The organism is Clostridium zhoujianii (assembly GCF_051590805.1).
In the GTDB taxonomy this organism is placed as follows: domain Bacteria; phylum Bacillota; class Clostridia; order Clostridiales; family Clostridiaceae; genus Clostridium.
This window is the reverse complement of record NZ_JBPUTF010000002.1, coordinates 1-57,671: the sequence shown is the minus strand read 5'-3', so window position 1 is coordinate 57,671 and position 57,671 is coordinate 1. Positions and strand designations below refer to the sequence as shown.

Annotated in this window: 42 protein-coding genes and 1 pseudogene (1 of these 43 running past the window's edge); 32 read left to right on the top strand and 11 right to left on the bottom strand. The window is 30.4% G+C overall.

Translation table 11 applies throughout. The features are described 5' to 3' along the window. A protein-coding gene (locus ACSYT2_RS13910) for an Nramp family divalent metal transporter (protein ID WP_438385042.1) crosses the window boundary here: on the top strand, positions 1-192 show its final stretch. The gene continues 1,062 nt to the left of window position 1, outside the view; 192 of the gene's 1,254 nt are visible here — the last part of the coding sequence; the start codon falls outside the window, past its left edge; the stop codon is at positions 190-192. A 98-nt stretch (positions 193-290) separates the two neighbouring features. Here ACSYT2_RS13910 and ACSYT2_RS13905 read toward each other — a convergent pair whose 3' ends face one another. The 3 genes from ACSYT2_RS13905 to ACSYT2_RS13895 form a co-directional block, all read right to left on the bottom strand. Beyond that, entirely contained in the window at positions 291-1,400 is a 1,110-nt protein-coding gene (locus ACSYT2_RS13905; RefSeq protein WP_430857044.1) for an amidase domain-containing protein, read from the bottom strand. A 28-nt stretch (positions 1,401-1,428) separates the two neighbouring features. Beyond that, positions 1,429-2,340 (bottom strand): M15 family metallopeptidase, encoded by a 912-nt coding sequence (locus tag ACSYT2_RS13900; RefSeq protein WP_430856745.1) that lies wholly within the window; start codon positions 2,338-2,340, stop codon positions 1,429-1,431. Between the two features lie 193 nt (positions 2,341-2,533). Next, a complete protein-coding gene (locus ACSYT2_RS13895; RefSeq protein WP_430856744.1) occupies positions 2,534-2,824 on the bottom strand; it encodes a hypothetical protein in 291 nt (96 codons plus the stop codon). 161 nt (positions 2,825-2,985) lie between these two features. On the opposite strand from ACSYT2_RS13895, the gene ACSYT2_RS13890 reads away from it, so the two are divergent. The 4 genes from ACSYT2_RS13890 to ACSYT2_RS13875 all read left to right on the top strand — a co-directional run bounded on the left by ACSYT2_RS13890 (position 2,986) and on the right by ACSYT2_RS13875 (position 7,333). Further along, the gene (locus tag ACSYT2_RS13890) at positions 2,986-3,819 is read left to right on the top strand and encodes a deoxyribonuclease IV (RefSeq protein ID WP_430856743.1); all 834 of its coding nucleotides are present in this window, start codon (positions 2,986-2,988) and stop codon (positions 3,817-3,819) included. Positions 3,820-4,110: 291 nt separating this feature from the next. Next, on the top strand, positions 4,111-4,287 hold the full coding sequence (rpsU, locus tag ACSYT2_RS13885) for a 30S ribosomal protein S21 (RefSeq protein WP_430856742.1): 177 nt from the start codon (positions 4,111-4,113) through the stop codon (positions 4,285-4,287). Between the two features lie 453 nt (positions 4,288-4,740). Beyond that, positions 4,741-5,280, top strand: a complete 540-nt coding sequence (locus tag ACSYT2_RS13880) for a lysozyme inhibitor LprI family protein (protein WP_438385041.1) — start codon at positions 4,741-4,743, stop codon at positions 5,278-5,280. Positions 5,281-5,446: 166 nt separating this feature from the next. Beyond that, positions 5,447-7,333, top strand: a complete 1,887-nt coding sequence (locus ACSYT2_RS13875) for a glucosaminidase domain-containing protein (protein WP_438385040.1) — start codon at positions 5,447-5,449, stop codon at positions 7,331-7,333. 156 nt (positions 7,334-7,489) lie between these two features. Here ACSYT2_RS13875 and ACSYT2_RS13870 read toward each other — a convergent pair. Beyond that, positions 7,490-8,140: pseudogene (locus ACSYT2_RS13870) on the bottom strand (methyl-accepting chemotaxis protein); the annotation flags it as partial. A gap of 1,127 nt (positions 8,141-9,267) precedes the next feature. Between ACSYT2_RS13870 and ACSYT2_RS13865 the strand changes: the two are divergent. The 8 genes from ACSYT2_RS13865 (at position 9,268) to ACSYT2_RS13830 (ending at position 27,309) form a co-directional block, all read left to right on the top strand. After that, entirely contained in the window at positions 9,268-11,763 is a 2,496-nt protein-coding gene (locus ACSYT2_RS13865; protein WP_430856738.1) for a glycosyl hydrolase family 18 protein, read from the top strand. Positions 11,764-11,793: 30 nt separating this feature from the next. Next, positions 11,794-14,298, top strand: a complete 2,505-nt coding sequence (locus ACSYT2_RS13860; protein ID WP_430856737.1) for a glycosyl hydrolase family 18 protein — start codon at positions 11,794-11,796, stop codon at positions 14,296-14,298. Positions 14,299-14,620: 322 nt separating this feature from the next. Further along, a complete protein-coding gene (locus ACSYT2_RS13855) occupies positions 14,621-17,083 on the top strand; it encodes a glycosyl hydrolase family 18 protein (protein WP_430856736.1) in 2,463 nt (820 codons plus the stop codon). A gap of 14 nt (positions 17,084-17,097) precedes the next feature. Continuing rightward, the gene (locus tag ACSYT2_RS13850; protein ID WP_438385039.1) at positions 17,098-19,989 is read left to right on the top strand and encodes an immunoglobulin-like domain-containing protein; all 2,892 of its coding nucleotides are present in this window, start codon (positions 17,098-17,100) and stop codon (positions 19,987-19,989) included. 21 nt (positions 19,990-20,010) lie between these two features. Continuing rightward, positions 20,011-22,260: a glycosyl hydrolase family 18 protein gene (locus tag ACSYT2_RS13845; RefSeq protein WP_438385038.1), complete on the top strand. Its 2,250-nt coding sequence runs from the start codon at positions 20,011-20,013 to the stop codon at positions 22,258-22,260. Positions 22,261-22,349: 89 nt separating this feature from the next. After that, a complete protein-coding gene (locus ACSYT2_RS13840; RefSeq protein ID WP_430856733.1) occupies positions 22,350-24,419 on the top strand; it encodes a glycosyl hydrolase family 18 protein in 2,070 nt (689 codons plus the stop codon). A 66-nt stretch (positions 24,420-24,485) separates the two neighbouring features. Beyond that, positions 24,486-24,887, top strand: coding sequence for a ribosomal maturation YjgA family protein (locus ACSYT2_RS13835; protein ID WP_430856732.1), 402 nt, complete (start codon positions 24,486-24,488; stop codon positions 24,885-24,887). A gap of 112 nt (positions 24,888-24,999) precedes the next feature. Next, positions 25,000-27,309 (top strand): putative bifunctional diguanylate cyclase/phosphodiesterase, encoded by a 2,310-nt coding sequence (locus ACSYT2_RS13830; protein ID WP_430856731.1) that lies wholly within the window; start codon positions 25,000-25,002, stop codon positions 27,307-27,309. Positions 27,310-27,342: 33 nt separating this feature from the next. Here the strand turns inward: ACSYT2_RS13830 and asnB are convergent, their stop codons facing one another. Further along, complete coding sequence (gene asnB / locus ACSYT2_RS13825; RefSeq protein ID WP_438385037.1) at positions 27,343-29,181, bottom strand: asparagine synthase (glutamine-hydrolyzing); 1,839 nt, start codon at positions 29,179-29,181, stop codon at positions 27,343-27,345. Between the two features lie 183 nt (positions 29,182-29,364). Between asnB and pepT the strand changes: the two genes are divergently transcribed. Beyond that, positions 29,365-30,579 (top strand): peptidase T, encoded by a 1,215-nt coding sequence (pepT, locus tag ACSYT2_RS13820; RefSeq protein WP_430856729.1) that lies wholly within the window; start codon positions 29,365-29,367, stop codon positions 30,577-30,579. Between the two features lie 86 nt (positions 30,580-30,665). Then, positions 30,666-31,109, top strand: a complete 444-nt coding sequence (gene msrB, locus ACSYT2_RS13815) for a peptide-methionine (R)-S-oxide reductase MsrB (RefSeq protein ID WP_430856728.1) — start codon at positions 30,666-30,668, stop codon at positions 31,107-31,109. A 242-nt stretch (positions 31,110-31,351) separates the two neighbouring features. On the opposite strand, the gene ACSYT2_RS13810 is transcribed toward msrB, so the two are convergent. Further along, positions 31,352-31,999: a hypothetical protein gene (locus ACSYT2_RS13810; protein ID WP_438385036.1), complete on the bottom strand. Its 648-nt coding sequence runs from the start codon at positions 31,997-31,999 to the stop codon at positions 31,352-31,354. A gap of 144 nt (positions 32,000-32,143) precedes the next feature. Between ACSYT2_RS13810 and ACSYT2_RS13805 the strand changes: the two genes are divergently transcribed. From ACSYT2_RS13805 to ACSYT2_RS13740, 14 genes are all read left to right on the top strand, one after another. Next, the gene (locus tag ACSYT2_RS13805; protein ID WP_430856726.1) at positions 32,144-32,641 is read left to right on the top strand and encodes a hypothetical protein; all 498 of its coding nucleotides are present in this window, start codon (positions 32,144-32,146) and stop codon (positions 32,639-32,641) included. A 190-nt stretch (positions 32,642-32,831) separates the two neighbouring features. Beyond that, positions 32,832-33,770, top strand: coding sequence for an ABC transporter substrate-binding protein (locus ACSYT2_RS13800; RefSeq protein ID WP_430856725.1), 939 nt, complete (start codon positions 32,832-32,834; stop codon positions 33,768-33,770). 81 nt (positions 33,771-33,851) lie between these two features. After that, positions 33,852-34,868, top strand: coding sequence for a FecCD family ABC transporter permease (locus tag ACSYT2_RS13795; RefSeq protein ID WP_438385035.1), 1,017 nt, complete (start codon positions 33,852-33,854; stop codon positions 34,866-34,868). Positions 34,869-34,871: 3 nt separating this feature from the next. Further along, a complete protein-coding gene (locus tag ACSYT2_RS13790; RefSeq protein ID WP_438385034.1) occupies positions 34,872-35,876 on the top strand; it encodes a FecCD family ABC transporter permease in 1,005 nt (334 codons plus the stop codon). A gap of 14 nt (positions 35,877-35,890) precedes the next feature. Further along, complete coding sequence (locus ACSYT2_RS13785) at positions 35,891-36,673, top strand: ABC transporter ATP-binding protein (protein WP_430856722.1); 783 nt, start codon at positions 35,891-35,893, stop codon at positions 36,671-36,673. Between the two features lie 28 nt (positions 36,674-36,701). Further along, a complete protein-coding gene (locus tag ACSYT2_RS13780; protein WP_430856720.1) occupies positions 36,702-38,039 on the top strand; it encodes an MATE family efflux transporter in 1,338 nt (445 codons plus the stop codon). Positions 38,040-38,139: 100 nt separating this feature from the next. Further along, on the top strand, positions 38,140-38,691 hold the full coding sequence (locus ACSYT2_RS13775) for a GNAT family N-acetyltransferase (protein ID WP_430856718.1): 552 nt from the start codon (positions 38,140-38,142) through the stop codon (positions 38,689-38,691). A gap of 155 nt (positions 38,692-38,846) precedes the next feature. Continuing rightward, positions 38,847-40,007, top strand: coding sequence for an AI-2E family transporter (locus tag ACSYT2_RS13770; protein WP_430856717.1), 1,161 nt, complete (start codon positions 38,847-38,849; stop codon positions 40,005-40,007). Positions 40,008-40,154: 147 nt separating this feature from the next. Further along, on the top strand, positions 40,155-41,141 hold the full coding sequence (locus ACSYT2_RS13765; RefSeq protein WP_430856716.1) for an NTP transferase domain-containing protein: 987 nt from the start codon (positions 40,155-40,157) through the stop codon (positions 41,139-41,141). A 14-nt stretch (positions 41,142-41,155) separates the two neighbouring features. Next, complete coding sequence (locus ACSYT2_RS13760) at positions 41,156-41,836, top strand: sugar phosphate nucleotidyltransferase (protein ID WP_430856715.1); 681 nt, start codon at positions 41,156-41,158, stop codon at positions 41,834-41,836. Between the two features lie 8 nt (positions 41,837-41,844). Further along, positions 41,845-42,867 (top strand): extracellular solute-binding protein, encoded by a 1,023-nt coding sequence (locus ACSYT2_RS13755; protein ID WP_430856714.1) that lies wholly within the window; start codon positions 41,845-41,847, stop codon positions 42,865-42,867. Then, on the top strand, positions 42,868-43,818 hold the full coding sequence (locus tag ACSYT2_RS13750) for an ABC transporter ATP-binding protein (RefSeq protein ID WP_430856713.1): 951 nt from the start codon (positions 42,868-42,870) through the stop codon (positions 43,816-43,818). It begins immediately after the preceding gene. A gap of 13 nt (positions 43,819-43,831) precedes the next feature. Further along, positions 43,832-45,475, top strand: a complete 1,644-nt coding sequence (locus tag ACSYT2_RS13745) for a putative 2-aminoethylphosphonate ABC transporter permease subunit (RefSeq protein WP_438385033.1) — start codon at positions 43,832-43,834, stop codon at positions 45,473-45,475. Between the two features lie 124 nt (positions 45,476-45,599). Beyond that, entirely contained in the window at positions 45,600-46,316 is a 717-nt protein-coding gene (locus ACSYT2_RS13740) for an MJ1433 family protein (RefSeq protein ID WP_438385032.1), read from the top strand. Here the strand turns inward: ACSYT2_RS13740 and ACSYT2_RS13735 are convergent, their stop codons facing one another. The 3 genes from ACSYT2_RS13735 to ACSYT2_RS13725 form a co-directional block, all read right to left on the bottom strand. After that, the gene (locus ACSYT2_RS13735) at positions 46,317-47,159 is read right to left on the bottom strand and encodes a patatin-like phospholipase family protein (RefSeq protein ID WP_438385031.1); all 843 of its coding nucleotides are present in this window, start codon (positions 47,157-47,159) and stop codon (positions 46,317-46,319) included. 177 nt (positions 47,160-47,336) lie between these two features. After that, on the bottom strand, positions 47,337-47,975 hold the full coding sequence (locus ACSYT2_RS13730; protein ID WP_430856709.1) for a carbohydrate-binding family 9-like protein: 639 nt from the start codon (positions 47,973-47,975) through the stop codon (positions 47,337-47,339). A 131-nt stretch (positions 47,976-48,106) separates the two neighbouring features. Beyond that, positions 48,107-48,943, bottom strand: a complete 837-nt coding sequence (locus ACSYT2_RS13725; RefSeq protein WP_438385030.1) for a hypothetical protein — start codon at positions 48,941-48,943, stop codon at positions 48,107-48,109. Positions 48,944-49,325: 382 nt separating this feature from the next. On the opposite strand from ACSYT2_RS13725, the gene adhE reads away from it, so the two are divergent. Then, positions 49,326-51,953 (top strand): bifunctional acetaldehyde-CoA/alcohol dehydrogenase, encoded by a 2,628-nt coding sequence (adhE, locus tag ACSYT2_RS13720; RefSeq protein ID WP_430856707.1) that lies wholly within the window; start codon positions 49,326-49,328, stop codon positions 51,951-51,953. A gap of 71 nt (positions 51,954-52,024) precedes the next feature. Here the strand turns inward: adhE and ACSYT2_RS13715 are convergent, their stop codons facing one another. After that, complete coding sequence (locus tag ACSYT2_RS13715; protein ID WP_430856706.1) at positions 52,025-53,365, bottom strand: aminotransferase-like domain-containing protein; 1,341 nt, start codon at positions 53,363-53,365, stop codon at positions 52,025-52,027. Positions 53,366-53,521: 156 nt separating this feature from the next. On the opposite strand from ACSYT2_RS13715, the gene ACSYT2_RS13710 reads away from it, so the two are divergent. Continuing rightward, entirely contained in the window at positions 53,522-55,375 is a 1,854-nt protein-coding gene (locus ACSYT2_RS13710) for a sensor histidine kinase (RefSeq protein WP_438385029.1), read from the top strand. Continuing rightward, positions 55,353-55,922: a response regulator gene (locus ACSYT2_RS13705; protein ID WP_430856704.1), complete on the top strand. Its 570-nt coding sequence runs from the start codon at positions 55,353-55,355 to the stop codon at positions 55,920-55,922. The genes ACSYT2_RS13710 and ACSYT2_RS13705 overlap by 23 nt, the downstream gene beginning before the upstream one ends. Positions 55,923-56,073: 151 nt before the next feature. Here the strand turns inward: ACSYT2_RS13705 and ACSYT2_RS13700 are convergent, their stop codons facing one another. Continuing rightward, the gene (locus tag ACSYT2_RS13700; RefSeq protein ID WP_438385028.1) at positions 56,074-57,039 is read right to left on the bottom strand and encodes a DUF1002 domain-containing protein; all 966 of its coding nucleotides are present in this window, start codon (positions 57,037-57,039) and stop codon (positions 56,074-56,076) included. Between the last annotated feature and the right edge of the window lie 632 nt (positions 57,040-57,671).

Sequence of the window (57,671 nt, the reverse complement as noted above, 5' to 3'; positions counted from 1 at the left end):
AAAGGCTTAGTTTATTCACAGATGTTATTAAGTGTACAATTACCTATAACAATTTTCACTCAAATTTATTTAACATCGTCTAAAAAGGTTATGGGAGAGTATAAAAATAAATTATCTGAAAAAATAATATTATGGATAATTGGTGGAATAGTAACTATTTTAAATATAATGCTGTTAATAAGCTTTCTATAGTTACTAATAAACGGAGCTAAAATAGAGACTTATAGATTATTTTAGCTCCTTTTTAATTACTTCATATTTTATTAGAAAGTACAAGAATCATATTATAATTAATAGTGGACTCTAACCAACCAAAACTTTATATTTTTATTACTCCAACCTAAATCCCAAGGAACATTATTTCTGTCTGTATTATGACATGTTACTAGGGAATATCCTTTAGAGTCAGCACCAGTGATAGTTGATATATGAGTAATATCGCCTTTCTTTTCATAAGCTACAAAGTCACCAGGAAGAAGCTTATATGATGCTTTATATACTTGCTCATAACTACCTTTGGCAATTACAGAAGCTCTTCCGCTATGTAACATATAGTTAGTAAATTTATCAGCATTTACCCAAGGTCCTGTTGCACTACCTTTTTCATAATTCCATATGGAGTTTCTTTTAAATTTTCCACCCTCATGTAATATTTGAGAGGCAAAGTTTGCACAATCTCCACCTTCAGGGTTAAAATCTCTATATTTTTTATTATACTTATATCCATCTTCTTCAGCAGAAGCAGCACCGCAATATTGTGATGCATACTTTAATGCAGCAAGTCTCCTTTCATTAATAGTAGAAAGATCTCTAGCAGGTTGTGATTTTATATATTCATTAATGTCATCTACTTTAATATTTTCTAACTTTAAAGAATCTGCGAAGGGATCAGTATACCATTCCTTTGTAACAGTCCATCCCTCATTGCTTTTTGAAAGTTGAAGGGAATGGTAGGTGCCAAGCCTTGAACTATTAATATTTCCAGGTTGATCTAGATAAATGTATTTATATTCTGTATTGCAAATAATATTAAAAGAAGATGACTTTTCTCCAACTTTTATTTTTCTAAATACCAATTTAGGAATTATATCTATAAACTTTATTCCTTGCTTTTGTGCCCAATTATTAATATATTTTACCTTAGCTTCTTCATACTCAAAAGCCCATTGACCACATTTTGTGTTAGTGTCATATATTGCTTCTATTGAGTCTAAATCTTGAGATAGTATTGCTTTATTTCTAGTTATAAATATATTACCGACTAAACTTTTCAATTCATCTTCAGTAGTAGTATCGGCAAGAGCGATTACTGGGTTAACAATATTAAAAAGTAAGGATATTAATAAAAAAAGTATAATACGAGTTGGAGAAAAATTTTTCTTGAGTTTATATATCAACATCATTTCTACCTCTTTCGTTAGTAATAGTTCACTTTAATTCTTCTTCGATTAAATTAATATACTTTTGGGTATTCTCATCATTTATAGGAGCACCATCATACCAATTATTATCACTTTTCCAATTACCAAAGTATTTGGCCTTTAATATTATTTCTGGTCTATACTCGAAATGTAAAATATCAAAATGGCCCCACTTACCACCCCAGACAAAGTTATTTTTTTCAAAGGCTTCAACAAGTTCATTTGGATACTCCAAGATTCTTTTATTACCCTGTTCTTCGGAGCTCCATTTCCAATAGTCTCTTTTATCACTCTTTAAATCGATAGCTATTCCATAGGAATGAGGGCTTAGTCTACCTGTTCCTGATATAACTCTATAGTTATAAGTTCCACTTGCTGGATAAAGAATACTAGCTATATCACTTCTGTTTTTAGATAGTGGAATAACTTCATTTAAAGCAGCTTCGAGAGATGTATTGGCACTATTATTTTTATTAAATTGATAATTAGTATATCCGCATTTTAAAGCTATTAAGTTTTTTTCAATAGTTTTTTTTGAAGATCCATATACTTCATTTAAGATATCATAGCTTCTTGCTCTACCTGGATCAAAGGATTTTTCCATGAGTCCATTAACTTTATTAAGGGGATATTTTTGTTCTAAAATATCTTGAAGATCAGGATTAGATAATTTTTCTTCGTTATTTTTTTTAACTTTATCATCATACAGAATTTTTGTTCCTGATTTCATAATACAATAAACTTTATTATCACTCTTTTTTTCAACTCTAACTATATATTCTGGATAAGCTAACATGAGAGTTAGAATATCTTGTTTCATTTCAGTTAAATAATCTGTCTCTTCACTAGCCATTGATGGAATTGGTATATTAAAAGTTATTAGAATAATTATTATAATCATAGTTTTTATTTTTATCATTTATGTTCACCGCCTTTAAAGCTATATGTGTATAGGTTATCCTAAGAATTCTTACAATATGTAGTATAATTATTGTAAGAAAAATTTATTAAAATAAAAAAACTTACAGTATTAGGCATATAAAGCTTAATACTATAAGTTTTTAAAATTATTATTGTTTATCAACTATCTGGATTAGTTATTGTAATAATGACTAATTGCCACAGTCAAAAGTCGTCCATTCATCATCCATGTCTTCTTTGGGATCTCTAATGCTTAAAATACTTTCATTTCCATTAACAATGATATTGTAGCCCTTCCTATATAGTGCATTTCTTAGTTCATCAAGTATAGGAAATTCAAGGATTATTCTTTCTTCAGTTGTAAGCTTATCTATTTCCTTCATAACTATTTCTGTTTGTTCTGCTATTAGCTTTTCTTTATTTTCATTTCTTTTTGCTAGTAAGTCTGTAGCATTTGGTAGTTTATCAAATAAGGTTTCCATCTGTATCACTCCTGAGTTATATTTTAATAAAATAATGAATTTCAAATAATAAGAATTATCCATTGTACAATTTAATTATATTATAGTATTATTTTAGTTAAAGTCAAAACTAATTATAAAGGTAATATTAAATTATTAGAATAGATATGGAGGAAATACAGATGTTGAATATAGGATGTCATTTATCGACAACAAAAGGATTTAAAAATATGGGAAAAGAAGCACTTAGTATTGGGGCAAACACTTTTCAATTCTTTACGCGTAATCCAAGAGGTGGTAAGGCTAAGGATATAGATGAAAATGATGTGGCAGGTCTTTTAGAGATAATTAAGGAAAATAATTTTGCTACAATATTAGCCCATGCGCCATATACATTAAATGCCTGCTCAGCAGATGAAAAAACAAGAAATTTTGCCTGGGAAATGATGGCGGATGATTTAATTAGAATGGAATATTTACCAAATAGCTTATATAATTTTCATCCAGGAAGTCACGTTAAACAAGGAGTAGAAGTTGGAATAGATTATATTGTAGAGATGCTAAATGCAGTTATTAAGCCAGAACAAACAACAACCGTATTATTAGAAACTATGGCTGGAAAAGGTACAGAGGTTGGGAGAAGTTTTGAGGAAATAGCAGAAATTATTAATAGAGTAGAGTTAAAGGAGCATATGGGAGTATGTTTAGATACATGCCATATATATGATGCAGGCTATGATATTGTTAATGATTTAGATGGAGTACTAGATAAGTTTGATGAGATAATTGGATTAGATAGATTACGTGCAATACACTTAAATGATAGTAAGAATCCCTTTGAAAGTCATAAGGATAGACATGAAAAGATTGGCGAAGGTTACTTAGGAATTGAGGCAATTACAAGAATAATTAATCATCCTAAGTTACGTCATTTACCTTTTTTCCTTGAGACACCAAATGAGCTTGATGGATATGCAAAAGAGATTGAATTATTAAGAAGCCGTTACAATGAGTAAGAGAAAAAATTGTATTTAAATCACTAATAAATGGTTAAAATTAACAAATAAAAAGTAGTAAAATTCTTAATATTACTAAAAGATTATTTATATCTATTAAGTTAGCACATTTAAGTTGGTACATGTATAAATTAAATAGAAAAAGTGTTATAATAGTAAGGGGAAATCTAAATAATATCATCTAAATTATTGACAGTAATTTAATGATTACTGTATAATATAGCTTGTGTTAATTAAACCTACAGATGTAAATTATTTTGTAATTTACGCAATTGGAGGGGGTGACAGAGAATGTCAGAAGTAAGAGTAAAAGAAAATGAATCATTAGAGCAAGCTTTAAAGAGATTCAAGAGACAATGTTCAAGATCAGGAATTATTTCAGAAGTTAAAAAAAGAGAACATTATGAAAAGCCAAGTATAAAGAAGAAGAAGAAGTCAGAAGCTGCTAGAAAGAGAAAGTTCAAATAGTAGCGATCTGTAAATGATATAAAACGTCTTCTGAGTAGTGCTATATTTATTTGGAAGTAGGTTTTACAAAAGAAAATATAGCGGATTTATTAGTTAAATAGTTAAATATATTTTGTGAATAAAAGCTTGCATTATTGCAAGCTTTTATTTTTTATTGAATTATTTATTTAATGCTTATTCCTTGGAGAGGGGTGCCTTCTTACATTAGGTTGTAATTAAAAGAATAGTATCAGGGATAATAGAGTTATAAATTCTAAACTTTTACTATTTATGCAAACAATACATCTAGCTATTGGAATAGGAGAGGGATTATTGTAACTAAAGGGTTTGTAATTATACTTGGATATATGACAAAAAAGAAAGGTGTATATTCAAAAATATAATATTAAACTGAGAGAAAAGATAGAGGGTTATAGTATAATATTACAAATTGAGTAAATTATGGAGGTAATGATGAAAAAAATAATATTATTTATATTAGGAGTGTTGCTATGTTTGGTACTAGTTGCCTGTGGTGATAAGGATGTAAGCAATAAGGGAGAAGAGGATAAAACTAAAATTGAGAATAATCAAATTGAGGAAAGCAGTAAAAATAAAAATGAAAAGCTAAAGGAAGATAAAGAAATAAAAAATGTAAGTAAAAAACATACATATAAAGAAAAACTGGATAATATTCAAGTTGGATTAGTTGATTTAAAAGATTTATATGCTGGAAATACAATTGAGATGAAAGCAGCAGTAAGTGAAGAATGGTCAAGATGGGACAAGGCATTAAACGAGATATATGGTGTTTTAAAAGAGGATTTATCTAAGGAAGAAATGAGTAAGCTAGAGAATGAAGAAGTAAAGTGGATATCTGATAGGGATAAAAAGGCTAAAGAAGCATCATTAAAATATGAAGGTGGAACATTTGAACAAGTAGAGTATACAGGAGCTTTAGCAAAGACTACTAAGGAGCGATGTTATGAATTAGTTGAGAAATATATGAAATAATATTAAGTAAAAAAGCCTTTATCCATAATGGTTGGGGCTTTTTTGAATTAATAGATAAAAGTTATCGAAAAATATCAAATAAACTAGACAAGCGGATTGAAAAAAGCAAGAAAAAGATTTAATATAAAAGTAATTATGAAATGATAAAAAGAATGAGGTTATGCATATGAAAAAGAAGAGATTGTTTTTAATAATTTTGCTAATTACATCTTTACTACTACCGTATATTAGTGTACAAGCTATTGATAGTGATTATAAAGTTGTTACAGAAAAGAAAAAGTATTTGGTAAAGAGCGATGAAGAGAATTATTTGCTAAATAAAGCTAGAATGAGTAGTTTTCAGCCAGATAAATTTAAAGAAGTAACTAAGGAATTTGATTATCTTGTTAAAAAGACAAAGGCTGAGTACGAAGTTATTCTTGCTAAAGGAAATAAGACATACAGTTATGTAGATAAAGCTAATTCCTATGAAGAAGCTGTAGAAAAAGCGGACAGGCTAAGGGAAGGTAATGATGATTTATCAATTACCCCATCTGTTATTGATAGGGATGGAGTAATTACTTATGCTACAGAACAGATAGGACGAGTATGGAAAGAATATGAAAGTGGTTATACTGGAACAAAAAGTTCACTTTCTATGGTTTATTCTGATTCAGAACTAAGAAATGAGTACACATATATAAATGATGGCTATATTAGTGAAGTACCTATTATTGAAAAGAGAGAAAGGGAAGCTAAGGTATTAGTAGCTGGATATGAAGGTTGGATGAATATAGACAAAACCAGGAATGGTAATAGTGATTTACGAGTGGTACCAATTACTGATGTTCAATATTCTTGTTATTACTTTGTAGAATCTGGAATATTAAAGCAGAGAATTACTACAAGTATTAGTAGTCCTCCCAATACAACAACAATGATAGGTGTAGCACCATCTTATTTAAAAGAAGGAAAAAAATATTTAAGTTATGATAGTAACTATTTTTATGATGGAACTAATATACATACTGGCCTAATAAATCTTACAAGAGATCTTCAAAGTGGAACAAAAAGCTTATCAGTAAATAAAGATGAACCTTATTATGCCTATTATAAATATTTACCTTTTAGAACTAAGACTAATTATACTGCAGATGAAATAAATAAATTTATAGCAGATAATACTATTAGTAGTAGTAAGTTAAGAGGAATGGGACAAGCATTTATAGAAGCTCAGAATAAATACGGTGTTAATGCCTTATTAGCATTAGGAGTAGCTATTAATGAATCTGGCTGGGGAACATCTCAAATGGCTATGGAAAAGAATAATCTATTTGGATTAAAAGCATACGATGATAGCGTTACAAGTGCAAGTGGGTTTAAAAAGCCAGAAGATAGTATTTTAGATTTTAGTAGAGGATATATATCTAAAGGATATTCAGATCCAAATGATTGGAGATATTATGGTGGATTTTTAGGTGATAAGTATGTAGGTGTAAATGTAAAATATGCATCAGATCCATATTGGTCAGTTAAAGGTTCAGGATATGCATTTCAGGCTGATTATGAGATGTCAGGAAAAGATATGTCTAAGTCAAAGGATTATAACAACTATCAATTAGTTATGTATACAGGAGCTAATAAGGTAGTAAATAAAAGTGGTCAATTATTATATAACATTGCAAGTGCACCTAGAGTAGCAAATCAAAGTCATGTTGGGTCTGTAGCAGCATTAGTATCAGGTAATAAAAAAATAATAAATGGAGTAAGTAGTTATGAAATATATCCGGAAAGGACAACACCAGTGACAAATGGAGTTTTTGCTGGTGAGTATGATTGGAATACATATGGATATGTTAAAGATTCTAATATAAGATTAATGAATAAGGGTAAGACAGGCTATATTGATGAGGATATAAATATGGATGGTGTAGTAGATGCAAAAGATGTAGCTAAAGTTGCTGATTCTTATAATAAGCTTAGAGGCGAATCAGGTTGGGTTGAAAGATGTGATATTAATAAAGACGGAATAGTTGATATATTTGATATTGTAAAGGTGTCAAGAAAACTATAGAGCTTTGATAAAAGTAAAGGTGTCCAGTACATAAATGTATTGGACACCTTATTTTTAATTTTTTATAGTTGCTAGACTCTTTAAAGCTGTACTAAGTTTTTGAATTTCTTCCATAGAGCTAGTTATTGAATTTATATTTGAAGATTGTTCATTTATTATAGCTTCAACCTCTTCGGTGGCAGCAGCATGCTCTTCAGTTATACTACTTACACTTTCAAGCTCTATTTGGATAGGCATAAAGTTTTCAGCTATAGAAGTAATAAGAGAATTTTCTGTATTCAAATGATCTGATATCTCAACAAAAGATTCCTCTATTTTTCGGAATTTATCATAAACTGTATTAACAATAGTTGCTCCTTCAATAGCTGCAATATTTCCTTCGGAAACTTTAGATACAGCCTGATTAGTAGTATCATTAACTTCTACGATGATACTATTTATAGAATTAACAATTGAACTACTCTCTTCAGCAAGTTTCTTAACTTGTTCTGCAACTATAGCAAAACCTCTACCATGCTCTCCAGCCCTTGCAGCTTCAATGCTAGCATTTAACGATAATAGATTTGTTTGTGTTGCAATATTAGATATACTTTGTAGAGATTCATTTATTTTATCTATACTGTTTTTAAGAGTATTTACTGTATTTAAAGAAATACTAACTGCTGTTTGAATGGTGTTCATAGTTTCATTCATGGAAGTTATTTCTGTAGATCCTTCAATTACTTTACCTTGCATCTCTTTAGCAATATCAGAAACCCTATTTGATATTTCTTTAGTTTTATGTACAGCATCACTAGAGATATGCATTTTATCAGTTATATTAGTAACGCTATTTGCTGATTCTTGTATACCTATGTTTATTTGAGACATGGCTTTATCAATATTTGAGCTAGTTTCATTTATGGATACAAGATCATTTGTAAAACTAGTTATGTTTGTGTCTAAAAGATTTGAGTTATTTTTAATAGTTGATAATAATTCATCTAGCTGTTCAACTAATTTAGTACTTTCTTCTGATTTTATATTTGCAGATCCAATTAGTTTAGAACCCCAATCAGTTAAAAAGTATATAAGAATAATAATTCCATTAATTATAGCAAGGAAATTTAATATGCTAGCAAGCTCGTAGCTACTACCTAATATACTTGTAGGATTAATTAAAAATACCGTGATTAGACATAGATTTAAAACAACTCCACTTATCAAAATTAGATTTTTTTTAAAGTACATAGCTGATATCATTATACCTGCTATAAATACAATAGTATCTGCAGAAACAGAAGCTGGATTAAATTCTATTAAAGCAAAGGATCCAAAATTAGAAAGTATTATAACTAAACTAAAGAAAATTGCTTTAGCTGTGTCTTTAAGTGGAATTAAATATACTATAGTAGAAACTATAATTACTGAAAATAAAGGAATTAGATCAAAGTAAGTTGTAGTTTTACCTACATTTTTAATACAAGTTAAAATCATAAGCAAATCAATAAAGACTATAGTGAAAAAATTCACCTTATGTATTTTTTTTACGTCAAATATCCATTGTTCGTTCATGTTATCCCCCCATAATTATGTGTTAAATCTTACTTTATATATCGGATGTATAGGAAATAACTTTAAACAAAAGATATAAATGGTTGTTTATATCTCTAAATTAGTAGATGTGAAAAAATATATACATGTATATTAAGGTATAAATAATTTTAAAGATGTAGAGTTGATAGAAAAATTTATATTATATAAGAATTTTTAAAAATAAAAATATAAGAATTGATTTAAATAAATTCTAGGTATAAAATTACATTATAGACAATAAATGTTAATACAGTGGTGGGGTGATTCCAATATTTATTTTAATAGACAGGCTAATAGCAAGAAATTGAAAAGCTTTGTTTAATAAAATAATTTTGAATAAATAAGGGGGAATAAAAATTATGTTAAGGAGAGTATTTAAGAAAAATCTCAAAGCATTTGTAGCTTGTGCTACACTTGCAACCCTACTTATGACAACAGCAGTTCCAGCAGGTGCTGCTAATTCACAAAAAGATAAAGGTTCTATAGATACAAAAGTAGAATCAACACAAAAGTACCGTAATGTTATGTATTATGGTGATTGGTCTGTTTGGGGAGGTCAAAGAAATTTTTATCCTCAGGACATACCAGCAGATCAATTAACCCACCTAAATTTTGCATTCATGGATTTCAATGCAGATGGCAGTTTGAAGTGGACAGATGAACAAGCATCAATGACTCATGGATTAGGGAAACCAGAAACAGAAGTAATGGCTGGTACAGCAAACTCAGGGATACTTAATGGATTTAAAGAGTTAAAGATAGTAAATCCAAACTTAAAAATTGGAGTATCTTTAGGAGGATGGTCAAAGTGTGGTGAATTTACTGCTGTAGCAAAGAATCCACAGGCAAGAAAGAATTTTGCTAAAAATTTATGTGACTTTATTAAGTATGCGAATATGGATTTTATTGATCTTGACTGGGAATATCCTACTGCAGTTAGAGAGCCGGATCTTTGTGATAACTCAAGAGATGAAGGTACACTACAATCTATTCCAGAGGATAAGGAAAATTATATTTTATTATTGCAAGATATTAGGGACGCATTAAATGCTCAAGGGAAAGAATTAAATAAGACTTATGAACTAACAGTTGCATTACCAGCACCTATTCAAAAAGTTAAGGATGGAATAGATGTAAAAAGGTTATTTGATATAGTTGATTTTGCAAATATTATGACTTATGACATGAGAGGTGCTTGGGATAATATTAGTGGACATCAAGCAGGATTATATACAGATAAGAATGATCCATTTAAAGAAAAAGGATTTTCAGTAGATGAAAGTGTTAAATATTATTTATCACAAGGTGCACCATCAAACAAGGTGGTTATAGGTGCAGCTTACTATACTCGTGGATGGGAAAAAGTAAGTAAAGAAGGTACTTCTTCTAGTTTACCAGGGTTATTTGGATCAGCTGCTAAAGTTACGGTTGATGCAGATGGAACACCATCAACAGGAGCAAATCCAGAGATTCCAATAAAAAATGGAGAAGGTGGACGTATGACTGGTGTATGGTCATATAATGCACTAGATTCTCTAAAAGCTAGATATCCTGGGCTTAAAGAATACTGGGATGATGAAGCAAAGGCACCATATCTATATAGTGAACAAAGTGGAGCATTTTTCACTTATGATAATGTAAGATCTATTCAGGAAAAAGTGAAATATGTTAAGGAAAATAATTTAGGTGGAATGATAGCATGGATGGCATCACAGGATAAAGCAACTACTTCAACTAAGCGTGATGAATTAACAAAAGCTACAAAGCAAGCATTATATGGAGATGTTGCATTAACTAAATATACTGTTACAGCACCAAATGCTAATGTTGATACTAAAATTGAGGCTGCTCCTGCTATTGCTGGGCTAAGTAAAGGTAATGGCCAGTTGAAAATAACTTTGAAGAATACAGGAACTATAACTACAAAGGATGAGGTTGTATCAGCAGTTGAAAAAAGGGCAAAAACACTTATGAATCCTAAGTTATATTTAGAAACAGATGGGATAGATATAGTAGGTGCTCAGTATCCATTAACTGATAAGTTAATTACTAAAGAAAATGGTAAGTATGTAATAGATTTAAGTAAGAGTGATATATATACCAATAGATTGATTGAACCAGGTAGCTCCATTGTATTAAACCTAGATACTAAACAAAATATAAAGAATATAGAAGGGGTTTTAGGATTATCTATGGAACAAAAGATATATCCATCATCACCTACTTCATTTGGAAGACAAAGTCTTTATGGATACGATTCAGATATAGTTGAATACGATTCAAAGGGAAATGGAATACCTAATATTTCTGGAGTTAGAAAAATAACTACTTATGTAAATGAAAAATTCGATAAAATGGCAGGGGTAAAGGCTATTGATAAAGAGGATGGAGATATAACAAATAAAGTTGTTGTAACAGGCAATGTAAACGTTAGAGTACCGGGAACTTATGAGCTTGTTTATTCTGTAACTGATAGCAATGGTGCTACAAGAAGTGTTAAATGTGCAGTTACCGTAGATTATAGAAAAAAACCAATGGCAAATACCTATGATCCAAATAAAACCTATGATATGAGAGATGCTAATAATACAGTTATATATAACGGAGCAGTGTATAAGTGTAATTGGTATTCAGTAAAAGGTATAGAACCAGGAACAAATCCAATATATTGGGTATATGTTGAGGAGGCCTATGAAATAATACCACCACCAGCGTATATTATTGATTTGGCATCAGTAGCAAATGCCTATAACACTGTTAAAGGAAATAATAATTATGATGAAGAATGTGATTTAAATAAGGACGGAATTGTTGATATTTATGACTTAGTAATAATATCAAAAAAAATAGTATAAATAATTTAAATTTTATGGGGGATTAAAACTATGTTTAGAAAGTTATTTTCTAAGAAAACTAAATCTATAGTAGCACTGGCGGCAATGGCTACTATACTTATGACAAGTGTAGCGCCTGTAAGTGCAATTACTGTTGATGATGCAAAGGAATCAAGTACAAAAGAAGAGGCAAAGCTTAAATATAGGAACGTAATGTATTATGGAGATTGGTCAATATGGGAAGGACAAAGTAAATTTTATCCTGAAAATATACCAGCAGATCAAATAACTCATCTTAATTTTGCGTTTATGGACTTTAATGCAGATGGTAGTTTAAAATGGACAGATGAATCAGCAGCTACTGGTCATCCATTAAATCATGTTAGTGATGTAACATATGATGATTTAAATGGAGGGATACTAAATTCATTTAAAGCTTTAAAACGTATGAATCCTAATCTTAAAATAGGGATATCCCTTGGAGGATGGTCAAAATCAGGGGACTTTACAGCAGTTTCTAAAAATCCAACAGCTAGAAAGAAGTTTGTAGCAAATGTACTAGCATTTATTAAATATGCAAATATGGATTTCGTAGATATTGACTGGGAATATCCAGGAGCTAAAAGAGATCCAGATCTTTGTGACAATGCAAGGGATGAAGGAACAAAGGATGGTAGCCCAGCAGATAAACAATATTTTGTAGATTTATTGCAAGAATTCAGAACAGAACTAGATAAACAAGGTAAGACTTTAGGTAAGACATACGAATTAACAGCAGCTCTACCAGCACCAGTTCAAAAGGTTAAGGATGGAATTGATGTTCCAAAAGTATTTGAGTTATTAGATTTTGCAAATATAATGACTTATGACATGAGAGGAGCTTGGGAGCCAATAGCCGCTCATCAAGCAGGTTTATACAATAACCCAAAAGATCCTGACATAGGTAAGGGATTATCTGTTGATGATAGTGTTAAATATTACCTATCTCAGGGGGCAAAATCAGATAAAATAGTAATAGGTGCAGCTTATTATACAAGAGGATGGGAAAAAGTAAAGAATACGGGAGTAGATCCAAAGAATCCTGGATTATTTGGAGAAGCGGAAATATGTGCAACTGATGCAGATTTAACTAAGACATCAGGAGCAGAACCAGAAGCAATATTAAAGAATGGCGAAGGTGGTCGTAGAACAGGTACTTGGTCATATAACAATATATTTAGTAAGATACCTAATAGTAGTACAAGATCATCATTAATTGGTATGTATCCAAACTTAAAAGAATATTGGGATGATTATGCAAAGGCACCATATTTATACGATCCAAATAATGGAGCATTTTTTACCTATGATAACGTAAGATCAATTCAAGAAAAGGTAAAGTATGTTAAAGAAAAAAATTTAGGTGGAATGATTGCTTGGATGGCATCACAAGATAGACCTACAGATCCAAACTCCCCAGTACGTGATGAATTGACAAAAGCAACAAAGCAAGCCTTATATGGGAATATAGAATTACCTAAATATAAAGTTACAGATATGAAGCCAGATGTTAGTGTATCTAATGTAACTATGCAAAAAGGTGATTTTGGAACAGGAGGAACTCTAAACTTCACAATTACAAATAATAATAAGTGTACTGAATCAGATAGTGTTGTAGCAAAAGTTGAGAAATCTACAAAAACTTTGATGAATCCTAAGGTATATGTTAAAACTAAAAGTCTTAAATTAACTACAGGTAATTATCCAACTCCAACACCTAAATTTGAGAATGGATACTATGTATTTGATTATACTGGAGTATATGGACTTAAAATGTGGGCGCCAGGTGAATCAAGAACATTCCAAATAAAAACTGATAGTTATATTGATAATATTAGTAGTGAGATAGTAAGCATAGGAATATCTCAAACACAATTCTCAGGCACTCCTGAATTTGGAAAAGTTGTTATGTATGGAGACTCAGCAGAAAAAGATAAAATAGATGCAAATGGAAACTATTATCCAACCATAATAGGGCTAGAGGATAAGAGGATTACAATATACGATAAATTTAATCCATTAGAAGGGATAACAGCAAATGATTTAGAGGATGGAGATTTAACAAGTAAACTAAAAGTAGATGGAATAGTAGATGTTAATAAGTTAGGACAGTATGTACTAAACTATTCAGTTACTGATAGTAAAGGAGCAACAAGAACCTGGAGTATTACAATAACAGTTGGTAAAAAACAAGTCATTGCCCCGGATGACTATAATCCTTCAAAAAATTATGTTAAAGGGGATATAGTAGTATATAAAGGACATCGTTATGAATTAGTATACTATACCGGAGCAGGTTTTCCACCAGATACACCGGTTGCAGGAATTTGGAAAGATCTTGGAGAAGCTTTGATAGAAATAGATATACCTAAACCAAATCCTATAATAGACTTAGCAACAGTTGCTGAAAATTATAATAGGAGAAAAGGAGAAATCAGTTTTAATGAAAAGTGTGATTTTAATAGTGATGGAATAGTGGACATTTACGATATAGTAAGTATTTCAAGAAATTTATAATATTAAAAACAATTAGAAGTGTATAAGAATGAATATGTATTTGTTCTTATACGCTTTTAATTTTGTAGTTAAGAAGATTTACAATATAACTAAATTAGGAATCATAGTAAAAAATACATATAATTATAGTAATAAAAACAAATTATAATTAAGATTTTAGAGATACTTTATATTATTGATAAAGTATCTCTTTAAATTTTGATATTGTTACTATAATTACAAAATTTGTATTTATTTGATATACCTTCAAGATTGTAATATTTATGTTAATATTATACAATAATATTGTATGTAGTAATCAAAAATATAGGGGGTATAAGGAGTGAAAGGTATAAGATTGAAAAAGGTCTTGGCTGGAGTTTTACTTTCAGTATTTGTGGTTTCCAATATGGGAATAGCAGCAAATGCAGTTACAGAAGGTAATGTCACAAAAGACACAAAGGCTAGCACCATAGGAAGTGGAGCTAAGCCAGCAAAAGGTGACCTAAAGAGGAAGGTAGTTGGTTATTTTCCATCTTGGGCATATAATAGCTCACAACAAGCATACTTTGACGCAGCTGACTTACAATGGGATGATTTAACTCATATTCAGTATTCATTTGGATCAATAGATGAGAATACACATAAGCTTAAATTTGATAAGAAAGCAGCAATAGAGGAAGATTTTAAGGATCATCCTTTAGAGCATAAAGGTAAGGAGGTAAAATTAGATCCATCATTGCCTTACAAAGGACATTTTAATGTATTACAAACAATGAAAAAACAATATCCAGATGTTAAATTAATGTTATCAATTGGTGGATGGGCTGAGTGTAGAGGTTTTTATCCAATGCTAGATACGGATGCTGGAATTAATACTTTTGCTGAATCCTGTGTTGAGTTCCTGAAACAATATAATTTCGATGGTATTGATATCGATTTCGAATATCCATCATCCACTCAAGGATCAGGAAATGTAGATTCAGATGGTGACTTATCAGAACCAAGAAGAGGAAAATTAAATGAAAGATATAATGTACTAATTAAAGTTTTAAGAGAAAAAATTGATGAAGCGGCTAAAAAAGATAGTAAAAAATATCTTTTGACTGCAGCGGTTACAGCTTCAGCATGGGTTCTTGGAGGAGTTCCAGACAATACTTATGCAAATTATTTAGATTTCTTAAGCGTTATGTCATATGACTTCCACGGAGGTTGGAATCAATATGTAGAACATCTTGCAAGCATATATCCAGATGCGGCAGATACAGAGACTATAGGACAAGCTATGCCATATTTAAATATGGATTGGGCTTATAGATTCTATAGGGGAGTATTACCAGCAGAAAAAATAATAATGGGAATACCTTATTATACAAGAGGTTGGGAGAATGTTCAGGGAGGGACAAATGGCCTTCATGGAACAGCCGGTTCAAAGGAGAATCCAACACCAGCTACTGGTGAGTATAATTACTGGGGAGATCCTAAATATGCAGATCAACCACAGGGAGATAAGGTTCCAGCAGGAGCAAATCCATTGTGGCATATATTAAATTTGATGGAAAAGAATCCTAATATTAAACTTAATTGGGATGATACAGCTAAGGTTCCTTATATATGGGATAGTCAAAAGAAGGTTTTCTTATCTTTCGAAAATGAAAGGTCAATAGATGAGAGAGTTAAGTATATAAAGGATAAAAATCTTGGTGGAGCATTAATTTGGGTTATGAACGGTGACTATGGATTAAATCCTAACTATAAGGCAGGTTCTACAAATCCAAATGAAGGTAAGTATAACTTTGGAAATACATTAACTAGTAGATTAAAGAAAGGATTAGATGGATTAGGAGATTGCAAGGTGACTGATGATATTGGATCAGGGGCTATTGAAGTAATTGATGTTGATGTACAAACAGATTCAAAATATGATCATCCTAATGGAGAAGTTAATTTTACTATAACAAATAATACAGGATTTGCTTTACCAAAGGAATGGACGCTTTCATTTGATATACCTAAATCAGCTATTTATACAGGGGCAGAAGGTGCTCAAGATGCTGGTACAGTAACAGAAGTAGGGGATTTTTATAGGGTAACTTTAAAAGCTTCATCTTGGCAGACAGTGGCAAATGGAGGTAAGGCAACAATAAAAGCTAAAACGAAGTTATGTATATCAGGTGTTAGAAATATTAGGGTTAATGGTAAGGTTCCTGCCAATATTCCAATTAATAATAACCATCTTCCAACACTAAAGGGGGTTACAGATAAGATAATAGCAAAGGGATCAAATTATAATTCATTAAGTGGAATTACTGCAACAGATATTGAAGATGGTGATTTAACATCAAAGATTTATGTGAATAATTTAGTAGATACAAATAAAGAAGGATGGTACAAATTAACCTATACAGTATCAGATAATGATGGAATAGAGGTTAGTAGAACAGCAAATATTTATATAATTCCAAGTGAGCATTCAAGTGCAGTTGTTTGGGATGCTGGCGGAACTTATGCAAAGGATTCTAAAGTAATCTATGATGGAAAAATATATCAATATACTGGATGGTATAATCCACCAGGAACTATTCCATCAGCTGCAACTAACTGGAATAAGTTGTTTGATTTACCTAGTATAGTTATACCTAATCCTAACCCAAAGCCAGATGATATCATAACAATGGCAAAGGTTGCTGATAGATACAATGAATTAAAGGGTAGTTCAAGATATGAGTTAAAGTATGATTTTAATAATGATAATATTATTGATATTTATGACATTGTAAAGGTAGCTAGAGAATTAAAAAATTAATTGGGGGCCTTAATATGAAAAGGGAATTTTTTAAGAAAATAGTTGCAACCTTTTTGTCGCTAGCTATTATTGCACCTTCAGTAAAAACGGTTGCTATAGCATCACAAGATAAGGGTTCTTATGGAGCAGGTATAGGAATAGAATGGCCAAATCAAGTTAATGCACCTTATGCTGATATGGGAGGATGGGTTACAGAACCAGGATTCTATGTGGGAAGTGGTGGACCATTAAATTTAAAGAGGATTGCTGAAGATACAGGGGTTAAATTTTTCAATGTAGCATTTATTCAAGCTTGTGGTCAAGGATCTAATGGTAAGCTTGGATGGGGATGGGCAAGTTATCCTCAGTTAAGTGAAGGTAGTAATGATCAACAATATAATAATATAAAGAAGTCTTTTAAAGATTTAAGAGATATTGGTGGAGATGTGGCAATATCTTTTGGTGGAGCAAATGGAACAGCATTTTGGCAAGCTACTCAAGATGTAAATACTTTATACAACACATATTTAGATATAGTTAATGGATATGGATTAACAAGAATGGATTTAGATGTTGAGGGTGGTGGAATGTCTAAAAGTCAGAATGAAGCAAATGCGAAAGCAGTAAAAATGCTTCAAGATACAACTGGTGTTAAGGTATCTTTAACATTACCAGTTTTACCTGATGGATTAGATGCAAATGGTTTAAATGTTTTACAGGCTTATCTAGAAAATGGGGTAAAACTAGTAAATATAAATATAATGGCAATGTGCTATGGATCAGGGGTATTAAGACCAGGAGAAAATTATGGTACAGGATCTGTTAGAGCAATGGAAAGTTTACAAACACAAATAAAAGACTACTATAATAAATTTGCAAAAACTAATCTATCTGATTCTCAGGCATGGGCTTTAGTTGGAACTACAATATCAGCTGGATATGAAGGAGCTTCACATCCAGTGTTTAGACCAGATTGGTCACAATTAGTAGTTAATAAAGCAAAGGAAAAGAATATAGGTATGGTTTCAATGTGGTCTATGAACAGGGATGCTAAGGTTGATGGAAATACGGGTATAACTACTAGATATGAGCATACAAATGTTTTTAAAACCTTTGGTTCAACAACCGGTGGAGGTACTAATCCAACAGAGAACACAGCACCTGTATTAAATGGTGTAAGTAATTTAACTATAAAAAAAGGACAGGTATTTAATCCGCTATCGGGAGTAACGGCAACAGATAAAGAAGATGGGGATTTAACAAGCAAAATAAAGGTGCAAGGAACAGTTGATACAAGTAAGGTTGGAAGCTATTCATTAACTTATACAGTTACAGATAGCAAGGGATTAACAACAACTAAAGTATCAGTAGTCAATGTTGTGGATAACATCGCAAATGTGAATTTTGGTGTTGGAAATGGAGTACAATGGCCTAGTCAAACATACTCGCCATATGTAGATTTAGGTGGGTATACAGAGAAGCCTGGGTATTTCTTTGGCTATGATGATGGTGGAGCTCCTAACTTAAGAAGACTTGCAGAGGATACAGGAGTTAAGTTCTATAATGCTGGATTTATACAATCAACAGGAAAATTGGAAAATGGAAAACTTTCTTGGGGATGGGCAGCATTATCAGTATTAACTGAGGGAAGTAATCATGAACAATATATAGGTATAAAAAAATCAATAACAGAATTGAGAAGTATTGGTGGGGATATTGCTGTTTCCTTTGGGGGAGCAACTAATACTGCATTTTGGCAAGCAACTCAGGATGTAAATACATTAGCTAATACCTATAAAGAAATTATTAATGGTTATGGATTAACTAGAATAGACTTAGATGTTGAGGGTGACGCTCAGAATAAGGCGCAGAATATTGCTAATGCAAAAGCAATAAAGAAGGTTCAAGATGAAACAGGAGTAGAGGTAACATTAACATTGCCAGTTAATCCAGAGGGGTTAGTACCAGAAGGATTAGGAGTGTTAGAGGCATATCTATCAAATGGAGTAAATTTAAAGGTTATAAATATAATGGCTATGTGCTATGGAAATAAATCATTAAATTATGGTACTACTGCTGTACAGTCTATGGATAACCTAAAGAATCAAATGAAAGACTACTATAAAAAGTATGCAAATATAACATTAAGTGACCAACAAGCTTATGCTAAGATTGGAGTAACAGTATCCGTAGGATATGAAGGGGCTTCTGATCCTATATTTACACCTGAATGGTCAAAGATAGTGTTAGAGGCAGCTAAAAAGAATAAAGTAGGAATGACTTCAATTTGGTCAATAAATAGGGATGCACAATTAGAAAGTAACAATGGAATTAAGGCACAATATGAGCATACTAATTATTTAAAGACTTTTATTAGTAGTTCAAATGAAAATTCAGCGCCAGAAATAAACGGTGTAAGTAGTAAAAAGATAGAAAAGGGAAAAGTATTTAATCCATTAGAGGGAGTAACAGCAACAGATTATGAAGATGGAGATTTAACAAAAAATATAATAGTTGATGGAGCTGTTGATACAAATAAAGTTGGAACTTACACATTATCTTATAAAGTTACAGATAGCAAAGGCCTTACAACTACTGTAAAAGCAATAATAGAAGTTGTTGAAAAAATCATTGTAACTTATCCTGAATACGATCCAAATCATCAATATGAGGGTGGTGAATTAGTAAGTTATAACGGTTTTGTTTGGAAGTGCTTATGGTGGATTAAAGGTCAAGTTCCAGGAAGTGTTCAATGGGGAGCTTGGGAAAAGGTGGGCCCAGTAGAAGAGGAGATTATAACTTTGGCAATGATTGCTGAAAGATATAATACTATAAAAGGACAACAGGGATGGAACGATAAATATGATTTAAACAAAGATGAAATTGTAGATATTTATGATATTGTTATAATTTCAAAAAAATTATAAAAATAAGAAGGGGGATTTTATATGATATTTAGAAAATTATTTTCTAAAAAAACAAAGTCAATAGTGGCCTGTGCCACTATGGCAACTTTATTGATGACTAGTGCTAGTTCAGTTGGTGCATCAAGTGTGCAGTCAGAGAATGATAGTTCAAGAGCAGTAGTAGCAAAAACTAATTATCGTAATGTAATGTACTATGGTGACTGGTCAATATGGGCAGGAGAAGAAAAATTCTTCCCATCTGATATTCCAGTTGAAAATTTAACTCACTTAAACTTGGCATTTATGGATTTTGACAAGGCGGGTAATTTAATATTTTGTGACAAGGAAGCAAATATAGGTCATCCATTGGGACATGAAGGTGAAATCGTCTATGGTGATGTTAATGGTGGTATAGTAAATGAATTACAAGTATTAAGGCAAAAAAATCCAAATTTAAAAATAGGTACATCTTTAGGTGGATGGTCAAAATCTTCTAATTTTACTCATGTTGCAAGAGATCCTCAAGTTAGAGCAAAGTTTGTACAAAATGTAATGGACTTTGTTAAATATTCAAACTTTGATTTTGTAGATCTTGATTGGGAGTATCCAGCTCAAAAAAGAGAAAAAGATCTTGTTGATAATAAAAATGATACAGGTACACCAGATTCTATTCCACAAGACAAAGAAAATTATATTAAGTTATTAGAAGATTTAAGAGCTGCTTTAGATAAGCAAGGAGTAGAACTTGGAAAAACTTATGAGCTCTCAGCAGCATTACCAATGGCTCATGAAAAAGTAAGTACTGGTATTGATGTTAAAAGAATGTTTGAATTATTAGACTTCGGTAATATTATGACTTATGATGCAGCTGGTGCATGGGACAATGTAAGTGGTCACCAAGCAGCCTTATATGATAATCCAAATAGTCCATATGCTAAAAAGGGATTCTCTGTTGATTCTAGTATAAAAAATTATCTTGCTTTAGGAGCACCTTCAGAAAAATTAGTAATTGGAGCTGCATACTACACAAGAGGTTGGGAAAAAGTTTCAAATAATGTGCCAAATCCAAGTCTTCCAGGATTATATGGAGAAGCTACTCAAGTAAGAAAAGATGCAGATCTTGCATTATCTTATGGGGCTAGTAATGCAGCACCTATAGTATCAGGAGATGGTGGACGCAATGGTGGTGTATGGGGATGGAGACTTCAAGATAAATTAAAAGCGGCGTATCCAGGATTAAAAGAATACTGGGATGATACTGCGAAAGCACCATACATGTATAGTGAAAGCTCAGGAGCATTTTTCACTTATGATAACGTTAGATCCATTCAAGAAAAGGTAAAATATGTGAAGGATAATAATTTAGGAGGTATGATTGCCTGGATGGCATCTCAAGATAAGCCAACATCATCTTCAAAAAGAGATGAGTTAACTAATGCGACAAAAAATGCATTATTTGGCACTGGTAAATTGCCGACTTATGAGATTGCTTCACCAGCAAATTATGCTAAAGTTGATGTTTCAGTATCTAAACCAGCTTGGGGCTCAGGCGGAGAGTTAACTGTTGTATTAAAGAATACAGCTACACTAAAGGGAACTGGTGGTATTGGAGTTTCATTAACAGAAGAGGCAGCTAAGACAATCAAGGCACCGACATTATATATTAAGACTAATGGCGTTAAGATAACAGGAGGGGAATATCCGACTCCAAAGCCAATTGAGCAGGATGGTTATACAGTTCTTAAATTAGATTCATATGATTCTAAATTAATTAAGCCAGGAGCATCTATTACTTTAAAGTTAACTACTGATAAGGTAATGGAGAGTTTAAATGATCTTATAAGTATTGAAATGACACAAAGAATGTATGCAAGTGCACCAGAATTCAGTAAGGCAACTTTATATGGACCAGTTGTAAATTCAAAGCCAGTAATTAATGCAAGTAATAAAACCATAGATTTTGGAAGTACTTTCAATCCAATGGATGGCGTTACGGCAAGTGATAAAGAGGATGGAAACCTAACTAATAAAGTTAGCTATAAGGGAACAGTTAATACAAATATAGCTGGTGATTATAATGTAACTTATAGTGTTACAGATAGTAAGGGAGAAACAACAACTAAGACAATTATAATAACTGTTTTACCTAAGAAAGATATTATAACTATTGCACAAGTAGCAGGGAAGTATAATTCAGTAAATGGTGATTCAAGATATGAAGTTAAATATGATTTAAATAAAGATAATATAATTGATATTTATGACATAGTAACTGTATCTAAGGGATTATAATAAATAGACTTATAAAGAGATGACTTAAGCTGACTGTCACTGTTTTTGACAGTCAGCAAATTTTTTAGTATTAGGGGGAAGGTGAATTAATGAAAAAAGTAATTTCTCTTTTAACAAGTATAGTAATTGGTGCATCAGTTATACTAGGTGGTATTGCCTCTTATAAAGTAGATGCAGCCACTTCAACAACTGATGCAAAACAAGGGAAAAAGGTAATTGTGTATTTCCCTAATTGGGGCATATACAATGAGAATCATCAAAGGATGGAAGTAGGACAACTACCATGGGATAGATTAAGTGTAATAAATCATGCATTTTTTACTGTAAATAAGAATTTTAAATTAGAATCAACAGATCCAGATGCGGACTTTACAAAGCCTATGGAACATTTTGATGGCTGGGATGATACAAATGGTTTCTTTGACGAATATAGATATTATAAAAAATTATATCCAGATGTAAAGTTAATAATATCTGTAGGAGGTTGGACTAGGGGGGAAAACTTTAGTGCAATGGCAAAGACAAAAGAAACAAGAAAGATATTTATTGATAGCTGTATTGAATTTTTAAAAAAATATCCATTTGTAGATGGTATTGATATTGACTGGGAGTACCCAGGTATAGATAGAGAAAGAGATCCAAATGACCAATGGGATAGAGGCTGTCCAGGAGATCCAGTTAATGATGGACCAAATTTCACTTCATTATTAAAGGAAATAAGAGAAGCCTATAATACAAATGGCTTAGAAGAAAAGATGTTAACAATTGCAAATTCAGCAAGTCCTGAGAAATTAAAGTTACAACAACCTAAAGATTATATAAAGTACTTGGATTATATAAATGTAATGACTTATGATATCCATGGTGCATTTGAAAGAACAACAAATCATCATGCAGCATTATATGATAATCCAAATGATCCATCATCACCTGAAATTAGAATTAGTACTGATTCAGCTATGAAGATGTATAGGGATGAATATGGAATACCATCAGAAAAATTAAATGTGGGATCGCCTTTTTATTCTAGAGGATGGGGAGGAGTAGATGATACTACTGGAAAGGATGGATTATTTGCAAAGGCAACTGGATATGTTAGAGGAAGTTGGGATGATTTAATTACTCAAACACCAGGTGGCCAATATCCATGGTTCCAATTGAAGAAAATGGAAAATTCCGCTGGCTGGGTTAAGTATTGGGATGATTATGCTAAGGTTCCATACTTATATAATAAATCTTCAAAACAAATGCTTACCTATGAAGATGAAAGGTCATTAATAGAGAGATGTAAATATGTTAATGATAATAATTATGGTGGGGTAATAGTATGGGAGATTACAGGAGACGATAGAGCAGCAGATTTCCCAATGACATCAATAATATATAATGAAATAGGACCAAAGTATCCAGCTGATGAAGCACTTAAGCCAGTGTTAAAGCCTGATAAGGCAGTAACTGCTGATAGTTTCAAGTTGAATATTGAGGTGCCAAAGCAATCAAGAGCTGTATCAGCAAAAATTTATGAGAACGGTAAATTAATTGATACTTTATCGGTTAATCCTACAGCAACTACAAAAACTAATTTATCAAAGACCATTAGTAAAACCTATGCTGAGTATAAGCCAAGTACTACTTATGAATATAGAGTAGATTTAGTTTCTGCAGCTAATAAGGCAACATCAGCAAAAACTTCAGTTACATTTACAGTTCCGGTAGTAAGTGCACCAGCAGTTCCAGATATTAGCACAAATGTATGGAGTGGAGCAACTACTTATCCTATTACAATGAACTTATGGGGAGAAAATGCTACTGAATGGAGATTATACGAAGATGGTATATTAATTTATACTAAAGAGTTAAAATATAATAATCAAACAATGCAAACAGATTCTGTGACACTGAAGGATAGGTTAAATGGAGAATATACCTACTATGCTGAAGCTGTTAATCCTAAGGGAGTTACAAGAAGTAAAGATTTTAAGGTTACAGTGACTCAAGCATCATCTAATAAGGTGCCAGTAGATATTATAACTTTAGCAAAGGTAGCAGAAAAATATAACACTATAAAAGCTGATTCTAATTGGAATGATAGATGTGACTTAAATAAAGATGGTACAGTGGATATATATGATATAGTTATGGTATCTAAAGGAATATAATAAAGGAAATAACCGTACATTTCATGTACGGTTATTTTAATAAAAATTATTTAAGGAGGAGATAAAATGAAAAGAAAAAGGGTTTTATATATTTGCTTAATAATAATAGTTATGGGACTTGGAATCTTATCAAGAAAATATGGGGATTACATGCCAGCATTCCTTAAAGAATATTCAGGAGACACTTTATGGGCGTTAATGGTTTATTTGGGTTTTGGCTTTCTATTAAATAAGGCATCTATACAGAAGGTAAGTATAATATCAATAGTTTTTTCTTGGGGAATAGAATTTTCTCAATTATATCAAGGAGGCTGGATAAATCAAATAAGAGATACTACTATAGGTGGGTTAGTATTAGGACATGGTTTTTTATTTAGTGATTTGATTTGCTATGCAGTAGGAATAATTATAGGGATATTAATTGAGAGTATAGTATATGGATGGAGAAAAGAAATTAAATATAAATAGATATACATAAAACAATAGAATATATTTACTATTATAGTAATAAATATTATAATTTAAATATATGATAGATTAAAATTGGGAGAAAATAAGTATTGCATATGGGGGAATAAATATGAAACTTATGAGGAAAATAGCTTTAGTATTTATTACTGTAACAGCTATAAGTTCAATCGTATATTATACAATAGGGAGAAGCATAATTAATTTAGCAAGTGAAGGAGAATTGGATAGAGGACCTGGTAGAACTAATTCTATAATTGGAAAGCTTGAAGGGGAAGTTAATAAAGTTACATCCCAAGCAAGAGAGTTTGGAGAATACTTTCTAATAACAAAAAAATTAAATGAGAAATATGGTGAGGCCGAGAGAAAGTCAATAATAAATGTGGAAAAAAATATAGAGAAGTCACCAATAACAAATATGATAATTGTGGATAAAAATTTTGAATTAGATAGACTTGTTAAGATAAATAACATAGATTTGGAAAGTGATGATATAAGTAATGTTTTGTTGCAATCAAAAAATATAATGGAAGATAAAGAAAATAAAACAAAAGGTTTTTTTGGTGGCATGATATCTACTGAAAATCTTGTGTATATGGTAGGGGTTAAGAGAATAGGTGATATAGATAGCGTAAATCCACTATATACAGTAGTTATTTCGCCAGTAACTGATGAGTATATGAAGAATTTGGGCAAAAGCTCTCAAAGAAATGTGTCTATAATAAAGAATGATGAAAATTCTGAGGAAAATAGTAAAATAGAAAAGGTTAACTTGTATGGTGGAGAGTTTTATATCATTAGAAATAAGGATTCTATAGATGTATATACTCAACTAAATATTATAGGGGATGGACCAGGATATTCATTAAAATTAAAGGATGATACACAAGTAAGATCTACGGCAACTAATAGTATAAATCTACTCATTGTTATTATTGTAGGATTAACAGCATTTGCAAACATAATAGTTTATCAGTTTGTAAAGAAAAAGGTAGTAAAAAGGGTCATAGATATTAATACTGTTGTAAATGATGTTACAAATGGATCAGATTTAAATGTTGAGTTAGATGATGATAAAACAGGCGATGAAATATCAGTTTTAACATCAGATTTAAATAATATGTTTGGGAGACTTAAAAATTATTCTGACAATCTGGAATATATAGGGAGTCACGATTTATTAACAGGTTTAATTAATAGGCATAAAATAATAGAATATATATCAGAATTAAAAGAAAAGAGAGAGGAATTCTCAGTTTGCTTTATTGATTTAGATAATTTTAAAGGTATTAATGATACCTTAGGACATAATATTGGAGACCAATTACTTTGTACTGTATCTGAACGTTTAAATGAATATAATAATGAAAATATAAGAGTAAGTAGATTTGGTGGAGATGAATTTATCCTTGTTAGAAGGGGCAGTAATAATATTGAAGAGGTTAGGAATTTTGCAGAGGAAATATTAAAATCGGTAAATAAAAGTCTTGAGCTAAATAGTTATTCCTATGATATAAAGGCTAGTATGGGGATAAGTTTATATCCTCAACATTCGGAAGAACAGGTTAGTTTACTACAATATTCAGACATAGCTATGTATAATAGTAAACGTAATGGCGGTAACTCATATGCTATATTTAATGAGGATATGCTAGAGCCATTAGAGCTAGAAGCTAAATTAAGAAATGCAATAGAAAATAAAGAATTAGAGGTGTACTATCAACCTATTTATGGAATAAAAGAAGAAACCATAATAGGTGCAGAAGCCTTAATAAGGTGGAATACTGATGAAGGAATGGTTCTTCCAGATAAATTTATACCTTTAGCAAAGAAGACTGGTGATATAGTTGATATTGACATGTTTGTTTTTAAGGAAGCTATTAATACCTGTAAAGAGTGGATTGATAGGGGTAAAACAGATTTCTATATATCTATTAATGCATCAAAAAGATTTTTAAAGCAGAAAGGTTTTATATCTATTTTACAAAATGAATTAAAAGAAAAGTCAGTACCAAGTTCATCTATAAAATTAGAAATAACAGAGGATGAAATTATAGATGATTTTGAATTTACTACAAAACTGTTAAATAATATTAGGGAAATAGGGGTAGAAGTTTATTTAGATGATTTCGGAACAGGATATTCATCTTTTAATCATATAAAAGTTTTACCTGTTGATTTAATAAAAATTGATAGAAGTTTCCTAATAGATATTAAAGAGAATAAGAAATCAAGAGCTATAGTAGAGACAGTAATTAATTTATGTCATAGCTTAGAGCTTGGTATAGTTTGTGAAGGTGTAGAGAATTTTGAACAGGTTGAGATACTTAAGGAATTAAAGTGTGATAAAATACAAGGATTTTATTTAAGTAGACCGTTACCTAAAGAAGGGTTTACTAGGTTTGTAACAGAATATAATTAAAAAATAAAAGGCAGCTTATTAGCTGCCTTTTATTTATTTTAATATAATATTATAGTCTTCAAGCCAAGTATTCATTTGTATTAAATAAGCAATTAGCTGAGGTCCTGTCATAAGTTGACCATACCAAGGAGAAGTATAAGACATCCCTTTAGTAGTAACTATTTCTCTTACATTACTTTTATCAATTAAATTTAAAATAGGTGAATTATTATTATTTAGAATATCATTCATTATTGAACATACAATTTCGGTATATATTGGGTTGTGAGTTTTAGGATAAGGACTCTTTTTTCTGTAGATAATATCTTCTGGTAGAATACCTTCCAAGGATTTTCTGAGTAACCCCTTTTCTCGACCACCTAACAGCTTAATATTAGTAGGAATGTTAAAGGCATATTCAACAAGCCTGTAGTCTGCAAAGGGAACTCTTACTTCTAAACTATTAGCCATGCTCATCCTATCTTTACGATTAAGAAGAGTAACCATAAACCATTTTAAATTTAAAAAAAACAATTCTCTCATTCTATATTCTTCAGGTGACTCATTAGGTAAATGAGGTACTTGATTAAGGGTAGAATTATATTGATCTTGTGAGAAAGCTTCAATATCTAGAGATCTTAAGTCTTTATTCAAAATAGCCTTCCTATCTTGTATAAATCTGGACCATGGGAATGTGGTTGAGTTTATCATATCCTTATTTGTAAACCATGGATATCCGCCGAAAAGTTCATCAGCACACTCACCAGATAAAGCAATAACAAAATCATTTTTTACTTCATTACAGAATAAATATAAAGATGAATCAACATCAGCCATACCAGGAAGATCTTTTGCGTGAACCGCATCTTTTAAGGCGTAGGCTAAGTCACTATGATTTAAAGTAACGGTTTTATGATTAGAATTTAAGAATTTTGACATCTCTAAAGCCCAATATTGGTCAGAAGTAGGCTGAAATAAGGATGATTTAAAATATTTATCATTATCTTCGTAGTCTATTGAGTAAGTTGTTAAAATCTTATTCTTTTTCTTGTATTCATCAGCTGCAATAGCAGATATAGCAGAGGAATCTAATCCGCCAGAAAGGAAAGTGCATAGTGGAACATCGCCAACTAATTGTCTTCTTATTGAATCTAATAATAATTCGCGGGTATGCTCTACTATAGATTCTTTACTTTCTATATTTTCTATAGCTTTTAATTGCCAATATTCTCTAATATTAATGTTATCTGGGGTAATTATTGCAAAATTAGCAGGAGGTATTTCTTTTATATCTTTATAAACTGAACTACCAGGTGATATTGCTGGACCAAGAGCAAACAGCTCTGTAAGGCCTTCTGAATCAACAATAGGCTCAACAGAAGGATGAGCTAATAAAGTTTTTATTTCAGATCCAAATATAAATGAACCATTTTTAATTGAGTAGAACAATGGTTTAACACCCATAGGATCACGAGCCACTAGAACCTTCTTTTCTTTTTTATCATATATTGCAAAGGCAAAAATACCATTTAGTTTAGAAATACAATTAATTCCCCAACATATATAAGATGTAATTAGAACTTCCGTATCAGAATAGGAGTTAAAGCTAAATCCTTCAACTTGTAGTTCTTTACGAAGGTCTTCAGTGTTATATAGTTCACCATTATAGATTAGTGTATATTCTTTACTTTCCAAAGTTTTTGTCATAGGCTGTTTTCCACCTTCAGGATCAACTACAATCAAACGTCTATGACCTAAAAGTACATTAGTAGAAGTATAGTATCCCTCTGAATCAGGTCCTCTTTTCTTTAAAGTAGTAACCATATCCTCAAGAATATTTTTATCATTTCTTAGATTACTGTGAAAGTTAATAATACCAGCAATTCCACACATAAATATTACCTCTTTTCTTATTCATAAATTTCTTAATAATATGCTATAAAATATGATTTTTCTTTAAAATAGTTACTAAATAAGAGGGGATAGAGGCATAATAAATATAGTTTTTAATAGTATTGAAGGAATGGTGGAAAAAATTTATAATGATTATATAGTAATAATAGGAGGAATTTAACAATGAGGAGAGAACTTTTAGAAAGATTTTTAAGATACGTGAAAATAAATACTAAGTCAAATGAGGAGAGTACTACATGTCCTAGTACATCATGCCAGTTTGATTTAGCTAAGGTATTAAAGGAAGAATGTGAGGCAATGGGCTTATCTGATATTTTACTTGACGATAATGGATATCTTAGGGCAACTTTACCTAGTAATATTGATGAAGAAGTACCTGTTATAGGATTTATATCTCATATGGATACTTCGCCAGATTTTAAGGGAGATGGAGTAAAACCACAAGTAGTTGAATATAATGGTGGGGATATAGAATTAAATAAAGAGTTGAATGTTTATTTAAGGGAATCGGAGCATTCAGTGTTAAAAGATTTAGTTGGAGAAACATTAATAACTACAGATGGGACAACATTACTTGGAGCAGATGATAAAGCTGGACTTGCTGAAATAATGACGGCTATAAGTTATTTGGTGAAAAATCCAAGTATCCCTCATGGAACTATAAAGATTGGATTTACTCCTGATGAGGAAATAGGAAGAGGAGCAGACCTTTTTGATGTAAAAGGATTTGGAGCAGATTTTGCTTACACAATAGATGGCGGTGCAGTAGGGGAATTGGAATGTGAAAACTTTAATGCATCATCAGCAGTAGTAACTATAAAGGGAGTTAACATACATCCGGGATATGCAAAAGATAAGATGAAAAATAGTATTATAAGAGCATATGAATTCCAAAATGGATTACCAATAGGGGAAACACCACAAAATACAAGTGGATATGAAGGTTTCTATCACTTAAATGACATAAGAGGATCAGTAGAAGAAACTAAACTTTACTATATTTTAAGAGATTTTGATGTTCATGGATTAGAAAAGCGTAAAGAGAAGTTAAATGAATTAGCAGCAGAATTAAATCAGAAGTATGGTGAAGGAACAGTTACATTAGAAATAAAAGATCAATATAGAAATATGAAGGAGATAGTTGATCAATATCCAGAGATAATGGAGAGAGCTGAAAAAGCTATGAAAGAATTAGGTATAGAACCAAAGCTAGTTCCAATTAGAGGTGGAACAGATGGATCAAGGCTTTCATTTATGGGATTACCTTGTCCAAATATTTTTACAGGAGCATACAACTTCCATGGTAGATATGAATTTGCAGTAGTTTCTTATATGGAATTAGCTTGTAAGACTATTATTGAAATTGCAAAAAAATAAATTTATTTTGGGATGTCTTTTAATTAAGGAGGCATCCCTTAAAGTTATAATATATACTAGATATTTAGACTTAAGGAGGAAAAGTTATGGAATATAAGAAAAAGACTAAAGAAGAATTAAAGAAGATATTAACTGATGAACAATACAGAGTGACACAAGAAAATGGAACAGAAAGACCTTATTTGAATGAATATGATAGAAATTTCGAAGATGGAATCTATGTAGATATTACAACAGGTGAACCACTATTTATCTCTACAGATAAGTTTAATTCAGGTTGTGGTTGGCCTGCATTTAGTAAGCCTATTGATAGAAAAGTAATAAATGAAAAAGTTGATAAAAGCCATGGAATGGTTAGAACAGAAGTAAGAAGTAAAACTGGAGATGCACATTTAGGCCACGTATTTTGTGATGGTCCAGAAGAACTTGGAGGACTTAGATACTGTATAAATTCTGCATCACTTAGATTTATTCCTAAGTCAAAAATGAAAGAAGAAGGATATGAAGAGTATCTAGCAAGGTTCTTATAAATTTTTCCAATGACGAAATACCTATGGATATGTTACATAACCATAGGTTATTTTCTTAGTTGGTATGAGAAGAGATTTAATATTAGGATACCGTGCAATTTAAGTGTATATAAAATAAGAACAAGGACTCTCATATTTCTTGCAAGGCTACCTCTCGAAGAACTAGTAGACCTGAAAAGACATATGAGAGTCCTTGTTCTAGATTACATAAAATTTATAGTTTAGTATGCCCTTGAAAAATTTTAAATTTCTTTGTTTTCTAAATTACTTCTTCTGTTATCAAGTGGATTAAGGTTAATATGATGAACTGTTTCACTATCACCGGGTTCCATAATAACTCTATCTAAATGAATTCTACCTTCTGGGGTATTAGCAATAACTGAAGTACCACTATGATTCTTATAGATAACCCAACTATATTTTTCTATAATTACTTTATCAAGATCCTCTGCAGATATTAAAGCTCTGCTTTGTTCATTACCGAATTTGTCTTTTAGAATTATAGCAATTGTATCTTCGTCAATAGTTTCATATTCATTTATAGCATTTCTTTCAATAATTTTTAAGTTTGATTTTCTATTATCTAAAGTATCACCATTAATATGCTTAATAGGAGCTTTTGAATTTGTATTTAAAACAGCAGCATGAAGACTTTCCTTAAGAGGTTTGCCCTTCTTATTCTTCTTAGTTGAACTTATGTTTTGAATTATGTAATTATTAAAGTCTTTATTCCACTCGGCAAACCAAGTTCCCATAGCCTTTACTTTATCTAAATCTTCTAAATCTATTTTAGTTATAACCTCAGCACCATTTTTCTTTAGTACTGTTATTAAAGCTGTGTCATTTTTTATATCATATTTATTACCTATATTATTATAGCTAGTTTTCATTGTAAGCACCTCGTTTATTATTAATCGTATCTTTAAGTATAGCAAAGGAATATGGAAATAGATATGAAATAGGAAAAAAAATTTGGGATATTAATAAGCTTATGATATATTAGTATAAGTATTTAAATGAAAGTAGGGTTATAAATGAATGGCGAAAGAAAGTTTATATATGAAATAAAAGATCAATCAGTAGATGATACAGAAAGATTTATTATAGAGGGAGATATTAATCCAGATGAAATAAATGAATTAATATTTTATCTACAGTATGAATTTCATAAGGAGTTAGAAGAGGCAACATTAATACCTTTTGATATAGAAAATATATTGACTAAATATTATGGATTTAACCAAGTATATGATTTAGGTGATTCTAAAATAGATTTAACTATAGATTTAATAGATAATGTAAATGAATATCTTAACGAAGATAGTATTAAAAGAGTGGTATCTAAGAAGGAGTTATTTTATAGAGAGGGTATTAAGGAAGAATTTAAAGACTTAGTTATGGAGATTGTTTTCTCTAATCCAGGTGTATTTAATAAAAAGTTTTTAGATCTACAAATAATAAAAGATAATCAAGTTTACTTCCCAGTTCCAAGGAGAATTATTGAGGAAGTACAAATAGCTTCAAAAGAATAGAAAAAGAAAGTCATGGTTATATGACTTTCTTTTTTAATACCCATAAATTGGAGTGGAATAACAGAAAAATTAATGAGAATTATTATTGACGATGGAGGAAATACTATTGTATAATAGCAAAGTAAAAAATGATAATGGTTATCAATTAGGTAAAATCATGTAATAAATCAAGTTGTTAGGAGGAAGTTAAATGAAGAAGTTAAAGTCATTAGTGCTAGTTTCATTATTAGTTATAACAATAGGAACATTAGTAGCTTGTGGTAGCAATAATTCATCAGATAATAATAAAGCAGAAACAAGAGTAGTTAGTACATTAAAAGGGGATGTGGAAATACCATCGAATCCACAAAGAATTGTTGATATATCAGGAAGTAGTGAGGAATTAATAATTGCAGGATACACACCAGTAGGAACTGCAAATATAGATTCATATGAAACAGATAAGGTACCATCATATATTAAAGATAAATTAGGAAGTGCCAAAATAGTTGGACATTCAATGATGGAGACTATGGATATTGAGGCAATACTTTCTTGTAATCCAGATTTGATCATTATGAGTCAAAGACAAGAAAAGATTTATGATCAGTTAAAAGAAATAGCACCAGTAGTAATGATGAGAGATTACGCTAATGACTGGAGAGACAAATTAGTAGATGTATCAAAAATATTTGATAAAGAAGATGTAGCAAATAAGTGGTTAGCTGATTATGATGAGAAGGCTGAGAGATTAGGTAAAGAAATTATAGAAAAGAATGGAGAAAAAACTTATTTACCAGTGTTATCAACTACAGGATCATTCATGGTATTTACTGATGCAGGAATAGGAACAGTAGTTAACGATGATATGAAATTAGCAAGACCAACAAATATGCCAGTTCAAGAAGGTATAACATTACCAACTGTTACAATGGAAGGTTTAACTGATATAGATGCAGATAACATAATTGTTATTGCTACTGAATCAGATAAGAAAGATTTAGAAGCTAGTACAGTATGGCCAGAAATCAGAGCTGTTAAGGAAGGAAATGCAATAGTACTTGATGCAATTCCATACTTTACACAAGTATATAATCCAATTGGAAAAGAGCTGCTGCTAGAATCAATAAAAGATCAATTAATAAAGTAAATTAAAAGGTGGCAGTAGCCGCCTTTTTTATTCTATAGGAATTGTAAGTGAATTTTGTAACGTTGATTAGGAGGGATGGAAATGGGGATTAACTCAAAAAGAAAAATCAATACATATTCATTAATAATATGTGGAATTATTCTTTTAGTAATAGGGATAGGGATTTCGATTTCATTAGGAGCCAAGGATATAAGTTTAGGGACTATAGTTAATAGTTTATTTTCTAATGAAAATGATGTGAATATAAAGATAATTAGGGATGTTAGAATACCAAGAGCAATAGCAGCTGCATTAGTTGGTGGATTCCTAGCAGTAGCTGGGGCAATAATGCAGGGTATAACAAGGAATCCAATAGCAGAACCATCAGTAATGGGTATTACTCAAGGAGCAACTTTTACTATTGCTTTAGCATTTGTATTACAAAAAGTTATGCCAACCCTTGCTATAGGTAGCTTTAGCCTTATGATATTTGCCTTTTTAGGTGCAAGTATAAGTGGACTTTTAGTATATTTCGTAAGTTCAAGATCAGCGAGAAAGGTTGATCCTGTGAAACTTGCCCTTGCAGGAACAGCAATGGGAACTCTACTAATTTCATTAGCTCTTGGAATAGCAATGTACTTTAACTTATCACAGCAATTAAGCTTTTGGATATCTGGTGGACTAGTTAGTGCAAAGTGGGAAGGAGTTCAATTATTATTGTTAGTTGGAGGAATAGGAACTATTTTAGCTATGATAATGGCACCAAAGATAACAATATTAAGTCTAGGGGAAGAAGTTGCAATAGGATTAGGACAAAAAACAAATAGAGTAAGATTTGTATCTATTCTTATTGTAATATTGTTAACAGGTGCATCGGTATCTGTAGCAGGAAATATTGTATTTGTAGGGCTTATAGTTCCTCAAATAGCAAAGAAAATTGTAGGTGCAGATTATAAATATATAATACCAAGTTCACTAGTTTTAGGAGGAGTTCTGTTAGTTTATGGTGATATTATAGCTAGGATGATAAATCCTCCATATGAAACTCCAATTGGTTCATTAACAGCTTTACTTGGGGTCCCAGTATTTATATATCTTGTGAGGAAGGGGGAAAGATAATTAATGAAAAATAGAAAATTTATATACACAGTAGGAATATTAGTAGCATTAATTTTTATTACATTCTTAGTTAGCTTGAACCTAGGATCATTTTCAATAGGGCCTTTAGATGTAATAAAAACATTAATTGGTCAAGGAACAAGAAGTCAAGAATTAGTTATTTTTGATTTAAGGTTACCAAGAATAGTTATTGCTTTATTAATAGGTACTGCCTTAGCAACAGCAGGTACATTGCTTCAAGGTGTAACTAAGAATGATTTAGCAGACTCAGGAATATTAGGAATTAATTCTGGAGCAGCCTTATTTGTAGTTGTATATATTTACTTAATGAATGGAAATGTTTATGAAGGAATAAGTAATTTAACTATATATACAATGCCTATAGTAGCATTAGCTGGTGCATTATTTGGTGGATTTTTAATTTACATATTAGCTTGGAAGAATGGTATAAGTTCTTCAAGATTAATTTTAATAGGAATAGGGATAAATGTTGCATTTACTTCAATACTTACAATATTCCAATTGAGATTTACAACTCAAGAATTTAATAGGGTTATGGCTTGGACACAAGGAAGTATATGGGGGGCAAATTGGAAGTATGTACTTGCAATAGCACCATTTATAGTAGGGTTTATGGCTTTAACTATATATAAATCTAGATATATTGATACATTAAACTTAGGAGATGAAGTAGCAACAGGATTAGGGATAAATGTTGAAAAGGAAAGAAGAAAATTAATTATTTATGCAGTGATTTTAGCAGGGGTTGCTACTTCAGTAGCTGGAAGTATATCATTCTTAGGATTAGTAGCTCCTCATATAGCTAGAAAGTTAGTAGGACCAAAACATAAAAAATTAATTCCTATCGCTGCATTAATAGGGACGTTAATTTTATTAGTAGGAGATACAATCTCTAGAAACTTATTAGCACCAATAGAAATACCAGTTGGAATAGTTGTAGCAATAATTGGTGTTCCATACTTTATATATTTAATGTTATCAGAATAATGGAGGAAGAATAAATGAATTGCATAAGTACTAAGGATTTAAATATATCCTATGGAAATTTAGATATAGTAAAAGATCTTAATCTAGAAATACCAAAGGGAAAGATAACAACGATTATTGGAGCTAATGGTTGTGGTAAATCTACAATCTTAAAAACTATAGCAAGAATTCTTAAGCCTAAAAGTGGAGAGATATTTATAAATGGTAAGGAGCTAAATAGCCAAAGTTCTAAGGATTTAGCTAAGGTTATGGCAGTATTACCTCAAAGTCCTCAAGCACCTAGTGGTTTAACTGTAGGAGAGCTAATATCTTATGGGAGATTTCCACATCAAAATGGATTCGGAAAATTAAAAAAAGAAGATAATGACATAATTAATTGGGCTTTAGAGAAGACAGGAATATTAGAATTCAAGGATAGACCAATTGAAGCATTATCAGGAGGTCAAAGGCAAAGAGCTTGGATTGCTATGTCTTTAGCTCAAGAGACAGATATTCTTTTATTAGATGAGCCTACAACTTATTTAGATTTAGCCCATCAATTGGAAGTGTTAAATTTACTCGAAGAGCTTAATAAAAAAGAAGGAAGAACTATAGTAATGGTAATCCATGAGCTTAACAATGCAGCAAGATTTGCAGACCATATGATTGGAGTTAAAAAGGGCAGAATAGTTTGTCAAGGAACTGCTCATGAAGTTATGACAAAGGAAAATCTTAGAGAAATATTCAATATAGATGCGGAAATCATTGATGATCCTAGAAATGGAAAGCCTGTATGCATAACTTATGATATGATCTAGGAAATTACAATAAAATGAGGTACAAAAGATGAATGAAACAGAAAGATTAGGAGAAGAGAAAATCAGTAAATTAATTGTTAAGTATTCAATACCAGCAATACTTAGTATGTTAATAACCTCTCTTTATAATATAGCGGATAGAGCTTTTATAGGTTCAATACCAGAGGTAGGACCACTAGCCATAGCTGGATTAGGTATAACAATGCCTATATTTACATTAATAGTAGCATTTGGAGTACTAACAGCTATGGGAGCTACAACAAATATATCTATAAAACTTGGAGAAGGAAAAAGAGATGAAGCTGAGAAGTACTTAGGAAATGCTTTTATGTTGGCAGTAATTATATCAGCAGTAGTAACTGTTGTAGGATTAGCATTTATTAATCCAATATTAAGAGTATTTGGTGCAAGCTCAGAGACGCTTATTTATGCAAAAGAATATATAAGTGTAATATTTGTAGGATCAGTTTTTGCTATTGCTGGATTTACTTTAAACAATTCAATAAGAGCAGATGGAAATCCTAAGATGGCAGCAAGGACCATGATAGCAGGGTGTATTATAAATTTAATACTTGATCCATTATTTATATTTGTATTTGGAATGGGAATAAGAGGGGCAGCTATTGCCACAGTATTAACTCAAGGAATTACTTTTATTTGGATTATATATTACTTTACTAAAGGAAAATCTAATCTTAAAATAAAGGGAGAGTATTTAAGATTAGATTTTAAATATGTAAAAACAATAGTAGTTATTGGTTTAGCACCATTTGCTATGGAGCTTTCAGCAAGTTTAGTCCATGTTATTTTAAATAATTCACTAAAAGTCTATGGTGGAGATTTAGCTATAGGTGCAATGACTGCAGTAACTTCAATTGCTTTAATATTTATGATGCCTATATTTGGACTAACACAAGGAGTTCAGACTATTATTGGGTATAATTATGGAGCTAAAAAATATAATCGTTCGAAAGAGGCGTTAAAGCTATCGATGTTTATAGGAACAATTATAGTTACAATTGGATTTGTATTGGTTCAGATGTTCCCAGAAGTATTCATAGGAATATTTAATAGAGATCCAGAACTTATGAGAATAGCGGTAGGCGGCATCAGAATATATTTATTAACATTACCATTAATAGCAGTTGCAATTGTTGGACCAGTATACTTCCAAGCTATAGGTAAAGCTAAATATTCAATGTTTTTAAGTTTACTGAGACAGTTTATATTATTAATACCAATTATAATAATTTTACCTAAATTTATAGGATTACCTGGGGTTTGGGTAGCACAACCAATATCAGATATTATTTCTGCAATTGTTATTGGAGTATTTTTATTTAGAGAATTTAAGAGAGAAAAGTAATAGAAAGAGATGTGAAAGCATCTCTCTTTTTATGATAAATTTTTCTTTGAAGACTTTTATGGTACTATTGTATATATATTATTAGAATAGAGGAGTACTTATGGAAAAGGTTATAGAATTAAAGAGAAAAGATGGACAAAAGATAAAGGCAAAATTAATACTACTAGATGATAACTATATGGACAAAATCATGGAGTTACAAGAGGTTATTTATTTGGGACTAGATGATAAACAGTTATATTCACCATCAACAAAGGAAGAGTTTTCAGAATTTATATCTGAAAAGGGAAGAATAGTTGGTTGTGTAACAGAAGATAATGAATTAGTAGCTATGGGTGTATATTGTAAACTAGGCTATGAGGAAAGTAACTATGGATATGATATAGAACTTCATGGAGAAGAACTTTTAAAGGTTGGACAAATTGAATCAACACTAGTAAAAGCAGAATATAGAGGTAATAGGCTTCAAAAGAAAATATGCGAAGTATTAGAGGCGATAGGTAAAGCAAACAATACACCAATAATGTGTGCAACTGCATCACCATATAATGATTATAGTGTAAATACTTTTAAAAACTTAGGCTACAAAATAGCTAAGGATAAGATAAAATATGGTGGTTTAAGAAGATATGTACTTGTAAAAGAATTATAAAAAAGGATTTAAATCAACTTATTTTGCTATATAAAACTTGATATTAGATATGTTATAATTAAAGTTATATTTTAATAGAGATAGGGAGTTTACTACTTGTCTACTTATTCTACAAGTAAGGTATAATATTTAGTATAGAAAAAGGAGTTAGATTGATGAATCAAATGAAAGATCCAAGATTTAAGTCAAATATTTTATTGGCTACTTATGTTGTTGTACTAGCATTTTTATTTATTAATATAAAATCAGTTGGTGGATTTTTAGGTACAACATTACGTATGTTAAAGCCATTTTTAATTGCGATATGTGTTGCTTTCGTACTTAATATACCGATGAAATTTTATGAAAACAAATTACTAATACCAGCATTTAAGAATGTAAAAGGAAAGAAATTAGATAAAGTAGCTAGACCATTAGCATTATTCTTAACTATATTAACAATAGTAGCATTATTTATTGGGCTTATTATTTTCATAATACCTCAATTAGTTGAAAGTGGAGCAACATTAGTGAAAAACATACCAGATTATATTCAGTCACTAGAGAATATAATGGCGGAGTATATGGGTTCTACTGATGTATTAAATGAAATATGGGATGAAATATTGTCAATGGGTGAAAATTTAATTAAAGTTGTTGGACAAGTAACTGGTAGTTTAGTATCACAAGTATTAAATATTACTATGGGTGTTACATCAACTATAATTAACTTTTTCATGGGAATACTAATTGCTATTTATATTCTTTTAAGTAAGGAGAAACTTTCTTTACAAGCAAAGAAAATGTTATATGCATTTATTGATTTAAAAAAGGCAGATAAAATCATGGCAGTTACTAAAATATCTCATTTTAAGTTCTCTAAATTTATTACAGGTCAATGCATTGAGGCTGTAATACTAGGCACTTTATGTTTTGTAGGTATGAGTATATTTAGAATGCCTTATGCCTTATTAATAAGTACAATTATAGGGGTTACAGCCTTACTACCTATTTTTGGAGCATTAATAGGAACTATACCAGCATCATTTATAATATTTATGGTTGATCCAATGACTGCAGTATGGTTTATAGTTCTAATAGTAGTAATTCAGCAAATAGAAGGAAATCTAATTTACCCATTAGTAGTAGGGAATTCAATTGGATTATCGGCATTGTGGGTATTATTTGCTATAACTGTTGGAGGTAGTAGCTTTGGAATATTAGGAATATTAATAGGAATCCCTTTATTTGGTGTAATATATACTGTATTTTCATCATTTATTAATAGGAGACTTAATGAGAAAAATATAAAGGTAGATGAAATTTTGAAAAAATAAAATATATCTAAGCTCCATTAGGAAATATAATTATATTTCCTAATGGAGCTTGTTTTTTTTGTAATGATTATGAAAAACTTGAAAAAAGATGTAGATTAATATATAATATAAGAATATTGTTCAAAAATTGTACAAAGGTGAAAGGTAATGATTAAAAGTTATATAGAAGTTTTAAAAATTATAAATGATAATGAAAATATTACTCAGAGGAAAATTGCTAGTGACATAAATATTTCATTAGGAAAAGTAAATACTATCATAAATAAGATGATAGATGAGAAGCACATATATACTGTAAAAAAAAATAATAGGGATGTTAGATATGAATTAACAACCAATGGTGTTGAAATATTAGAAAAAGCACTAGAAAAGATTAAGAGCACAAAACTTGAGATAAATAAAAATCACTTTAATAAAGTTAAGCAAGCTGTGATATTAGCAGCTGGATCTACATTGGATTTTAATCATCCAGTGGGGTTCCTTGATGTTAATGGAGAAAAGGTAATAGATAGAATAGTTAAATTACTAGAGGATAATGGAATTGAAAAAATAATAATAGTTACAGGGTATAAAAGTAAATTTTATGATGAATATGTAAAGACTAAAAAAAACATTTTTTGTGTATATAATAATAAGTATAATTCAGTTGGAAATATGAAATCATTAGCTTTAGCTCAAAAGTATATTAATGATGATTTTATTCTTATAGAACATGATCTTGTATTTGAAAATATTGCAGTTAAGAAAGTACTGGAGAATAGTAATAGGGATTGCATATTGTTATCGGATATAAGTGGCTCAGGTGACGAAGCATATGTAGAGATCAAAGATGGATATTTATTCAAGATGTCAAAAGATATTCATCAATTCAATAGAATAGATGGAGAAATGATTGGTATAAGTAAGATATCATATAGACTATTCTGCAAAATGTTAAGTGATTTTAAGAGAAATGAAAATCAACTTATGAGTTATGAGTATATGATATTAGATATTTCAAGAAATTATAATATTGGATATGAGAAAATAACACCATTAATTTGGGGAGAGATAGATAATATAAATCAATATAAGAACATATTAAATAATATTGTTCCTATGATAAATAAAAAGGAAGCTATTGATAAGAAATAAGGAGAGTGTAAAGAATGAGAGCAATTATTTTAGCAGCAGGTATGGGAACTAGGTTAAGACCGTTAACATTAACTACGCCAAAATCACTAGTGGAAGTTAATGGACAACCATTGTTAGAAAGACAAGTAGAGTTCTTAAAAGAAAAAGGGATAGACGAAATCATAGTTGTTACAGGATATCTAAATGATAAGTTTAAATATCTTGAAGAAAAATACGGTGTAAAGCTAGTATATAATGATAAATATTCAGAGTATAACAATATTTATACTATGCATCTAGTTAAGGAATATTTGGCTGATTCATATGTAATCGATGCAGATAATTATATATGTAAAAACTTTATTGATAATGAAATTAATAGATCTACATACTTTACTGCATATAGAGAGAATTTTAAGAATGAGTGGAAGATTGATTTTAATGATAATAAAAGAGTTGAAGAGGTAACGGTATGTAATGGGAATGGGTATATTTTATCCGGTGTTTCATACTGGTGTAAAAGTGATGCAGAAATTATAGTAAAGGAATTAGAAAGGACAATAGAGAATGGTGATTTCAAGGAATTATTCTGGGATGATATAGTACAAAGGAATATAAATAAGCTTAACTTATATGTTAGCTTGCTAGAAAGTTCTGATATATATGAGATTGATTCTTTAGAAGATTTAGAAGAAGTTAAGAGAAGGGTAGAGTAAAGTATATTATGAAAAAAGGTATTTATGGAGTAATAATTATTTCGTTATTAGCTTTATTCGTTACGACGGTGTTTATATCGAATAGCGATAATACAGTTACTATATATACAGCACATTATGAAGATCAAATTGAAGAGTATCTTACTGACTTTAATAAAAAATATCCAGATATTAAGGTTAATATTGTAAGAGATGGTAGCGGAGTTGTTGCAGCCAAACTATTAATGGAAAAGGATAATCCAAGAGCAGATATAGTTTGGGGTTTACCAGGAAGTAATGCATTAATATTAGATAGATTTAATGCATTTGCACCTTATGATTCACCAATGAGAAGCAATATAGAGCCAAGATTTTATGATCAAGTTAATTCTGTACCAACGTGGGTAGGGACAAGTGCATGGATGACTGTATTAACTGTAAATACAAAAGAATTAGAGGCTAGAGGATTACCAATGCCAAAGTCATATCAGGATTTATTAAATCCTATCTATAAGGGACAGATAGTTATGCCAAATCCATCATCATCAGGAACAGGATATTTAGTTGTAAATACATTAGTACAATTATATGGAGAAGAAAAGGCTTGGGAATATATGGATAATATAGACAAAAATATCAAAGAGTATTCTCACTCAGGAAGTGGTCCAACAAGAATGGTTGAAAGAGGAGAAGCTTTAATTGGTATAGGAATGGATTTTACATCCTTTAAATCAGAAAAGGATAATTCATATATAAAGACTATAATACCAGAGGAAGGCTGTGGATGGGATGTTGAAATAGTAGCATTAGCCAATAAGCCTAAGGTTAAAGAGGCAGCAAAGATTTTTTATGACTGGGCAATTTCAGAAGAAGCTTTAAGAATGCATGGGAAAAATAGAAGTTTAATTTCTATTAAAGATTTCAAATATGACTTAAATCCTGATGCACCAGCAGGTATGGATGAGAAAATGATTGATAATGATCTTAACTGGGCGTCTGAAAACCAAAATAGATTGACAAAAGAATGGGAAAAGAGATATGGGGTTGAATAAATGAGTTATTTAAGTTTAAGGAATATTAAAAAGAATTTTGGAAAAGTAGAAGTACTAAGAGATATTAATATAGAAATAGAAAAAGGGGAATTTATATGTTTCCTAGGACCAAGTGGGTGCGGAAAGACAACTTTATTGAGAATTGTAGCAGGACTTGAAAAGTTAGACGATGGAAATGTCTATTTAGAAGGAAAGGATATTTCAAAACTATCTCCTTCTGAAAGAAATATAGGGATAGTATTTCAAAACTATGCTCTATTTCCTAATTTATCTGTATTTGATAATATTGCTTTTGGATTAGTTAATGAAAAAGCAAGCAAAAGCAGTATAGAAGAAAAAGTTATGGAAATGTTGAAACTTATTAATCTAGAAGAAATTAAAGATAAATATCCATCACAAATATCAGGGGGGCAACAACAGAGGGTAGCTTTAGCAAGATCTCTTATTCTAAATCCAGATATACTCTTGTTAGATGAACCATTATCTGCGCTAGATGCTAAGGTTAGGGAGAGTTTAAGAACTGAAATAAAAAGAATACAAAGAAAGCTGAACATAACAACTATAATGGTTACTCATGACCAAGAAGAAGCACTAACCATGGCGGATAATATAATTCTTTTTAATAATGGGTTCATAGAACAGCAGGGAAAACCAGAGGAGATTTATTACGAACCTAATACTGAATTTGTAGCTGATTTTATTGGAAAGATAAATTTTGTTAATGATACTAATGGAGAAATTTCCTTTATAAGACCAGAATGTATGGAATTCAGTGAAGATCCAATGGAAGACTCAATTGAGGTAACTATCAAACATATTGAGTTTAGAGGAAATATATATAGAGTATTAGTAGAAGATATGGATAATAACGAACTTTGCCTTGATATATCATGGAAAGATAAAAATAACATGAATATTGTAGTCGGTAAAAAGTTATATGTAAGAATATAGTGAGGAATGGAATATGAATAGTAATAAATCTAAAACTTTAATAAGGATTTTAATATTAACTTTCCTAACTATATTTCTAGCGATGCCAATAGTAGCATTATTTTTAAAGGCATTTCAAAATATGGATGGGGAATTTGTAGGGTTTAAAAACTTTATAGACTATATACCTACAAGAGGATTTAGAGTAGCTTTAGGGCATAGTATAGTTGTTTCTATAACAGCAATGATAATTACAATAGTAATTGCTTTTACGTATGCTTATGCTATAAATAGGAGCAGATTAAAATTTAAATCATTATTTCATTGGATAGCAATACTACCATTGTTTGCACCTACAATGACTCACGGAATAGCACTTATATATCTATTTGGAGGTAAGGGGATAGTAACTAGCTTATTATCATTAAATTGGGATATATATGGAAAATGGGGGATTATCATTTCAGAAGTATTATATATATTTCCTGTTATCTATCTTATGATGCTACTTGGATTGAAGAATGCAGATAATAGACTTTATGAGGTAGCTGATGTTTTAAGAACAAGTAAAGTGAGACAATTTTTCAAAATAACACTACCTTCAATGAAGTTTAGTATAATAACAGCTTGTTTTTCAGCATTTACTATGGCTTTTACTGATTTTGGTGCACCTAAGATAGTTGGTGGAAACTACTCAGTATTGGCAACAGAAGTTTATAAGAAAATGCTTGGACAGCAGGATCTAGAAGCAGGTGCAGTTGTAGGAATACTTTTAATAATTCCAGCAATTTTAGCATTCATTGTAGATTTTAATGTTAGCAAAAAAAATAAAACAAGCATTGATTCTAAGGCTACTGAATATTTCATAAAGGAAGATAAAAAGAGAGATATAATTTTAGGAGCTTTTACAACTATAATAGCAACTATAATAGTATCTATATTTATAGTGATACTTATGTCAGCTTTTATAAGTAATTGGCCTTATGACTTAAGCTTTACATTTAAATGGTTTAAATTCTCAATACTTGGAATGAGTGTTTTTAAGATTTTTGCTAATAGTATATTTGTAGCTTTATTAACAGCAATATTGGGTACAGCACTATGCTTTATTGCGTCCTACATTAGCGTAAGATCGGGAGAGGATTCGAAAATAAATAAAGTAATATATTTTTTAGGGGTGTTACCCAATGCAATACCAGGATTAACAATTGGTATATCATTTATATTTTTCTTTAATTATTCAGGAAATCCGCTCAAGGTAATATATGGGACATTTGTTATATTAGTATTTGCTAATATAATCCATTTTTTCTCTAATCCATTTTTAACTATTTCTAATGAAATGAAGAAAATAGATAAGGAATATGAAAATGTAGCAGAAACTATGAAGGTTTCTTGGAAAACTCTAGTTGAGAAAGTTATATTACCGATAAGTTTACCAGCAGTAATTGAAAGTTTTTCCTATTACTTTGTTAATTCAATGATTACTGTATCGGCAGTGGTATTTTTATATTTCCCTACTACAACTTTAGCAACTATATCCATGATAAATAAAGTTGATGTTGGAGATACAGCAGCAGCTTCTGCGATAGCAGTATTAATAATTATAACAAATATTATTTTTAGAATAGTAATAGATAAGATAAATAGAAAAATAGGATGTAATATGAAAAAGTAAGGGAGAGCTTAATATAAAATAAAGTAAGTAAATTTTAAGGCAGCTAATATGGCTGTCTTTTTGTTTTAGTATATCTTTCTTTTGGTAATACTAATTCTTGTTAGCATTACAAGGAGGTAGTAAGATGAAAAAGGATAGATATACATTTAGATTAGTATCCATGTTACTAGTAGCATCGTTTATACTATATGTAATAAATTATTTGTTATTTAGAGATTTACACCATATAGTTATGTTTTTCACAGAAGATTTAGCCTTTATTCCAATAGAAGTATTGGTAACAGTATTAATTATTGAGAAAGAGCTTGAAAGAAGAGAAAAGATCCACAAGTTACAGAAGATAAATCTAGCTATAGAAATATTCTTTGAAGAGGTAGGTAATGAATTATTAGAAAAGATAGCTTCAAAGGATAAAGAGTCAGGTAGATTATCACGCTTATTACCTAAATTAGGTGAGAGTATGGATAATAAAGCTAAAGAAATTGAAAAGGCTATGGAGAATTATAATTGTACTTTGCATATAGATAAGGCGGATATACTTGAAGTATATGGCTTGTTGAAGGATAATAAAGAGAGTTTTCTAAGGTTTATAGAAAATCCATATTTAAGTGAGCATGATATATTTACAGATTTATTACAATCTGCAATTCACTTACATAGTGAGATAAAAATCAGATCTAGAAATGGGGAACTTTCAAAGGAAGACATAAACCATTTAAGGATTGATATACTAAGGTTGTATAAATATCTATCTAAAGAATGGGTAGTTTATATGAAATACATTGAAAAAGAATACCCATTCTTATATACATTTGCTTTAGAACATATGCCATTTGCATAATTAATCAAAAAGCTTTTTAATTTCTTCTATTTTTTCAATACCCATTTTATATCCATTATTATAACCTGCTCTAATTTTATCAAGATCTTTTTCAAAGCTTTCAACAGCTTGGTCTAGAGTAGGTCTTATAATTATAGCTTTACCCTGAGATTCTAATTCTTCACAAAATTTAACAGTTTTATTATAATGATTATGTCTAGTTAATAGTGGATCTTTTAAGTTAGGATATTTTCTTTTAAGTAATTTAGAGACAATAACATTACCCTTGCTTAGCTCTTTAGTATATTCCTTTGGTCTTGTTAGGATTATTAAGTGTTTTTCATTACCATCTTCAATGGATTTTCTTATTGGAATAGGATCGCAAATACCACCATCATAATAGTAGTTATTATTAATCTTGATAGCAGGAAAAAACATAGGAATAGCACATGTAGCTCTAAGCATCAAACATTTATCATCCAAATCTTTTACATCTAAATATTCACTCTTGCCCGTGATGGCATTAGTTACACCAACTAAAGCTTTTCCGTCATATTTCTTGAAAGTATCCATATCAAAAGGATTTAGCTTATTTGGTATTTCATCAAATACAAAATCTAATCCAAAGATACTTCTACATTTAAAAAAATTTCCAAAACCAAGATATCTTTTATCATGGCGATAATTTTCTAATACTTCTAAATTTCGTTTCTTCTGCTTCGAAAGGTAGGAAACACCATTAGTTATTCCTGCAGAAACTCCTATACAATATGGAAACATAATATCATTATCTAATAGGGCATCCATTACACCTGCACTGAAAATAGGTCTAAAGGTACCACCTTCTAAAATTAAACCTGGCATATATCCTCCTATAAATTAAATTCAATACTAGAAATTATATACTTAAATTGGTATAAGTACAATAATTAGTACCATATTCATGATAAATAAGCAGGTTATAGTATATATAATTGCATAAGTATGTTAATAAATAAAAAGAATATGGCTATAAGCCATATCCTTTTTATCTTTAATAATTTATTCAAAAATAATTTCTTTGAAAAATTCTGGCATATGAAAGGCTGGAACTGGATTATCTATATTAGCCCAAGTACCAAAGTGAGGAATAAGTGTTTCATCCCCACATTTTGAGAAATTAGCTTTCAATATTTTACCGGATTTTACTTCAAAGTCTTTAAAGAAATCTTTGATAAACACAAATGGAATTTTATATTCTATAGTCCAAGGTTTGAAATTATCGAAGTCTCTATAGTTATCATCTGTAACATCTGCTTTGATTTCAAAGTAGTTAGGGTTAATATAATTCATATAATGTCTTTCAGGTGGTCTATTATCAAGTTGAAGAAGTAAGGTACCTCTTGCAGTAATTTCAAAATTAAAGTATCGATCATCAGTCTCTGGTTCAGGAAGGAAGAAGAATTCTACACAACTATCAAACCAAGAAGGTCCATTAAATTCTTTAGTTTCAATTCTAACTTGTTTTTCACAGGATTTGAACTTTACTAATATCTCATCTTGTGTATAACATAATTTTACCTCTGTCTCAGGCTTGTACCCAGTTTCATCCCAAGGATAATTTTCGATTCTAATTGGCTCTATATCATCCCAAAAATTCTTATTTAAGTTGGTATCACTAATTTTCTTTATAACATACATAATTTTTACACCTCATTTATGATATTTCTAAAATTTTGAAATCATTTCAATTATATCATAATATATGAAAATGATAATACCATATATGTAAATGTTTTAAGTGACATAATTCGGTTGATTTTATAGTATAATTATAATGAAAGAGTATGGAGAATATCTTCAAAAATAAAAGTATCTGCTATAGAAAGTAATAACATTTCAGTATAGTAAGGATAATTCGCCATCTTACTTCCTGCCCAAAGTCTTTTTGATATTTCTTTTAAAATTTCATTCATTAGGTAATAACAATATTTTTCATTAATAAATAAGTTTTTATCATTGTTATAGATAAATCTTTTATCATAATTGTTGTCTTCATAAGAAGACTTATAGATATTCATATTTTTAAGTCTTATCAAAGTAGGCATATCAAATGCACTAAGTTTAGAATTCCTACCTTGAGGTATAATAAAGAAATTTTTACTAGCCTCTGTTTTTAAGAGAATCCAATTAAGGGCATAGGCTACTCTAGAATCATATATTATAAATTCAGAAGGCGATATAAAATGTAATGCTTTAGTTGTACTAGAGATTTTATCGAAACTAATAGAACAATCTTCTTTATAAGAATCTTGACTTTTATGAATTCTCTCATATAACCCCTCTGATTTAATTCCTCTAATTCCGCCCCAACCTTTAATAATCCATATATAATATGATGTCAAAACTTCTTTATTTTTAGTTTTACTTATTTTATTATGTATAAAATTTTTCATTAAAGAATTTCTATCAAAATAATTCTGAGTTTTAAGAAGTTTGTTATATTCTGTTTTAGTAAATAAGTTCAACTTTAAGCCAGTCTTTAATTCTTCATCTGTTGGAGTTTCCCATGTATATAGCTCATGGAGTTTGTCTTTAAAAGGGAATAAATACTCAGCAATCTTATCTATATTAAATGAGTAGGATTTATTTTTTATTTCAATATTCATGTTACCTCCTAATATAATCTTTTTGATTATTGTAACATTTATATAGGAAATTATATATTTTTAAAGTATGGAAGGTAAGTTAAATAAAGCTTTTACATTAAAAAATAAGAAAGATAAATAATTTTATAACATACAGGTAATAATACAATAAGAATTACTTCATTATAAAAACTTATGTAAATGTTATAATAGATAGGATATACTGTAAAATACCAAAAAAGTTACAAAATATACACAAATTTAGGAGGATAATTTAAATAAATTAAATTTATTTAGAAAAAAGATTGACAAAAAATAAACGATGTTATAAAATAAACTTGTACCAAGAATGGTAAATTTAATCACTATTGATTTAATATATATATTTTAGGAGGAAGAAAGAATGAAAGTTACAAATGCACAAGAATTAACAACAAGAATTCAACAATTAAGAGAAGCACAAAAGGTATTTGCAACATATACTCAAGAACAAGTAGATGAGATTTTCAGACAAGCAGCAATGGCAGCTAACAACGCAAGAATTAAACTTGCTAAGCTTGCGGTAGAAGAAAGTGGAATGGGAATAGTAGAAGATAAAGTTATAAAGAATCACTTTGCAGCAGAATATATATATAATCAATACAAGGACATGAAAACTTGTGGTGTTATCGAAAAAGATAATACATTTGGTATAACTAAAGTAGCGGAACCAATTGGAGTTATAGCTGCTATAGTTCCAACTACAAATCCAACATCAACAGCAATATTTAAGACATTAATAGCATTAAAAACAAGAAATGCAATAATTATAAGTCCACATCCAAGAGCTAAAAAGGCTACGATTGAGGCTGCTAAGATAGTTTTAGATGCAGCAGTTAAAGCTGGAGCTCCAGAAGGAATCATAGCTTGGATAGATCAACCATCAGTTGAATTATCACAAAATGTCATGAGAGAATCAGATATAATACTAGCTACAGGTGGTCCTGCAATGGTTAAGTCAGCGTACTCATCAGGAAGACCAGCTTTAGGAGTTGGAGCAGGAAATACTCCAGCAATAATTGATGAAACAGCTCATATAAAGATGGCTGTAAACTCAATTTTACTTTCAAAAACTTTCGATAACGGTGTTATCTGTGCATCAGAGCAAAGTATCTTAGTTTTAGATGAAGTATATGATGAAGTTAAGAGAGAATTAGACGCTAGAGGAGCATATATCCTTAAAGGCGAAGAAATAGATAAGGTAAGAAAAATTATACTAAATGAAAAGGGCGGTTTAAATGCTGACATGGTTGGTCAATCTGCTTATAAGATTGCTAAGATGGCAGGAGTTACTGTTCCAGAATCAGCTAAGGTTTTAGTTGGAGAAGTTGAATCAGTTGAATTAGAAGAGCCATTCTCACATGAGAAGTTATCACCAGTACTTGCAATGTATAGAGTTAAATCCTTCGATGAAGCACTAACAAAGGCCTGCAGATTAATAGAATTAGGTGGTATGGGTCATACTTCAATACTTTACACAGACCAAATAAAATCAGCTGATAGAATAGCAGCCTTTGGAGCAGCTATGAAGACAGCAAGAACATTAATAAATATGCCAGCATCTCAAGGGGCTATTGGAGATATATATAATTTCAGATTAGCGCCATCATTAACACTTGGTTGTGGATCATGGGGTGGAAACTCAGTTTCAGAAAACGTTGGTCCTAAGCATTTAATTAACATTAAGAGTGTTGCTGAGAGGAGAGAAAATATGCTTTGGTTTAGAGTTCCAGAAAAGACTTACTTTAAATATGGTTGCTTACCAATAGCTCTTCAAGAGTTACAAGATATGGGTAAGAAAAAAGTATTCATAGTTACAGATAGAGTATTAGCCGAAATTGGATACACAGATAAAATTACAAGTGTTTTAGAAGATTTAAAAATAGATTTTAGAATTTTCTCAGATGTTGAACCAGATCCAACATTAAAGTCAGCTAAAGCTGGGGCAGCAGCAATGCTTTCTTATAAGCCAGATGTAGTGCTTGCATTAGGTGGAGGTTCACCAATGGATGCAGCTAAAATTATGTGGGTTATGTATGAACATCCAGAAGTTGCTTTTGAAGATTTAGCAATGAGATTTATGGATATAAGAAAGAGAGTTTATAAGTTCCCAACTATGGGTGAAAAAGCTATGATGGTAGCTATACCAACATCAGCAGGTACAGGTTCAGAAGTAACTCCATTTGCAGTTATTACTGATGAACAAACTGGTGTTAAATATCCATTAGCCGACTATGAGTTAACTCCAGACATGGCCATAGTTGATGCAGAATTAATGATGAGTATGCCTAAGGGATTAACTTCTTGTTCAGGTATTGACGTATTAGTTCATGCTATTGAGGCTTATGTTTCAGTATTAGCATCTGAATATACAAATGGTTTAGCATTAGAAGCTATTAGATTAGTATTTAAATATTTACCACAAGCTTACAACGAAGGTACTACAAATGTTAAAGCAAGAGAAAAGATGGCGCATGCTTCATCAATAGCAGGTATAGCATTCGCAAATGCTTTCTTAGGAATTTGTCACTCAATGGCTCATAAGCTAGGTGCATTCCATCACTTACCACATGGTATGGCTAACTCATTATTATTAAATGAAGTTATTAGATTCAATGCAACTGATGCCCCAACTAAACAAGCAGCATTTGCACAATATAAATATCCAAATGCAGCATGGAGATATGCAAGAATAGCAGATTACCTACAATTAGGTGGAAATACTGAAGCTGAAAAAGTAGAATTATTAATAAAGGCTATTGAAGATCTACAAGCTAAGGTTGGAATGCCTAAGACTATAAAGGAAGCTGGAGTAAGTGAAGAGAAATTCTACGCTACAATGGATGAAATGGTTGAGCAAGCATTTGATGATCAATGTACAGGTGCTAATCCAAGATATCCATTAATGAGTGAACTTAAGCAAATATACATTAATTGCTACGAAGGAAAGAAAGAAGTAGCTAAGGATGTTAAAAAATCTAAGAAAAAATAAGCTTACTAATGATTCTCATAAAGAATCCTAAACAATATAAAATAAGCTGATGGAATAATCCATCGGCTTATTTACATATAAGAACCTTTCAGATTAAGAATAGTTTCTTTTATTATTTCCATACCTTTTTGAATATCATCTTTATCTACACTAGCAATACTCAGTCTAATACCTTTCTTATAAAATGACTTATCATAGAAACATCGCTCTCCTGGACCAACAATTACTTTTTTATTTTCTAATTCTTTTATTAAGATATTTTCATTAACATCCTCTGGGAGTTGTATATAGCTGTAAAAACCAGTATGTTCATCAGTTACTTTAGCCCCAGTTTCTTCAAGAGATTTCAAACCATTTAGTAATGATTTATATTTTTCTTTTAAGTCATTAGTAATCACTTCACTATGCTTATTTAAAATTTTACTTCTTATGTATATCTCAAGAGTAGCTTGAGAAAGAAGTGAAGCAGAAAAATAGGAGTTAAAGTTATTTTTATATATAGTATCATTGAATAAATCTATTAGACAATTTGGCAACACAACAATTCCAACCCTCATCCAAGGCATTATTTTAGAATAACTTTTTAAGTAAATAACATGCTGGTAATCAGAATAAGAGAAAATAGGGTCATACTTATAATTAGTATCTACATCCGAAAAATAATCATCTTCAACTATATAAACATCATATTTACTAGCAAGACGGGCAATAGATTTTCTTTGAGACTTATTCAATGTAGTACCTAGTGGATTATGATGTCTTGGAATAGTATAAAAAAATTTAATATCACCTTCTTTAAATAATTTTTCGAGTTTGACTAAATCAATTCCATTATAATCTCTCTCGATTCCTATTACAGGAACATCCAGAAGTTTTAGGTTTTCAATAAAATAGCCATAACTAGGTTGTTCTAATAAAATAGTTTTCTTGCTATTTGGGAAGGGGGTCTTGATAAGAAGATTTAAAGCTTGAATAATTCCCATATTGATATAAATATTATTTGTATTAGTAAATACCTGAAAGTTAGCAAGGTACTTTATTAGAGCATATTTTAAAGAATCAACTCCGTTTACTCCACTATCTATAGAGTTATGTCGGTATAAATCTCCAGCCCAATTTAAAATATGCTTTAAGTCAGGGGTATTCATATCACCAATAATTGTATTACCGCTATAAAAATTTATAGTATCAGACTTATATTCTGAGGATTTATTAATATTTTCAACTATATAATATCCACTTTTAGGAGTAGAATAAATTATATGATTATTTTTCAATGTATCATAAGCTTTAATAATAGTATTCTTGGAACAATTATACTTATTGCTCAGCTCTCGAACAGAAGGGATTTTTTTACCAGGTACATAAAGCCCATTTGTTATTCCTTTTTCTATATCTTCAACTATTCTCATATATAAATTTTTTATAATAACCACATCCTTTAAAGAATTACAGAAATATAGCTTCAGAATATCATAATTAAATAGATGATTCTAGGGAAATTAAGGTAACATTTTTAAATTATATATATTATAATTTAGAGAATAGATATAAGAATGAGGTATAAAATGTTTAAGACTTTAAGAAGTAAAATGATGATAGTATGTATTATATTGATAATGTGGATTGCAGGAGTGGGTATGACTTCAATTTATTCTATTTCTATGATAAATAAAGAAATAGAAAGTTTGATGGTAAATAATTATAAGAGTATAGATACAATTTATAATATGATGAATGCAATACAAAAGCAAAATCAGTTAATTAGGACATACATAGATGAATATAAAGAGGAAAATATCACTTCTTTTAATAAGAAAAAACAGGAGTTTATGGAGTCATATGAAATTGAAAAAGGCAATATTACTGAAAAAGAAGAATATGAAACTGTAAATGAAATTGGAGAATTATATGAAGAATATAATAAACAATTCATAACGTTACATGAAATGCTCAATTCAACAGATATTCTGGCAGTAAAAAACTTTTATAATAGAGAGATAATGAGTAGTTATAACTTAATAGTAGATAAGCTAAATTACATTAAGGATATTAATGAAATAGCTATGAATGATAGTAGGGATGAAACTATAGACAATGCCACAAGAGCAAAGTATATTATTATAGTTATTTCTCTTCTGGCAGTAGTAAGTGGATACTTAATAACTTCATACTTAGTAAATAAGTTGCTAAAACCACTAAAAATTTTAAATAGTTCAATAATTGAAGTGAGAGAGGGGAATATGGGGGTGCAAATTCCAGTAAGTTCTAAGGATGAATTGGGAGAGCTAACTATAGAGTTTAATAGAATGAATGAAAGGCTTCATCAGTTTGAAAGGAATACTTTAGGCGAGCTAGTTAGAGAAAAAAATAAGTCACTAGCAATAGTTAAAAGTATACAAGAGCCGATTATAGTAATAGATAAGAATTATAAAGTAATACTAGTAAATCCAAAGTGTGAAAGTTTCTTTAGAATAGATGAAAGAGAATCAGTTAACAAGCATTTTTCAGAAATTATAAAAGAGGAAAATATATTTGAGGCTATATGTGAGATTAACAATAAAAATATTAAAGATAAGATTTTAAGAGTGGCTAGGAATGAAGAGGAGTATTATTTTAAGTTGTCAGTTAATGATATAACAGACGAATTAGCAAGGATATATGGATATATTGTAGTTCTACAAGATATAACCAAGCTAAAGGAACTTGAAATAATGAAAGAAGATTTCTTAGCAACAATTTCACATGAGTTTAAAACATCTCTTACATCCATAATGATTGGGACAAGTCTACTTGAAACTAAAAAGCTTGGAGATCTTAGCGAGAAACAGAGAAAGGTTTTAGAAACAATCAAGGATGATGGAGGTAGGCTAAATAAGTTAATATCAGATCTTATAACATTAAGAAAAATAGAGTCTAATAAGGAACTATATACATTTGTTGAGGGTAATATTGAGGAAATAATAAAAACTTCAATAACTACAGTCAAAAGTTTAGCGGACTATAAAGATATAATTTTGGAATATGATATAGGATGTAACATACCTAATATAATTTGTGATAAGGATAAGCTTGTGTGGGTAGTAAATAATCTAATTTCTAATGCAATTAAAAACTGTAATAGTGGAGATGTTATTGCAGTAAGGAGTTTTAGGCGAGAGGGAAGGATATTTGTTAGTATTGCTGATACAGGTTGTGGTATGCCAAAAGAATTGACAAAGAGTATATTTGATAAATATGTTCAGATAAAGAGTGGAGATTCTGTGCCTCAGGGGTTTGGACTAGGTCTTTCTATTGCTAAAGAAATTATAGAAGGGCATAAAGGAGAAATATGGTGTGATAGTGATATTGGAAAGGGAAGTATATTTACATTTGTTTTACCATTAGGAGGAGAGAAGAATGAAAAAGGCATTAGTTGTTGATGATACAAAAAATATAAGAAGACTTCTTACTACTTGTTTAGAATTAAATGACTATGAAGTTGATAGCTGTGGATCTGGGTATGAAGCATTAAATGAATTAGATAATAAGGAATATGACTTGATATTTTTAGATGTAAAGATGCCAGGAATGAGTGGAACTGAACTATTAAAGCAGATTAGGGCTAAGGGGATAGAAGCAAAAGTTATTATGATAACAGCATTTGCAACAGTTAAGAATGCAATAGAATGTACTAAACTTGGAGTTGTAGAGTATTTACATAAACCATTTACTATGGACAAGATCACAAATGTTTTATCTAAGATTGAAGAAAGTAATTACGATAGTGAATTAGATACGATAATGCAAGGGGCTAGAAAACTTATAGAGAACGAAAAATATGAAGAGGGAATAATGTTTTTAAAAAAAGCAATAGCTAAAGAACCATCAAGGTCAGAAATATATAGTTTATTAGCTCAGTGTTATTATGGTAAAGGAGAAGAGGATATTGGGGATAAGTTTAATGAATGTAGTAAGGTATTTTCATAGAGGGGATAATAACACCTATGGGATTGAGAATGTTGGAGATGATCTAGTATGAACTTTAAGGAATTAAGAGCTATTAAAAAAGATTTTAATATAGATAAGAGTTTTAATGAGAGAAGGGATACTTTTTCAACAAAGTATCCCTTCAAATATATTAGTTTGTTAATTTATCAGTATTTTTCGTATCAGTTGTAGTATCTTCTTCAATGGCATCTGCTGATGTATCTTCATTAGATGAAGAGAACAAATTAGTTATTGAATCCCATACTTTAGAGAAAAAGTCACCTATTTTAGAGAAGAAGCCTTTAGCTTCATCAGAGTTAAGCTTGTCTTTTAATTGATTAGTAACATCATTTAATTGATCTTTTAAATTATTATAGTTAAGATCTAAATCATTTATCTTTGACATTACACCTTTAATGTTATCCTTATCTTCTTGAGATAATTCAGAGTCATATTTTTTTGATGCCTTATCAACAATTTTTTCAATTTGCTTGTCTGTTTTAGGTTTTTCTTTAATAATCTCTTTTTTTACATCATTGATTAAGTTGGTAGCATCATCCTGACCAATTTTATCACCTAGGTCTCCAGTTACTACTAATTCTTCATTTGCAGCTTCTTTTTTATCTTCATCTATTTTTTGACCTGCACTACTATTTTCAAAACCTTTTAATATTCCTGTTAGGGCAGCTGTGCCTGATACCTTAAATGGAGCGGAAGCCTTAACGTTAGCATTTTCTATACCAGCTGTGATTAAAGCATTTTTTATCATACCATCAGTAACCCAAGTCAGGTTATTTGTAGTTATATTTAGTCCACCCTTGGTTGTTGGCTCTACGTAGGAGGAAGAAATAGATTTATTTCCAAGTTGAGAAGCATTAGCAACCTTACCAAGGTACTTGTATTCTTCTTCAGAAGTTATTTCTAATATATTAGCATCATTTTTTGTTACTCCAAAATATTTTAACATCTCATTCTTTTGTGGATCTGTTAGATTAGCACCTAAAGTAACAACTTTAAATGAATCAGCAGAGGCTGATATGCTTGGCATAGATGATAAAAATAGACTTAAGGATAAAGCTCCTATAAGTATTTTAGAAATAAGTGATTTTACTTTCATATTTTCAAGTCTCCTTTATCTATTAGTATATATTTGAGTTAGATTATAGCACATAACTATTAAGAGATTTATTTAGAAAATCTTAATATTATGTGATTTTATTAGAAAGAAATTATGATTATATGATTTTTAACTAAGTTAACCATAAATCTCAATATAAACTATACCTAGCGTATCTATATGTAGATTATAGAGGAAATTGAAGAATATATCAGAATAATAGAAATAAATATACATGGCTCCATAATATATATGAATTTATAAGAAGGGATATGTTAAGATAAATCTCGTCGCTAAGGTAGCTCAGCAGATGAGAAAAGAAACTTAAGCAAGCAACTTAAAAAAGTTGTTGACAAGATTCTAGCTTGGTGATAAGATAAGGAAGTCGCTTAAGTGACAATCCAAATTTCAATTTGGTAATTGGAACTTACTTACTTGATAAGAGCGGCTAACAAAAGAAAAAATAAAATTGAATAAGCTAATAAGCTTAGAACGATTTTAGTGGTCTTTGAAAATTGAACAGATATATAAGTTAAAAACCAGCAATTCTTTTTATGAGTAAGTTTTTGAGATTGAGATTAAACTTTTTATTGAGAGTTTGATCCTGGCTCAGGACGAACGCTGGCGGCGTG

Bases quoted from the DNA above. Each gene is read 5' to 3' on its own strand.
- ACSYT2_RS13905 (WP_430857044.1), bottom strand. From the start codon at position 1,400: ATGTTGATATATAAACTCAAGAAAAATTTTTCTCCAACTCGTATTATA.
- ACSYT2_RS13900 (WP_430856745.1), bottom strand. From the start codon at position 2,340: ATGATAAAAATAAAAACTATGATTATAATAATTATTCTAATAACTTTT.
- ACSYT2_RS13895 (WP_430856744.1), bottom strand. From the start codon at position 2,824: ATGGAAACCTTATTTGATAAACTACCAAATGCTACAGACTTACTAGCA.
- ACSYT2_RS13890 (WP_430856743.1), top strand. From the start codon at position 2,986: ATGTTGAATATAGGATGTCATTTATCGACAACAAAAGGATTTAAAAAT.
- rpsU (WP_430856742.1), top strand. From the start codon at position 4,111: ATGTCAGAAGTAAGAGTAAAAGAAAATGAATCATTAGAGCAAGCTTTA.
- ACSYT2_RS13880 (WP_438385041.1), top strand. From the start codon at position 4,741: ATGAAAAAAATAATATTATTTATATTAGGAGTGTTGCTATGTTTGGTA.
- ACSYT2_RS13875 (WP_438385040.1), top strand. From the start codon at position 5,447: ATGAAAAAGAAGAGATTGTTTTTAATAATTTTGCTAATTACATCTTTA.
- ACSYT2_RS13865 (WP_430856738.1), top strand. From the start codon at position 9,268: ATGTTAAGGAGAGTATTTAAGAAAAATCTCAAAGCATTTGTAGCTTGT.
- ACSYT2_RS13860 (WP_430856737.1), top strand. From the start codon at position 11,794: ATGTTTAGAAAGTTATTTTCTAAGAAAACTAAATCTATAGTAGCACTG.
- ACSYT2_RS13850 (WP_438385039.1), top strand. From the start codon at position 17,098: ATGAAAAGGGAATTTTTTAAGAAAATAGTTGCAACCTTTTTGTCGCTA.
- ACSYT2_RS13845 (WP_438385038.1), top strand. From the start codon at position 20,011: ATGATATTTAGAAAATTATTTTCTAAAAAAACAAAGTCAATAGTGGCC.
- ACSYT2_RS13840 (WP_430856733.1), top strand. From the start codon at position 22,350: ATGAAAAAAGTAATTTCTCTTTTAACAAGTATAGTAATTGGTGCATCA.
- ACSYT2_RS13835 (WP_430856732.1), top strand. From the start codon at position 24,486: ATGAAAAGAAAAAGGGTTTTATATATTTGCTTAATAATAATAGTTATG.
- ACSYT2_RS13830 (WP_430856731.1), top strand. From the start codon at position 25,000: ATGAAACTTATGAGGAAAATAGCTTTAGTATTTATTACTGTAACAGCT.
- asnB (WP_438385037.1), bottom strand. From the start codon at position 29,181: ATGTGTGGAATTGCTGGTATTATTAACTTTCACAGTAATCTAAGAAAT.
- pepT (WP_430856729.1), top strand. From the start codon at position 29,365: ATGAGGAGAGAACTTTTAGAAAGATTTTTAAGATACGTGAAAATAAAT.
- msrB (WP_430856728.1), top strand. From the start codon at position 30,666: ATGGAATATAAGAAAAAGACTAAAGAAGAATTAAAGAAGATATTAACT.
- ACSYT2_RS13810 (WP_438385036.1), bottom strand. From the start codon at position 31,999: ATGAAAACTAGCTATAATAATATAGGTAATAAATATGATATAAAAAAT.
- ACSYT2_RS13805 (WP_430856726.1), top strand. From the start codon at position 32,144: ATGAATGGCGAAAGAAAGTTTATATATGAAATAAAAGATCAATCAGTA.
- ACSYT2_RS13800 (WP_430856725.1), top strand. From the start codon at position 32,832: ATGAAGAAGTTAAAGTCATTAGTGCTAGTTTCATTATTAGTTATAACA.
- ACSYT2_RS13795 (WP_438385035.1), top strand. From the start codon at position 33,852: ATGGGGATTAACTCAAAAAGAAAAATCAATACATATTCATTAATAATA.
- ACSYT2_RS13790 (WP_438385034.1), top strand. From the start codon at position 34,872: ATGAAAAATAGAAAATTTATATACACAGTAGGAATATTAGTAGCATTA.
- ACSYT2_RS13785 (WP_430856722.1), top strand. From the start codon at position 35,891: ATGAATTGCATAAGTACTAAGGATTTAAATATATCCTATGGAAATTTA.
- ACSYT2_RS13780 (WP_430856720.1), top strand. From the start codon at position 36,702: ATGAATGAAACAGAAAGATTAGGAGAAGAGAAAATCAGTAAATTAATT.
- ACSYT2_RS13775 (WP_430856718.1), top strand. From the start codon at position 38,140: ATGGAAAAGGTTATAGAATTAAAGAGAAAAGATGGACAAAAGATAAAG.
- ACSYT2_RS13770 (WP_430856717.1), top strand. From the start codon at position 38,847: ATGAATCAAATGAAAGATCCAAGATTTAAGTCAAATATTTTATTGGCT.
- ACSYT2_RS13765 (WP_430856716.1), top strand. From the start codon at position 40,155: ATGATTAAAAGTTATATAGAAGTTTTAAAAATTATAAATGATAATGAA.
- ACSYT2_RS13760 (WP_430856715.1), top strand. From the start codon at position 41,156: ATGAGAGCAATTATTTTAGCAGCAGGTATGGGAACTAGGTTAAGACCG.
- ACSYT2_RS13755 (WP_430856714.1), top strand. From the start codon at position 41,845: ATGAAAAAAGGTATTTATGGAGTAATAATTATTTCGTTATTAGCTTTA.
- ACSYT2_RS13750 (WP_430856713.1), top strand. From the start codon at position 42,868: ATGAGTTATTTAAGTTTAAGGAATATTAAAAAGAATTTTGGAAAAGTA.
- ACSYT2_RS13745 (WP_438385033.1), top strand. From the start codon at position 43,832: ATGAATAGTAATAAATCTAAAACTTTAATAAGGATTTTAATATTAACT.
- ACSYT2_RS13740 (WP_438385032.1), top strand. From the start codon at position 45,600: ATGAAAAAGGATAGATATACATTTAGATTAGTATCCATGTTACTAGTA.
- ACSYT2_RS13735 (WP_438385031.1), bottom strand. From the start codon at position 47,159: ATGCCAGGTTTAATTTTAGAAGGTGGTACCTTTAGACCTATTTTCAGT.
- ACSYT2_RS13730 (WP_430856709.1), bottom strand. From the start codon at position 47,975: ATGTATGTTATAAAGAAAATTAGTGATACCAACTTAAATAAGAATTTT.
- ACSYT2_RS13725 (WP_438385030.1), bottom strand. From the start codon at position 48,943: ATGAATATTGAAATAAAAAATAAATCCTACTCATTTAATATAGATAAG.
- adhE (WP_430856707.1), top strand. From the start codon at position 49,326: ATGAAAGTTACAAATGCACAAGAATTAACAACAAGAATTCAACAATTA.
- ACSYT2_RS13715 (WP_430856706.1), bottom strand. From the start codon at position 53,365: ATGAGAATAGTTGAAGATATAGAAAAAGGAATAACAAATGGGCTTTAT.
- ACSYT2_RS13710 (WP_438385029.1), top strand. From the start codon at position 53,522: ATGTTTAAGACTTTAAGAAGTAAAATGATGATAGTATGTATTATATTG.
- ACSYT2_RS13705 (WP_430856704.1), top strand. From the start codon at position 55,353: ATGAAAAAGGCATTAGTTGTTGATGATACAAAAAATATAAGAAGACTT.
- ACSYT2_RS13700 (WP_438385028.1), bottom strand. From the start codon at position 57,039: ATGAAAGTAAAATCACTTATTTCTAAAATACTTATAGGAGCTTTATCC.